51 protein-coding genes and 6 pseudogenes (1 of these 57 cut by a window edge) are annotated in these 56656 nt (G+C 63.8%); 18 read left to right on the top strand and 39 right to left on the bottom strand.

Going from position 1 to position 56656, the window contains the following annotated elements; translation table 11 throughout:
- The 3 genes from OKW29_RS05185 to OKW29_RS05175 all read right to left on the bottom strand — a co-directional run.
- A protein-coding gene (locus OKW29_RS05185; RefSeq protein ID WP_429290227.1) for a universal stress protein crosses the window boundary here: on the bottom strand, window positions 1-118 show its 5' end (the start). 353 nt of this gene lie to the left of the window's left edge; only the first 118 of its 471 coding nucleotides appear in the window; the start codon lies at window positions 116-118; the stop codon falls past the left edge of the window.
- Window positions 119-168: 50 nt separating this feature from the next.
- Window positions 169-1170: a universal stress protein gene (locus tag OKW29_RS05180; RefSeq protein WP_429290226.1), complete on the bottom strand. Its 1002-nt coding sequence runs from the start codon at window positions 1168-1170 to the stop codon at window positions 169-171.
- A gap of 157 nt (window positions 1171-1327) precedes the next feature.
- A complete protein-coding gene (locus tag OKW29_RS05175; protein ID WP_429290225.1) occupies window positions 1328-2317 on the bottom strand; it encodes a zinc-dependent alcohol dehydrogenase family protein in 990 nt (329 codons plus the stop codon).
- Window positions 2318-2659: 342 nt separating this feature from the next.
- Here OKW29_RS05175 and OKW29_RS05170 point away from each other — a divergent pair, with 342 nt between their 5' ends.
- Window positions 2660-3034, top strand: a complete 375-nt coding sequence (locus tag OKW29_RS05170) for a DUF3564 domain-containing protein (RefSeq protein WP_429290224.1) — start codon at window positions 2660-2662, stop codon at window positions 3032-3034.
- Between the two features lie 49 nt (window positions 3035-3083).
- On the opposite strand, the pseudogene OKW29_RS05165 reads toward OKW29_RS05170, so the two are convergent.
- The 5 genes and pseudogenes from OKW29_RS05165 to OKW29_RS05145 form a co-directional block, all read right to left on the bottom strand.
- Window positions 3084-3203 (bottom strand): annotated as a pseudogene (locus OKW29_RS05165) (RNA polymerase sigma factor); the annotation flags it as partial.
- A gap of 55 nt (window positions 3204-3258) precedes the next feature.
- Window positions 3259-4677, bottom strand: coding sequence for an FAD-binding oxidoreductase (locus OKW29_RS05160; RefSeq protein ID WP_429290223.1), 1419 nt, complete (start codon window positions 4675-4677; stop codon window positions 3259-3261).
- Between the two features lie 146 nt (window positions 4678-4823).
- Window positions 4824-6371 carry a UxaA family hydrolase gene (locus OKW29_RS05155; protein ID WP_429290222.1) on the bottom strand — a complete coding sequence of 516 codons (1548 nt, stop codon included), beginning with the start codon at window positions 6369-6371 and terminating at the stop codon, window positions 4824-4826.
- Between the two features lie 48 nt (window positions 6372-6419).
- Window positions 6420-7709: an MFS transporter gene (locus OKW29_RS05150; RefSeq protein WP_429290221.1), complete on the bottom strand. Its 1290-nt coding sequence runs from the start codon at window positions 7707-7709 to the stop codon at window positions 6420-6422.
- A 144-nt stretch (window positions 7710-7853) separates the two neighbouring features.
- Window positions 7854-8009, bottom strand: a pseudogene (locus OKW29_RS05145) (mannitol dehydrogenase family protein); the annotation flags it as partial.
- Between the two features lie 333 nt (window positions 8010-8342).
- Between OKW29_RS05145 and OKW29_RS05140 the strand changes: the two are divergent.
- Entirely contained in the window at window positions 8343-9053 is a 711-nt protein-coding gene (locus OKW29_RS05140) for a FadR/GntR family transcriptional regulator (protein ID WP_429290220.1), read from the top strand.
- Window positions 9054-9097: 44 nt separating this feature from the next.
- Here OKW29_RS05140 and OKW29_RS05135 read toward each other — a convergent pair whose 3' ends face one another.
- From OKW29_RS05135 to OKW29_RS05075, 13 genes are all read right to left on the bottom strand, one after another.
- A complete protein-coding gene (locus tag OKW29_RS05135) occupies window positions 9098-10075 on the bottom strand; it encodes a N(4)-(beta-N-acetylglucosaminyl)-L-asparaginase (protein WP_429290219.1) in 978 nt (325 codons plus the stop codon).
- Between the two features lie 47 nt (window positions 10076-10122).
- Window positions 10123-11187, bottom strand: a complete 1065-nt coding sequence (locus OKW29_RS05130; RefSeq protein ID WP_429290218.1) for an ABC transporter substrate-binding protein — start codon at window positions 11185-11187, stop codon at window positions 10123-10125.
- Between the two features lie 127 nt (window positions 11188-11314).
- Entirely contained in the window at window positions 11315-12235 is a 921-nt protein-coding gene (locus OKW29_RS05125; protein WP_429290217.1) for a LysR substrate-binding domain-containing protein, read from the bottom strand.
- A 74-nt stretch (window positions 12236-12309) separates the two neighbouring features.
- A complete protein-coding gene (locus OKW29_RS05120; RefSeq protein ID WP_090810841.1) occupies window positions 12310-13557 on the bottom strand; it encodes a metal-dependent hydrolase family protein in 1248 nt (415 codons plus the stop codon).
- Between the two features lie 66 nt (window positions 13558-13623).
- Window positions 13624-14814 carry a M24 family metallopeptidase gene (locus tag OKW29_RS05115; RefSeq protein WP_429290216.1) on the bottom strand — a complete coding sequence of 397 codons (1191 nt, stop codon included), beginning with the start codon at window positions 14812-14814 and terminating at the stop codon, window positions 13624-13626.
- Between the two features lie 73 nt (window positions 14815-14887).
- Entirely contained in the window at window positions 14888-15775 is an 888-nt protein-coding gene (locus OKW29_RS05110) for an ABC transporter permease (protein WP_429290215.1), read from the bottom strand.
- Between the two features lie 3 nt (window positions 15776-15778).
- Window positions 15779-16840 (bottom strand): extracellular solute-binding protein, encoded by a 1062-nt coding sequence (locus tag OKW29_RS05105; RefSeq protein WP_090810835.1) that lies wholly within the window; start codon window positions 16838-16840, stop codon window positions 15779-15781.
- Between the two features lie 11 nt (window positions 16841-16851).
- Entirely contained in the window at window positions 16852-17904 is a 1053-nt protein-coding gene (locus OKW29_RS05100; protein ID WP_429290214.1) for an ABC transporter ATP-binding protein, read from the bottom strand.
- Window positions 17905-17906: 2 nt separating this feature from the next.
- Window positions 17907-18770 (bottom strand): ABC transporter permease, encoded by an 864-nt coding sequence (locus tag OKW29_RS05095; RefSeq protein ID WP_429290213.1) that lies wholly within the window; start codon window positions 18768-18770, stop codon window positions 17907-17909.
- A gap of 262 nt (window positions 18771-19032) precedes the next feature.
- Complete coding sequence (locus OKW29_RS05090; protein ID WP_429290212.1) at window positions 19033-20328, bottom strand: MFS transporter; 1296 nt, start codon at window positions 20326-20328, stop codon at window positions 19033-19035.
- Window positions 20329-20476: 148 nt separating this feature from the next.
- Window positions 20477-22309, bottom strand: a complete 1833-nt coding sequence (treA, locus tag OKW29_RS05085) for an alpha,alpha-trehalase TreA (protein WP_429290211.1) — start codon at window positions 22307-22309, stop codon at window positions 20477-20479.
- Window positions 22310-22662: 353 nt separating this feature from the next.
- Window positions 22663-24159: an alkaline phosphatase family protein gene (locus OKW29_RS05080; protein ID WP_429290210.1), complete on the bottom strand. Its 1497-nt coding sequence runs from the start codon at window positions 24157-24159 to the stop codon at window positions 22663-22665.
- A gap of 349 nt (window positions 24160-24508) precedes the next feature.
- Window positions 24509-26425 carry a potassium transporter Kup gene (locus tag OKW29_RS05075; RefSeq protein WP_429290209.1) on the bottom strand — a complete coding sequence of 639 codons (1917 nt, stop codon included), beginning with the start codon at window positions 26423-26425 and terminating at the stop codon, window positions 24509-24511.
- A 404-nt stretch (window positions 26426-26829) separates the two neighbouring features.
- Here OKW29_RS05075 and OKW29_RS05070 point away from each other — a divergent pair, with 404 nt between their 5' ends.
- The 5 genes from OKW29_RS05070 to OKW29_RS05050 all read left to right on the top strand — a co-directional run bounded on the left by OKW29_RS05070 (window position 26830) and on the right by OKW29_RS05050 (window position 32154).
- A complete protein-coding gene (locus tag OKW29_RS05070; RefSeq protein ID WP_090810826.1) occupies window positions 26830-27525 on the top strand; it encodes a TetR/AcrR family transcriptional regulator in 696 nt (231 codons plus the stop codon).
- A complete protein-coding gene (locus OKW29_RS05065) occupies window positions 27522-28487 on the top strand; it encodes an HlyD family secretion protein (RefSeq protein ID WP_429290208.1) in 966 nt (321 codons plus the stop codon). The genes OKW29_RS05070 and OKW29_RS05065 overlap by 4 nt, the downstream gene beginning before the upstream one ends.
- On the top strand, window positions 28484-29467 hold the full coding sequence (locus tag OKW29_RS05060) for an ABC transporter ATP-binding protein (RefSeq protein ID WP_429290207.1): 984 nt from the start codon (window positions 28484-28486) through the stop codon (window positions 29465-29467). The genes OKW29_RS05065 and OKW29_RS05060 overlap by 4 nt, the downstream gene beginning before the upstream one ends.
- 32 nt (window positions 29468-29499) lie before the next feature.
- A complete protein-coding gene (locus OKW29_RS05055; protein WP_184024287.1) occupies window positions 29500-30615 on the top strand; it encodes an ABC transporter permease in 1116 nt (371 codons plus the stop codon).
- Between the two features lie 81 nt (window positions 30616-30696).
- Window positions 30697-32154, top strand: coding sequence for an efflux transporter outer membrane subunit (locus tag OKW29_RS05050; RefSeq protein ID WP_429290206.1), 1458 nt, complete (start codon window positions 30697-30699; stop codon window positions 32152-32154).
- A 13-nt stretch (window positions 32155-32167) separates the two neighbouring features.
- On the opposite strand, the gene OKW29_RS05045 is transcribed toward OKW29_RS05050, so the two are convergent.
- The 5 genes from OKW29_RS05045 to benA all read right to left on the bottom strand — a co-directional run bounded on the left by OKW29_RS05045 (window position 32168) and on the right by benA (window position 37242).
- Window positions 32168-33385 (bottom strand): benzoate/H(+) symporter BenE family transporter, encoded by a 1218-nt coding sequence (locus OKW29_RS05045; RefSeq protein ID WP_429290205.1) that lies wholly within the window; start codon window positions 33383-33385, stop codon window positions 32168-32170.
- Window positions 33386-33550: 165 nt separating this feature from the next.
- Window positions 33551-34342 carry a 1,6-dihydroxycyclohexa-2,4-diene-1-carboxylate dehydrogenase gene (locus tag OKW29_RS05040; protein ID WP_429290204.1) on the bottom strand — a complete coding sequence of 264 codons (792 nt, stop codon included), beginning with the start codon at window positions 34340-34342 and terminating at the stop codon, window positions 33551-33553.
- Window positions 34339-35361, bottom strand: a complete 1023-nt coding sequence (benC, locus tag OKW29_RS05035) for a benzoate 1,2-dioxygenase electron transfer component BenC (protein WP_429290203.1) — start codon at window positions 35359-35361, stop codon at window positions 34339-34341. The genes OKW29_RS05040 and benC overlap by 4 nt, the downstream gene beginning before the upstream one ends.
- A 25-nt stretch (window positions 35362-35386) precedes the next feature.
- A complete protein-coding gene (gene benB / locus OKW29_RS05030; protein WP_429290202.1) occupies window positions 35387-35878 on the bottom strand; it encodes a benzoate 1,2-dioxygenase small subunit in 492 nt (163 codons plus the stop codon).
- Entirely contained in the window at window positions 35875-37242 is a 1368-nt protein-coding gene (gene benA, locus OKW29_RS05025; RefSeq protein ID WP_187626927.1) for a benzoate 1,2-dioxygenase large subunit, read from the bottom strand. Before benA ends, benB begins: the two co-directional genes overlap by 4 nt.
- A gap of 458 nt (window positions 37243-37700) precedes the next feature.
- On the opposite strand from benA, the gene OKW29_RS05020 reads away from it, so the two are divergent.
- The 5 genes from OKW29_RS05020 to OKW29_RS05000 all read left to right on the top strand — a co-directional run bounded on the left by OKW29_RS05020 (window position 37701) and on the right by OKW29_RS05000 (window position 41966).
- Window positions 37701-38618: a LysR family transcriptional regulator gene (locus OKW29_RS05020; protein ID WP_429290201.1), complete on the top strand. Its 918-nt coding sequence runs from the start codon at window positions 37701-37703 to the stop codon at window positions 38616-38618.
- 286 nt (window positions 38619-38904) lie between these two features.
- Window positions 38905-39678: an ABC transporter substrate-binding protein gene (locus OKW29_RS05015; RefSeq protein WP_429290200.1), complete on the top strand. Its 774-nt coding sequence runs from the start codon at window positions 38905-38907 to the stop codon at window positions 39676-39678.
- 83 nt (window positions 39679-39761) lie between these two features.
- Complete coding sequence (locus tag OKW29_RS05010) at window positions 39762-40451, top strand: ABC transporter permease (RefSeq protein WP_184069456.1); 690 nt, start codon at window positions 39762-39764, stop codon at window positions 40449-40451.
- Window positions 40448-41161: an ABC transporter permease gene (locus OKW29_RS05005; protein ID WP_184045033.1), complete on the top strand. Its 714-nt coding sequence runs from the start codon at window positions 40448-40450 to the stop codon at window positions 41159-41161. The genes OKW29_RS05010 and OKW29_RS05005 overlap by 4 nt, the downstream gene beginning before the upstream one ends.
- 37 nt (window positions 41162-41198) lie before the next feature.
- On the top strand, window positions 41199-41966 hold the full coding sequence (locus OKW29_RS05000; protein WP_429290199.1) for an ABC transporter ATP-binding protein: 768 nt from the start codon (window positions 41199-41201) through the stop codon (window positions 41964-41966).
- A gap of 100 nt (window positions 41967-42066) precedes the next feature.
- Here the strand turns inward: OKW29_RS05000 and OKW29_RS04995 are convergent, their stop codons facing one another.
- The 5 genes and pseudogenes from OKW29_RS04995 to OKW29_RS04975 form a co-directional block, all read right to left on the bottom strand.
- Window positions 42067-42321 (bottom strand): hypothetical protein, encoded by a 255-nt coding sequence (locus OKW29_RS04995; protein ID WP_184069452.1) that lies wholly within the window; start codon window positions 42319-42321, stop codon window positions 42067-42069.
- Window positions 42322-42442: 121 nt separating this feature from the next.
- Window positions 42443-42730 carry a Rieske (2Fe-2S) protein gene (locus OKW29_RS04990; RefSeq protein ID WP_429290198.1) on the bottom strand — a complete coding sequence of 96 codons (288 nt, stop codon included), beginning with the start codon at window positions 42728-42730 and terminating at the stop codon, window positions 42443-42445.
- Window positions 42731-42733: 3 nt separating this feature from the next.
- Complete coding sequence (locus tag OKW29_RS04985) at window positions 42734-43054, bottom strand: YciI family protein (RefSeq protein ID WP_429290197.1); 321 nt, start codon at window positions 43052-43054, stop codon at window positions 42734-42736.
- 5 nt (window positions 43055-43059) lie between these two features.
- Window positions 43060-43932: an intradiol ring-cleavage dioxygenase gene (locus tag OKW29_RS04980; protein WP_090810797.1), complete on the bottom strand. Its 873-nt coding sequence runs from the start codon at window positions 43930-43932 to the stop codon at window positions 43060-43062.
- Window positions 43933-43977: 45 nt separating this feature from the next.
- Window positions 43978-44304, bottom strand: a pseudogene (locus tag OKW29_RS04975) (maleylacetate reductase); the annotation flags it as partial.
- Window positions 44305-44466: 162 nt separating this feature from the next.
- On the opposite strand from OKW29_RS04975, the gene OKW29_RS04970 reads away from it, so the two are divergent.
- Both OKW29_RS04970 and OKW29_RS04965 read left to right on the top strand, forming a co-directional pair.
- On the top strand, window positions 44467-44778 hold the full coding sequence (locus tag OKW29_RS04970; RefSeq protein ID WP_184069709.1) for a high-potential iron-sulfur protein: 312 nt from the start codon (window positions 44467-44469) through the stop codon (window positions 44776-44778).
- A gap of 276 nt (window positions 44779-45054) precedes the next feature.
- The gene (locus OKW29_RS04965; RefSeq protein ID WP_429289915.1) at window positions 45055-46206 is read left to right on the top strand and encodes an IS110 family transposase; all 1152 of its coding nucleotides are present in this window, start codon (window positions 45055-45057) and stop codon (window positions 46204-46206) included.
- 766 nt (window positions 46207-46972) lie between these two features.
- Here OKW29_RS04965 and OKW29_RS04960 read toward each other — a convergent pair.
- Window positions 46973-47506: pseudogene (locus OKW29_RS04960) on the bottom strand (dihydroxy-acid dehydratase); the annotation flags it as partial.
- A 359-nt stretch (window positions 47507-47865) separates the two neighbouring features.
- Window positions 47866-48651 (bottom strand): IclR family transcriptional regulator, encoded by a 786-nt coding sequence (locus tag OKW29_RS04955; RefSeq protein ID WP_018422624.1) that lies wholly within the window; start codon window positions 48649-48651, stop codon window positions 47866-47868.
- Window positions 48652-48838: 187 nt separating this feature from the next.
- Between OKW29_RS04955 and OKW29_RS04950 the strand changes: the two are divergent.
- Window positions 48839-49510: pseudogene (locus tag OKW29_RS04950) on the top strand (MFS transporter); the annotation flags it as partial.
- Window positions 49511-49638: 128 nt separating this feature from the next.
- Here the strand turns inward: OKW29_RS04950 and OKW29_RS04945 are convergent.
- Entirely contained in the window at window positions 49639-50631 is a 993-nt protein-coding gene (locus tag OKW29_RS04945) for an IS5 family transposase (protein WP_429290196.1), read from the bottom strand.
- An 87-nt stretch (window positions 50632-50718) separates the two neighbouring features.
- Here OKW29_RS04945 and OKW29_RS04940 point away from each other — a divergent pair.
- Both OKW29_RS04940 and OKW29_RS04935 read left to right on the top strand, forming a co-directional pair.
- Window positions 50719-51336 (top strand): annotated as a pseudogene (locus OKW29_RS04940) (MFS transporter); the annotation flags it as partial.
- 4 nt (window positions 51337-51340) lie between these two features.
- Entirely contained in the window at window positions 51341-51787 is a 447-nt protein-coding gene (locus tag OKW29_RS04935) for a type II 3-dehydroquinate dehydratase (RefSeq protein ID WP_090810774.1), read from the top strand.
- 84 nt (window positions 51788-51871) lie between these two features.
- Here the strand turns inward: OKW29_RS04935 and OKW29_RS04930 are convergent, their stop codons facing one another.
- Together OKW29_RS04930 and OKW29_RS04925 are read right to left on the bottom strand one after the other, a co-directional pair.
- Window positions 51872-52201 carry an NIPSNAP family protein gene (locus OKW29_RS04930; RefSeq protein WP_429290195.1) on the bottom strand — a complete coding sequence of 110 codons (330 nt, stop codon included), beginning with the start codon at window positions 52199-52201 and terminating at the stop codon, window positions 51872-51874.
- 117 nt (window positions 52202-52318) lie between these two features.
- Entirely contained in the window at window positions 52319-52591 is a 273-nt protein-coding gene (locus tag OKW29_RS04925) for a hypothetical protein (RefSeq protein ID WP_429290194.1), read from the bottom strand.
- 302 nt (window positions 52592-52893) lie between these two features.
- Here OKW29_RS04925 and OKW29_RS04920 point away from each other — a divergent pair, with 302 nt between their 5' ends.
- Window positions 52894-53709 (top strand): class I SAM-dependent methyltransferase, encoded by an 816-nt coding sequence (locus tag OKW29_RS04920; protein ID WP_429290193.1) that lies wholly within the window; start codon window positions 52894-52896, stop codon window positions 53707-53709.
- Between the two features lie 24 nt (window positions 53710-53733).
- Here the strand turns inward: OKW29_RS04920 and OKW29_RS04915 are convergent, their stop codons facing one another.
- The 3 genes from OKW29_RS04915 to OKW29_RS04905 all read right to left on the bottom strand — a co-directional run bounded on the left by OKW29_RS04915 (window position 53734) and on the right by OKW29_RS04905 (window position 55700).
- Window positions 53734-54039, bottom strand: coding sequence for an acylphosphatase (locus tag OKW29_RS04915; protein ID WP_429290192.1), 306 nt, complete (start codon window positions 54037-54039; stop codon window positions 53734-53736).
- A gap of 109 nt (window positions 54040-54148) precedes the next feature.
- Entirely contained in the window at window positions 54149-55237 is a 1089-nt protein-coding gene (locus OKW29_RS04910; RefSeq protein WP_429290191.1) for a hypothetical protein, read from the bottom strand.
- 22 nt (window positions 55238-55259) lie between these two features.
- Window positions 55260-55700 (bottom strand): hypothetical protein, encoded by a 441-nt coding sequence (locus tag OKW29_RS04905; RefSeq protein ID WP_090810764.1) that lies wholly within the window; start codon window positions 55698-55700, stop codon window positions 55260-55262.
- Window positions 55701-56656 lie beyond the last annotated feature (956 nt).

Below are 56656 nucleotides of genomic sequence, written 5' to 3'. Positions count from 1 at the left end.
CGACCACATAAACCGGATGCACGACGCCCTTCGTCAACGCGGCGAGATTCACCGCTTCTTTCAGTGCGCGTTTCGAGAAAGTACTGCCGTCTAGCGCGACGAGGATATGTTGGTACATGCCGATTCTCCACTGAGGTTGGATTTGTCAACGCGCGTGGCGCGCTCCTGCTACAGATAAAAGGGCCCGCCCGGACTGCCCAGATACGGCTCCCGCCACTCGGCGTGCGGCACGTCGTCCGCCCGCAACGACGACGCGCCGCGCGGACACACGAGCACGGGACACGCCGCGTCGCGCAGCGTGCGCGACGTCACGTGCCCCGGCAACGGGTGCGGCGCGCCGCGCATGCCGTGCGAACCCATCACGATCAGGTCCGCGTGCCAGCGTTGCGCTTCGTCGAGAATCGCGCTCGACGCATCGCCGGAAGCATCGTCGAACTCGAGCAACGCGGTTTCGGCCGCGCGCCGGCTTTGTTCGAGCATCGCCGCGCCGCGCCGCAAGACATCGATTCGATGCTGCGACACGACTTCGAACGGTAACCATTCGCACCACGCGAAGCGGTCGTCGGCCGCGTAGACGACCTTGATGCGCGCGTCGGGCGGCGCTACCGCGAGCGCGGTGCGCAGCGCGTCGAGCGCGGTGTCGCTGCCATCGATCGCGACCAGCACGCGGCTCACCGCCGAGGCATCGCTCGCGTCGGTCGACCTCGCCGGCATGTACAGCACCGGACGCCCGATCGACGCGACCAGTTCCTCGGGATCGATACGGCTGTCCCAGCGATGTTCACGCGGATGCGCGGCCACCGCGACCAGATCCGCGTCCCATTGCGTCGCCGTGTGGGCGAGCGCTTCGGCCGCGCCCTGATGCAGCGCGGTGAGATCGACGATCTCGGCGTCGGTCGCCGCGACGACGCCGTGCAACGCGATCACCGCGTCGCGCAGCGCGGCCTGCGCGCCGTGCAGCATCGCGCGATGCGCCTCGCACCAGTCCGGATAGCTGAGCATCAGCGTCGGATAAAGCGCGGCAGGATTACAAACGATATCGACGAGACGAAAGCGCGCATCCGCCGCGACCAACTGCCGGGCGACGCGCGTGCCGAGCGGCAGTCCGCTGCCGCCCGCGGACGCGATCATCACGCGGTGGAAGGTGTTGCGCTCGGCAGCAGTGTTCATCGGCTCTCCTCGGATCGTCGCACCGCGAGGCGGCGCGCCGACCGCGTCGCTTCACACCTCGGCCCGTGACGGGACGCCAGCGGTTCGCGCTTACATGATGAACGCCGACGCGGCGCGCGGCTTGATCTGTATCAAGCGCCAACGGCTCGCTAGCGGATCACGGGCGGACCGCGAGCACGGCCGCGCCGGTCAGGTTGCCGTTGCGCAGATCGTCGAGCGCGCGGTTCGCGTCGCGCAACGCGTAAGTCGTGGTCTCGATCGCGAGCTGCATCTCGGCGGCGCTGCGCATGAACTGAAGCCCATCGTCGCGGGTCAGGTTCGCGACCGACACCACGCGCCGCTCGCCCCACAGAAACGCGTACGGGAACGACGGAATGTCGCTCATATGAATGCCGCCGCACACCACCACACCGCCTTTCGCGACCGCCTGCAACGCCAGCGGCACCAGTGCGCCGACCGGCGCGAACAGCAGCGCGGCGTCGAGTTCGCCGGGCGGTGCCTCGTCGCTGCCGCCGGCCCATGCCGCGCCGAGGCGCAGCGCGAGTTGCCGGGCCGCGTGGTCGCCGGGACGCGTGAACGCATAGACGGTGCGCTGCTGGTGACGCGCCACCTGCGCGACGAGATGCGCGGCCGCGCCGAAACCGTAGATGCCGATCCGTTCGGCGTCGCCCGCCATGCTCAACGTGCGATAGCCGATCAGACCCGCGCACAGCAGCGGCGCGGCCTCGATATCGCTGTAGTGCGGCGGCAGATGAAAGCAGTAGCGGCTGTCGGCGACCGTGCGCTCGGCGTAGCCGCCGTCGATCGTGTAGCCGGTGAAGCCAGCGTCGTCGCAGAGATTTTCGCGGGCGGACAGACAGTAGCGGCAGTGGCCGCAGGTGCGCCCGACCCACGGCACGCCGACCCGCTCGCCCACCGTGAAACCGCTGACGCCCGCGCCCAATTCGGCCACCACGCCGACGATTTCGTGGCCGGGAATCACCGGCCGCTTTGGATGCTCGAGCTCGCGGTCGACCAGATGCAGGTCCGTGCGGCACACGCCGCACGCATGAACGTCGATCAGGATCTCCCCGGCACCGGGCCGCGGATCAGGCACTTCCCGCTCGGTCAGCGTCGCCGAGCTGCCGTCGAACACCATCGCGCGCATCGGGTTCTCCTTCAGACTTCGGCGGCGACAAGCTGCTGTCATGGCAGACAGCGAGGCGCGCGCCGTTCTCATCAGCGTAGGCGCGCCATTGTGTCGCGCGATCGGCCCGCGCCGTAGACCGTTTGATCGAAGTCAATGAGGGCGGTTTCGCCGCCCGTACACTGATCTTATTCCTGATACGGGAGTACGTGCCGTGATTGCGCAAATCGGAAACTGTCTGCTCGTGTGCTCGGCGTCTGCGCTGACGGCCGGCGTTGCCTCGATGCGCACGCAGCGGGCCCGCTGCCGACGCGCGATGGCGCCGGCAATGCGAATCAGTTGTATACATTGCGGAGACATGTCATGCGTTTGACTGTTCATCTCGACACGTTCGATCGTGTCGACCCGATGGCCTTCGCCATTCTCTGGCTCGACAAGGACACGCGGCAATGGTCGCGCGAAGGTCATTTCGGGCTCGAGTTGCCCGAATGGGGCGCGTTGCATATGGATTGCGGCAATACGCTCGTGTGCGCGCCGCATAGCTCCGCGCCGGTCTGCGTGCTCGAGGGGCTCGATCTGAATCAGCTCGACGGGCCGTTCGAAGGCGAGGTCGGCCGCGTGCAGTGGTGCGCCGAGCACGGCCGCATCCTGGTGAGCGGGCACTGGCGCGTGCAATGCATCGACGTCGAACGGACGGCACCGGAAAACGGCGTATTCGCAACCGGCGAAGACGCCTGAATCGGCACAGCTCCGGCGTACCGCGTCGCCGATGCCATGACGCGCCGCCGGATATTTCCGTGAGTACGCTCGCAACGATGCGATCGCACTGCGCCCCGCCGAATTCGAACACGTCGCGCTCGGCGAGATCGAGTGCCTGAGCAAGCGACTCGCGCAACATGCTGCGCGCGTTCCCGAGCGGCTGAAAGCGCCTTGGCTGCGCACGCAGATTCGCGCCGCGCACACTACATCGCGATCACCTTGCCAGGGTTCAGGATATTGTGCGGATCGAGCGCGAGCTTGATCGCCTTCATCGCGGCGAGTTCGGCCGGCGAGCGTGACAGGCCGAGCACGCCCAGCTTCTCCTCGCCGATCCCATGCTCGGCCGATACCGAGCCGCCCATTTCCCCCGTCAGTTCATAGACGACGCGCTTGACGTCGTCGATGGCCTCGTCGGTCCAGCCAGGTTCTTGCACCACTACGTGCAGATTGCCGTCGCCGAGATGCCCATAGACGAGGATCGTCGCTTGCGGCCAGCGCGCGCGCAACCGCTCGTCGCAACGCTGCGCCGCGTCGCCCGCCTGCGCGACCGCGAAGCTGATGTCGAACGAGATGCGTCCCGGGATCAGGCGCGGATATTCGGCTGGCGCGTCGCGAATCGCCCAGAACGCCGCGGCGTCCGCGTCCGATTGCGCGATTGCGGCGTCGGCGATCACGCCGGCGTTCAACATGTCGGCGAGGAATTCCTCGAAAGCCGCCGACTGCCGTTCCGGGTCCGCGCCGCAAGTCTCGAGCAATACGTAGTAGGCGTGATCGCTCGCGAGCGGCACACGCAGTTCGGGCAGGCGTTGCCGCACGAAGTCGCAATAGCTCGGCCACATGACCTCGAACGCGGACACGCCGGCCGGCAGCCGCTCCTGCGCGCGGCCGAGCAGCGTGGTCACCGCCGCGTAGTCCGGCATGCCGCACCATGCGGTCGAGATCGCGCGCGGCTTGGCCCGCAGGCGCAGCACCGCGCGCGTGATGACCGCGAGCGTGCCCTCGCTGCCCGTCAGCAGGTTGCGCAGGTCGTAGCCGGTATTGTTCTTGATCATCTTGCGCTCGCCGCCGATCACGCTGCCGTCGGCGAGCACCGCTTCGACGTCGAGCACCTGGTCGCGCATCATCCCGTAGCGGATCACGCGATTGCCGCCCGCATTGGTCGCGATGTTGCCGCCGATCGTGCAACTGCCGCGCGCGCCGAGGTCGAGCGCGAACATGAAGCCTGCGTGATCGGCCGCTTCCTGGACGACCTGCAGCGGTGTGCCCGCGAACACGGTCATCGTCGCGCTGACCGGATCGATGTCGATGACGCCGTTCATCCGCTCGACGCTCAGCGCGACCTCCCCGCCAAGCACGCAGGCGCCGCCCGCGTGCCCGGTCATGCCGCCTTGCGTGACGACCGGCTGCCGGAATTGATGGCAGATTCTGAGCGCGGTGGCGACCTCTTCGGTCGTGCGCGGGCGGATCAGCGCGATCGGATCGGTCGATGGCGTGCCGCTCCAGTCCGCGAACTGCCGCCCCCCAAATTCGGCCGGCAGGCTCACGATGTCAGCGCCGAGCGCCGCGCGCAGCGCGGCGACGGCTTCGTTGCCTTGGGTCGCGGAGATCGGTTCGTGCTGCATCTGGTATCTCCAGTTCGTCAGACGGGCAGCGCCGCTGCGCGCGCTTCACCTCGCGGCCTGAAGCCTGAATAAAGGCGGCGTTCCAATTGCATCCTCCAGTGCGTGATCCGTTCGGCTTTTCGGCTGTGTCGCTGCAATGCACCCGCTCAGGTCACCACGCCGACCTGCCACGGCACGAACTCGCTTTGCCCATAGCCGTGCAGTTCGCTCTTCGTGCGCGTGCCGGACGCGCAGTCGAGCATCATGCGAAAGATCGCTTCGCCGAGTTCGTCGATGCTCGCGGTGCCGTCGATCACACCGCCGCAATTGATATCGATGTCGTCCTGCTGGCGCTCCCACAACGCGGTGTTGGTCGCCAGCTTCAACGACGGCGACGGCGCGCAGCCATAGGCGGAGCCGCGCCCGGTCGTGAAGCAGATCAGGTTCGCGCCCGAGGCGACCTGTCCCGTCGCCGACACCGGATCGTAGCCGGGCGAATCCATGAACACGAAGCCCTTCGCGGCGATCGGCTGCGCGTATTCGTAGACGTCGACCAGATTCGTCGTGCCGCCCTTCGCGACCGCGCCGAGCGATTTTTCGAGGATCGTCGTCAGGCCGCCCGCCTTGTTGCCCGCCGATGGGTTGTTGTCCATCGCGCCGCCATTGCGCGCGCAATAGTCCTGCCACCATGCGATGCGCGCGAGCAGCTTGTCGCCGACCGCGGCGCTCACCGCACGCCGCGTCAGCAGATGCTCGGCGCCGTAGATTTCCGGCGTCTCCGACAGGATCGCGGTGCCGCCGTGCCGCACGAGCCGATCGACCGCGGCGCCGAGCGCCGGATTCGCGGAGATGCCAGAGTAGCCGTCCGAACCGCCGCACTGCAGACCGACGCATAGATGCGAAGCCGGCACCGGCACGCGCTGCACACGGTTCGCGTCGGCGAGCATCTCGCGCACCATCGCGATACCGAGTTCGATCGTCTTGCGCGTACCGCCGCTGTCCTGGATCGTGAAGCTGCGCAGCTTCGTCGTGCTGGCGTCGAGACCGCCCGCGGCGAGCACGCCGTCGATCTGATTCGTCTCACAGCCTAGCCCGACGAACAGCACCGACGCGAAGTTCGGATGCACCGCGTAACCGGCCAGCGTGCGACGCAGGATCGCAATGCCCTCGCCTTGCATGTCGATGCCGCAGCCGAGCCCGTGCGTCAAGGCGATCACGCCGTCGACGTTCGGATAGTCGGCGAGCGCGTCGGGACGCACGTCGCGCCGGAAATGATCGGCAATAGCGCGCGCGACCGTCGCCGAGCAGTTCACACTGGTCAGAATGCCGATGTAATTGCGCGTCGCGATGCGGCCGTCGTCGCGGCGAATGCCCATGAAATGCGCGGGTTCGTCGACGTAGACGGTCGGCTGCGCATCGACGCCGAACGCGTGCTCGCGCGCGAACTCCGACATGCCGAGATTGTGCGTGTGAACATGCTGGCCGCGCGCGATCGCCTCACGCGCGACGCCGATGATCTGGTTGTAGCGCTTGACCGGCTCGCCTTGCGCGATGTTGCGCGTCGCGATCTTGTGCCCCGGTGGAATCAGTCCGGCGACGACCAGTTGTTCCGCCTCGATGCGCGTGCCCGGCAGCAACTGCCGGGTCGCGATGATGACGTCGTCGCCGGGGTGCAGGCGGATGATCGCGGACGCGACGCTAGCTTGAGTCGACATGAAAAGCCTCGAAAACAGGGTTATCCGTATGCGTTGACACAGAATACGTCAGATCGTGGAGCGCGCGCCCTTCGGCAGATCGCGGCTTTCCGATTCCAGCGACAGCGGCTCGATGCGTCCCACGATGAAAAGATAGCTGAACGCGCCGAGAAAGCAGAAGCCGCCCGCGACGACGAGCGGGATCGTGAACGAGCCCTTCGTCATTGCGACCATCACGCCGGTGAACGTCGTGATCACGATCCCCGCCAGATTCGACGCAAAGTTCTGGATGCCGCCGATCGACGCGACATGGCGCGGTGTCGGCGCGACGTCGCAGGGCAGCGACCAGATGCTCGCCGCGGCGAACGCGAGGCTGCCATAGGCGATACCGAAGAACGCGAGCATCAGATACGTGTTCTCCGTGAACGCCGACAGCGTGATCACCGACGACACCAGCATGCCGCCGACCATGCAGGTCTTGCGCGCAGCCGTCAGGCTCCAGCCGCGCCGGAACAGCGCGTCGGACACATAGCCGCCGAGCCAGCCGCCCGGAATCGCGATCAGCGCCGGAATCATGCCGAGCGTGCCGAGCGATTTCAGCGAGAAGCCGCGCGTCTGCACGAGATAGCTCGGAAACCACGTAATGAAGAAGTAGATCACGAAGTTCAGGCAGAAGAAGCCGAGCATCATGCCCCACAGCGTGCGATGGCGAAACAGCGATGCCCAGGTCACGTTGTCCTGGCCGCCTCTCGCTCGAGCCGCCGGCGCAGCGTTGCGCGCGCTCTCCATCGCGTCCTGCACGGGATTCCGATAGATCACGAACCAGCCGACGATCCACACCGCGCCGAGCAAGCCGGTGAGGACAAAAGCGGCCTTCCAGCCGAGCGTGCCGATGATCAGCGCGACCACGGGAATCGACAGCGCGGAGCCGACCCGCGAGCCGCTATCGAAGATGCTGGTCGCGATCGCGCGCTCCTTGGGCGCGAACCATTGGCTGACGAGCTTCGTGCAGGACGGATACGCGCCCGCCTCGCCGACGCCGAGCAACAGGCGGCAGCCGAACATGCCCGCGACGCTGGTCGTGACCGCGGTGGCCGCGGTAAACACCGACCACCACCCGACCGCGAGCGGCAACGCGATGCGCGCGCCGACACGATCGACGAACCAGCCGAACGGCATCTGCATCAACGCGTAGGTCCAGAAGAATCCGCTCAGAATGAAGCCCATCTCGGCGGGGCCGATGCCGAGCGCCTTTTCGATTTGCGGCGCGGCGACCGCGAGATTCGCACGATCGATGTAGTTCACCGCGATCGCGAGAAAGCACAGAAAAATCACTACCCAACGCATCTTCTTCTTCATGAAACCGTCTCCTCCTGGGCTGGCATCTACTCTATTTGGATGAACCATGCGGCCTCGTGGCCGCCGGTGTGCTGCCGGGGTGTGCTGCCGGGGTGTGCTGCCGGGGTCTGCTACAGATCTACTGCGGATTTGCGGCCCGCGTCGTTAGCCGTCGTGCGTGCACGCGGCAAGCGCCGCGCTTAGACGCGGTTGCTCGACACGCACGCCAAGCTCGGGCGCGAGTTCGATCACCGGCTTGAAACGCCGCTCTTTCTTTTGCTCGTGATTGCGCGCGATGTCGGCGAGCCGATGATCGAGGAACCGCCGGCCTCGCGCGTTCGGCGAGCGCGAGTTGGCCGGGTTGTTCGCAAATGACTGTCTTCATCGTCATGGAGAAATTGATCGGGTATCGGGATGCGGAGCGACCAGCAGGGCTGCACGGCTGGCGTCTCCGCGGCGTCAATCCGGCCTTACCAATTTGCAAAAATAACGGCGCGTGCGATACTGGTCAAGCCAATTTACACGGAGTTGGGGAAACCCCGAACACTGTCAGCGCGCCGCCGAGGGCGCGCGGTTTGCGTGCCGGGCGCTTCGATCTACAATCGGCGCTCGCCTTATCGGGCTTGCACAAGCTACATCGCCGGGAAACGCTTCGTGACCGCCAAACCTGCCGACACTCGCCGTCTCTATCTTCAGATCGCCGAAAAATTGCGCAATCTGATCGCTCTGCCGGACTTCGCGCCGAACGGCCGCCTGCCGCCCGAGCGCGCGCTGGCGGAGACGCTCGGCGTGTCGCGGCCGTCGGTGCGTGAGGCGCTGGTCGCGCTGGAACTGGAAGGGCTCGTCGAGATTCGCATGGGCTCGGGCGTCTATCTGTGCGCGACGCCGTCCGCGCAGAATGATGCGTCGCTGTCGCAGGCCGAACTCGGCGATAGCCTGCTCGACATCCTCGGCGCGCGCTGCCTGATCGAAGGCTCGATCGTCGCGAGCGTCGCACCGTTCTGCAAACCGAAAGATCTGAAGATGCTGCGGGCGATCTACAACGAGATGGAGCGCGAAGTAAAGGCCGGCAGAATTCCGGTCGCGGCCGATCGCGCGTTCCATCTCGCGATCGCGCAAATGTCCGGCAATGAGGTGCTCGTGCGCACCGTCAGCTCGCTATTCGATGCGCGGCATAGTCCGCTGTCGGAAAAGCTGCGCGGCCACTTCGAGAACGAGACGACGTGGGGCGCCGTGCCCGACGAACATCTCGTGATTCTCGAAGCGCTGGAGGCGCATGATGCGATTCAGGCGCAGGCGGCGATGCAGCGTCACTTGAAGCTGTCGTTGGAGCGGGTGATTGCGGGGGGGCAGCGGACGTCTTAGGTGCCGCTGCGGGAATACCGCTGATTCACCAGTGCGCGTCACCCTCACACGTCGGTATAAACCTGCATCGCAATCCGCTTGCTCTGCGGCTCACCCTCCGAGATCTGGATCAGCTCGCAAGCACGGCGCTCCGGCTGCGCCATGACTGGCGTCCACACCCAGTAGTGATTGCCCGGCAAGCCATTGACCGCCACCACGCGGTGATTGCCCGCGGCATCGATCGCATGGATCGTCACGCGGCTGATCAAGCCGCCCTTGAGCGCGCGCATATCGTCGACCGCTTCGCTGACCGCGCGCTCGACGCTCATGCCCATTTTCATGTAGAGCACCACCGCGCGCGCCGTGCCGGCGCGGATCGTCATCTCGCCCGCGCCAGTGCATGCGCAGGCGCCGTAACGGCTATCGGCATAGGAGCCCGCGCCGATCACGGGGCTGTCGCCGAGACGGCCCGGATATTTCCAGCCCCATCCCGATGTACTCGTGCCGCTCACGACATTGCGGGCGCTGTCGAGCGCAAGAAAAACGGTCGTGTCCTTGCCGATCTCCGGATCGACCGCGTCGTGGCAATAGCGTTCGAGCGGCACGTTCGGCCACGCGGCCCTGTCGGTCGCGCTGACTTCGCCGTCGAACCAGCGCGCGTACGCTTTGCGCGAATGTTCGGCGAGCAGCTCGCAGCGCTCCGCACCCGTTTCGGCCGCATAGCGCGCGGCGCCCTCGCCGATCAGCAGCTCGTGCGGCAGCCGCTCCATCACGGCACGCGCGACGCTGACCGGATGCCTGAAGCCCTTCAGACCGCCCACCGCTCCAGTGCGCAGCGTCGAGCCATCCATCACCGACGCATCGAGCTCGACTTCGCCGAGCAGATTCGGCCAGCCGCCACGCCCAACCGTGCGCACCTCTTCGTCATCTTCGACGAGCCGGATGCCTGCCTCGACCGCGTCGAGCCCGGCACCGCCATTGCGCAGCAGTTCCGCGGTCAAGCCGATGCCGGATTTACCTTCGTTGTTGGTCAGAATGATCATGTGTTCAGGTCTTGCAGCCAAAATAATGCGGAGCCTCAGCGCCAGAATCAAAGTCCAGCGCGGAAGTCCTTGTTCCAGAAGTCGAGCATTTCCGTTTTGTGTTTCATCAGCATCGCGAAGTCGACCGGCACGATCCGCTCCAGCTCCTTGCCCGAGAAGCCCACCGCCTGTTGCAACGACGGCGGCAGGTTCGCGTTCGCGATCGTCGGCGCATAGCCCATCGATTCGGCGAACGCGCGCTGGGAACGCGGATCGAGCATCGCATTCAGATAGGGAAACGCGCAGGCGGACGATTTACTGCCCGCGGTGACCGCGGCCTCGAACGTGGCCGGTAATGCGCCCTCCTTCGGGAACACGTAATCGACCGCGAGGCCCGCCTTTTTCCACTGCAGCGTGCGTGCCTTCCACGTGACGGTCACGACGATCTCGCCGCTCTTGAGCGCCGACGCCAGTGCATCGACCGACGGATACACTCGCGGCGATGCCTCGCGCAGCGCGCGCAAATACTTCTGCCCGAGCGCGAGATCGCCCGCTTGCCCACCCAATGCAAGCGCGCCCGCGAGCGTCAGATAGTCATACTGATCATCGACCAGGCCGATTTTGCCCTTGAATTGAGGGTCCAGCAGCGCGGCGAGACCGTCCGGGCGCGTGCGCACCCTGTCGGTATCGTAGACGAGCACGAGCGCGCTGAAGATGTGCGGGACCGCGTAGCTGCGACGAAATTGCGGAATCACGTTGGCAAGGTTCGGCAGCAGCGCGTCATCGAGTTTCGCGGTCGTGCCTTCGGAGTACATCTGGAACATGTCGTTATCGCGCAGCAGCGCGACATCCAACGTGCTGCGCCGCGCGCGTGCTTCGGCACGCATCGTGGTCTGCCGCGCGAGCGCACTGCCGACCGCATAGGTGATCGCATCACCGGTAGGCGTCACCAGCGAATCGATGTTCTGTTGCAGCAGGCGTTGATAGTCGCCTCCCCACGTGCCGACCACCACCTGACCGGAACACGCACCGGCCGCATTGGCTTTCAACGCGAACGGACCCAGCGCGGAGGCGGCGACGAGCGTCCCCGTCGATCGAAGAAAACGGCGGCGTGGCTGGTTGATGTGGTTCATACACTCGCTCCCGGAGAAATGCGTTTTCGAAAAGAAGCCGCAAAGGACGACGCGGGGCCTCGGTGGCCCGATCGGTATTTCATGGGATAGGTTGGGAACGCCGCTGCCGCCGCGAAGCGGCAATCGGTCAACTCGCTGCCGTCAAGCGCGTATTCACGGCCGCCAGCACTTCTTCGAGCGTCTCCTCCATCACCTTCGACAATTCGTCGAGATGCGGAGCCGGCGCGGCGCCATGCGGCGTGATCTTCAGCGTGTAGAAAGGCATTGCGTGCTCGAAGCGGCGCAAGATCAGATTCGAGTCGAGAAAGTCGTACGCCGACACCGGATGCAGCAAACCAATGCCGAGGCCTTCCTTGACCATCGTCGCGATGTTGACCGAGTACGGCGCGGTCGCCACCACCTGCGATTGCAGCTGACCGCTCGCGAACACCTGATCCATGCCCCAGCGCACGAGGTCCGGCAGATCGTACGACACGATCGGCTGATTGCGCAGATCCGCCACCTTGATGACCTTGCGCTTGCCCAGCGGATGACCGGCCGGCAACGCGCAGATCGCGTCGAGCTGCGCGAAGGCGGTCGAATCGGTGCCGGTCACGTCGACCGTATTCGTGACGAGACCGAGCGCGAGTTGACGCGACACCACCTGATCGCGAATCAGCGACGATGCCCCGGTCGTCAACGCAATCTGCACGGCCGGATGCCGGCGATGAAAGTTCGCCACGACGCGCGCGAAGTAGCCGAGCCCGAACGATACGACCGAGCCCACGCGAATCACCGCGGTCGACGGATTGCGCAAGCTCAGCGCGAACTCGCGGATGTTGTCTAGGCCGGCATAGCGCCGCTCGACTTCCTCGAACAGCGCCAGGGCTTCGACGGTCGGTTCGAGCCGGCCACGGCTGCGATCGAACAGCGTGAGACTGGTCGAGCGCTCCAGATCGGTAATCAGGCGGCTGATGCCCGACTGCGAAGTGCCGATGACCTGCGCGGCGCGAGTCGTCGTGCGCGTGAGCATCAGCGCCCTGAATGCGTCGATGTGCCGAAAGTCCATCCGTTCTCTCCGGATTGCATGGGCCGCCGGCGCTCCCCGCTGTCAACCTCGCTTGCAAGGGAGCGCTGCGCATGTCACGCCGGCAAATCAAAGGCATGGATTCTACCGCCCTTCATCACGACCGGAATGCGCTCGCCCTGCCCCAGCAGACAGTCGAGCGACGCAAGCGGATTGCCGTCGACGACGAGCATGTCGGCGTGCGCGCCTGCCGTGATCTGCCCGAGCTGCCCGACCTGGCCGAGCACCTGCGCGCCGACCACCGTTGCGCTGCGCAGGATCTCGAGCGGCGTCAGCACTTCGCTGCGCAAGCGGAATTCATCGCTTTGCAGACGCTGCGATTCGCCGAGCAGATCGCTACCGAAGCCCATCGGCACGCCCGCCGCGCGGAAGATTTCGAGCGAACGCAGGCCCGCCTGGCGCACGCTCCCGATCTTCGCGACGCTGTCGGCGGGCAGGCCGAGCGCTTCGCCTTCGTTCGCGAGCGCGTCGTAGGTGACGAGCGTCGGCACCGCGAACGCGCCGTGCTCGGCCATCACCCGCGCAGCCGCTTCGTCGACCAGATTGCCGTGCTCGATCGTGCGAACGCCGCAGCGTACCGCGCGCGCGATCGCCTCGGCCGTGTACGCGTGTGCGAGCACGTAGGTGCCGCGCGCCCGCGCCTCGTGGACGATCGCCCTGATCTCGTCTTCCGAATAGCCCCATGCGCCGACCGGATCAGTGGGCGAGGCGACGCCGCCCGAGGCCATGATCTTGATCTGATCGGCACCCATCTGCAGCTCTTCACGCACCGCGCGACGCACGGCATCGACGCCGTCGGCGACACGCGATATCGCGCCGACCCGCGCGCAACACGCGCATGGGCTATCGGTGCCGATGTAGTCGCTACGGCCGCGCATGTCGCCGTGTCCGCCGGTCTGGCTGATCGCGCGGCCCGACACGAACAGGCGCGGACCTTCGGCGAGCCCCTGTTCCAATGCCTGTTTGAGCGCGAAGCCCGCGCCGCCCGCATCGCGCACTGTCGTGAAGCCACGCCGAAGCATGCCTTGCAACAACGGCAACGACTTCAGCGTGACCAGCACGTTCGGCAAGTTCACCTGTGCCGCGAGATTGAGCTGCGTCGCATGCACGTGCACGTGCAAATCGATCAGGCCAGGCATCAGCGTCTTGCCGCGCAGGTCGATTTCGCGTGCGGACGCGCTGCGGATCGGCCGGTCCGAGACCTCCTTGATGCGTCCGTTTTCCACCAGCACCGCGTGGTCCTCACGCAATTCGCCGGCAGCCGGATCGAGCAGCGCGCAGTGCGAGAACAGAATCGACTCCATCAGGTCTCCTCCCGGTACAAGATCCGGGTCATCTCCAACGTTGAAGGGTGTCGCGCGCTGCGCGACTCAATCGATGGTCGCGTGCGCGAGCGTGCGCGGGGTCTTCGTGAGCAGCTCCGGCGTCGGGCCGGTCACGACCGAATCGTCGAGCCGGAAACCGCCGAGGCCGTACACATAGATGCCGGGCTCCGCCGAGTACACCTCGTTGTCCAGCAGCGCGCGGTGATTGAACGCCATGTCGTCCGGATACTCGTGACCGATGATGCCCATGCCATGCCCCGTGCGATGACGGATGTGCTTCGCGCAGCCGGCCTGCTCGATCACCGCCTGCGCGGCCGCGTCGATACCCGAAACCGGCTGACCCGTGACGGCCGCCGCGACGGCCGCCTCGTTGGCCGCGCGCGCGACCTCATGAAAACGCGCCTGCTCGGCGCCCGGTTTGCCGCAGAACCAGGTGCGCTCGTTCTCGATCACGAGACCGTTCAAACGCGGAATCACGATATTGACGAGACCGTCGCCCGCCTTGATCTGCGCGCCGCACGACGCACCGTCGCCGTGCGGCGACGCCGATGCCGGTCCCGACAAGGTCCAGCAACGCATCACTTCGAGGTTCTCGCCAGGAAAGCGGCGCGCGCCTTCGGTCACCATCAGGGCGGCCATCTGATAGTCGAGTTCCTGAACGAGCCGTCCGGGCCGAATGTTCTCGCGATAGCGGTCCTGCACCCAATCGGCGAGGCTTGCGGCGGCCCGCATGATGGCAATCTCCTCCCGGTGCTTGACCCAGCGTAACGAGCGCAGCTCGGCGAGCATCGGCAGGAACTTCGCGTCTGGCAGCAGCGCCGCCGCGCGGCCGAGCGGACCGCCGGCGGCTTCGACGCCGATTCGCGATGCGCCAAGTCCGGCGCCACGCAAACGCGCGGCGATCAGCTCCGGGACTTCCGCGAGTAGCGGCTGCCGCTCGACCACGCGCGGATGCTCGGAGTAGAACGAGATATCGTCGAGCCACAGATGTCCGCGCTCGCGCGCCATCATCACGTGATGCGTCGACAGCTCGTTCATGATCGCGAACGGCTCGCCCGACAGCGGCACGCACACGGCGATCGGCCGCTCCCAGGTCTGCACGTCGACGTGGAAATTGGTCGCCCACTGGAAGAAGTCGGCGGACGTGAAGATGAGCGCATCGACTCGCTGACGTTCCATCAGTTTTTGCATCAGGTCGTGACGGTAAGCCCGAGTCTTGTCGGTGAGGATTGGCATCTGTCGTTCCTTCAGGAAGAAGAATTAAGGAGAGGCGCATCCCACCCACCAGCCCGCGGCGCGCCCTGCCAGTTCAGGTCATCATCGTCTTCGCGTAGCGCCGCTGGATGATCCAGTGCGACAACAGCGCCAGCGCAAACGTGACTATCATCGATACGATCGACAGCACGGCCCCGAACGGCCAGTTGTTCGCCTTGGCGATCTGGTCGTAGATTGCCGGCGTCATCATCGTGATGCCGGTGCCGCCGAGCAGAACCGGTGTCGCGTATGCGTTCATGCACAGAATGAACACGAGCATCGTGCCGGCCGCGACGCCGGGCGCCGCGATCGGCAGCACGACGCGCGCGAGCGTCTGAGCGAAGTTCGCGCCGAGATTGCGCGCGGCTTCCTCGATCGAGAAATCGAGGCCTTCGAGCACGCTCTGCAAGGTCAGGATCATGTACGGAAGAACCACGGCGGTGGTGCCGGCCACCACCGCGAACGGCGTATACAGCAGCCGCACCGGTTGATCGACGAGGCCGAGCGCCATCAGCATCGCATTGATGAAACCCGCGTTGCCGAGCATGACCATCCAACCCGCCGCGCGCACGACGTTGCCGACCAGCAGCGGAAACACCAGCAGCATCACCAGTTGGCTCTTGAAGCGGCTCTGTGTTTTAGCAAGCACATAGGCGACCGGAAAACCGAGTACGAGCGACAGCGCCGTGCACAGCGCGGCCACCTTGATCGTGGTCCACAGCACCGCGTGGTAGTACGGATCGGTCAGAAACTGGACGTAGTTCTCGAGCGTGAACGCCGCCTGCATCATCTGGACCGAGTCGAAATGATTGAAGCTGTAGCGCACCAGTTGCGCGCCCGGCAGCACGATCACGAATAGCACGACCAACACGGCGGGCGCAGCGAGCAGGCCCCCGGCGAAGTCGCGGCGCCGCGGCGCGGCGTTCAGTGCGCTCGTCGTCATGGTTCAAAGTCCCGGCTTGAATTCCTTGTTCCAGAAGTCGAGCAGCGCCGGTTTTTCCGCGGTGAAACGCGCGTAGTCGACTTTCACGAGGCGATCGAGTTCGGCATTCGTGAAGCCGACGCTCTGTTGCAGCGTCGGCGGCAAGGCCGCGTCGGTGACGGTCGGCGCATAGCCCATCGTCTCGGCGAAGCCGACCTGCGCGCGCGGATCGAGCATCGCGTTCAGATAGTTGAAGCCGCACGCACGCGTCGGCGCGTTCTTCGGCACGGCGGCCTCGAACGTGACCGGCACGCCGCCCTCTTTCGGGAATGCGTAGTCGACCGGCACGCCGCCTTTTTTCCACTGCAGCGCGCGCGCTTTCCACATGCAGGTCATCCAGATTTCGCCGCTTTTCAGCGCCGCCGCGACCGTTTCGTTCGACGGATAGACCTTCGGCTGCTGCTTGCGCACCTCGCGCAGAAACTGGATACCGGCCGCCGTGTCGCCATTGTGCTGGCCCGCCGCGAGCGAAGACTGCAGCACGTTGAAGTTGTACAGAATGTCGGAAAAACCCACCCGTCCCTTCAGTTTCGGATCGAGCGCGACCGCGAGCGAATCGGGCTTCGCCTGAAACTTCTCCGGGTTGTAGACGATCACCATCGCACTGAAGATGTGCGGAATCGAATACGGGCGGCGCAGCGCTTCGATCGTGCGCGCCGAGTTCGGCACCAGTTTCGTGTCGAGCGGTTCGAGCACCCCAGAACGGTTGACGTCGAACATGTCGATGTCGGCGAGACAGGCGACGTCGAGCGAACCGTGACGCGACATCTTCTCCGCGCGCAGCTTCGTCATGCGGCCGATCTGATCCGCCGAGTCGTACGTGACGCGACCGCCAGCGGCCTCGATGATCGGCTTGCCGATGTTCTGTTCGAGCAGATTCAGATAATCGCCGCCCCACGTGCCGACGACGACGTTGGGGCAAGCGTCGGCCGCCAGCGCCGTACGCGGATCGAAACCGAGCGACGGAGCGACGAGCAGACCGGAAGCAGCTTTCAGAAACGTGCGGCGCGTGATGGGATAGCTCATTTTATGGTCCTTCAGGCGGAAAAAAGCAGGCAATCTTCGGTTCTGAAGCACGCGTGCAGCGTGTCGCCCGGCGACCATGCGCCGGCACCGGCGTGCGCGGTGTTCGGCACGAGCGCGACGAGGCTCTGGCCGCGCTCGCTCATGAGGCGCAATTCGACGGTCGCGCCGAGATAGATCCGGTCGGCCAGCCGGACCGGGATCGACACTTCGCTGTGCTCGGGCGCCGCGGCGAGACGCAGGCGCTCGGGTCGGATGCCGAGCGTGTTGGCATTGCGCGCGGCGGCGTTGACCGTGATCTTTTCGCCGTTCGCCGTGATGAACTGGCCGTTGTCGACGTGGCCCGCGAGGAAATTCATGCGGCCCAGGAAGCTCGCGACGAACGGATTGGCGGGCCGCTCGTACAACGCGTCCGCGCTGCCGATCTGCTGCACGCGTCCGTCGTGCATGACGGCCACGCGGTCCGCCATCGCAAGTGCTTCCTCCTGATCGTGCGTGACAAAGATCGTCGTGAGACCGAGACGCTGCTGGAGCGCGCGAATTTCTTCTCGAACCTCGACGCGCAGCTTCGCGTCGAGGTTCGACAACGGCTCGTCGAGCAGAAATACGTCGGGCCGGATCGCGAGGGCGCGCGCAATCGCGACGCGCTGCTGCTGGCCGCCGGACAACTGCCGGGGATAGCGTTCGGCGAGCGAGCTCAGCCGCACCATGTCGAGCGCCTCGCGAATGCGCGTGTCGCGCTCCGCCTTCGGTACACGCCGCATTTCCAGACCGAACGCGACGTTCTGCGCGACGGTCATGTGCGGAAACAACGCATAGCGCTGAAACACCATGCCGGTATTGCGCTTGTCGGGTGCGAGCCGCGTGACCTCGGTGTTGCCGATCCAGATTTCGCCGTCGCTCGGCTCGACGAAGCCCGCGACCATGCGCAGCGTCGTCGTCTTGCCGCAGCCGCTCGGGCCGAGGAACGCGACCAGCTCGCCCTCGGCGATATCGAACGACACGTCGGCGACCGCGGTCGTCGCACCGTACTGCTTGCGCAGATTGCGCAGGGATACCTGAGCCATGATCAGATCACCTTGCCGAGCTTCACGAAACGATCGGTGATCAGCATCACGATGCCAAGCAGCCCGATCTGCGCGGCCGATACCGCCGCAATGGTTGGGTCGAGATTGAATTCGAGGTACTGCATGATTGCGATCGGCAACGTCGTCTTGCCGGGGCCGACAAGCGGCAAGGTCATCTCGAGGTTCTCGAACGAGACGATGAAGCCGAACAGCGTGGACGCGACGATCGCCGGCCGCAGCATCGGCAACGTGACGCGCCACAGCGTGCGCCACGCACCGGCGCCGAGATTGCGCGCCGCCTCCTCGATGGTGGTGTCGAGCTGGCCCAGGCTCGCTGTGACGAGCCGGATCGTCCACGGGATCGTCAGGCAGACATGCGCGAGCAGCAGGCCGCCGAATGTGCCGACGATGTCGGTGTCGAGCGCATTCTCGGCGCGCAGGTAGAACAGATAGGTCGCAATGCCGGCGACGATACCAGGCACGACTAGTGGCAGCAGCAGCGTGTTGCTGACGAGGCGACGCCCAGCAAACCGGTAGCGCGCAAGCGCGAGCGAGGCGGCGACACCGAGCACCACGCCGCCGATCGCCGCGCCGGCCGCGAGCTTCAGCGACAGCACGAAACCATGCGCGAACGCGTCGTTACGCCATGCGTTGACGTACCACGACAGCGTGTAGCCGGACGGCGGGAACGTGATGATCGCGTCCTTGAAGAAGCTCAGCCAGATCACGAAGATCAGCGGGCTCAGCATGAACAGATAGATGAGCGCGACGCCCGCCCTGACGAACCATTTCACCGGGGACAGACGTGGGTGGGACAAAGCGCGCGCGGAAACGATGCTGCTACCGTCGATCGGAACCTGCGTCACCGCGCTTTCTCCTTGGTCGGGATTACACGTTGGGGTGTGTCCGGCGGAGTGGCGACGTCAGGCCCCCCCCCGCTTCGCCTCGGCTGGTCACAATGTAAATTTGCATAACCGGACGAACTGCGATTCACAGTAGCATGAATAAAAAAAGGAGCAAAGCGGGTTCTGGCTAGACGCGCGCTGGGGTTTACGCGGGCGCTGGTCGCCCAGCGGAAAGGTGTTTGCGCCGGAATGGCAAACGTGTTGACCGTCGAGGTGGCTTGTATCAGCGCGCCACCGCTGCCCGTGCCCTGCCCGACTTCACGCGCCAGTTCGCGAGCGCGCCGAGCGCCATCAGCACGCTGGTGCCGAGAAACACCGCGCGCATGCCGACGTGTCCGCCGACGAAACCGCCCAGCAACGGGCCGGCCACCTGCCCCGCGTATTGCGACGACACCGAGTACCCAAGGATCGCGCCCGTCACGCTCGCCGGCACGTTATGGCGGATCACGCTCGCGATGCACGGCAACAGGCCGCCCAGTGCCATGCCCATCAGGAAACGCAGCACGACCAGCTGCCAGCTCGCGGTGACGAACGCCTGCGGAACGAGCAACACCGCCGATACGGCGAGGCAGCCGACGATCACATTCCAGTGCCCGGCGCGATCGGCGAACTTGCCGAGACGCGACGACGAGATCACGCTGCCGAGCGCCGCGCCCGACATCACGAAGCCCGCGACCATCGTCACGCTTTGAGGCTTCGTGAGCTGGGCGACATAGACGGTGATGATCGGCTCGATCGACATATTCGCGACCATCAGCAGCAGACCCGTGGCAAGCATCGCGATGGCCGGCCCCTTGTCGTCAACCGAGGCCCACGCGCCCTGCTTCGGCGCGCTGTCCGCGCGCTTGCTAACCGGCATTTCGCGAATCAGAAACGCCGTCGCGAGAAAGGCGACGAAGATCGCCGCGCCCGAGGCCCAAAAGGTCGCGCGGATGCCGATCAACGGCGGCAGGAAGCCGCCGATCAGCGGGCCGACCAGATTGCCCGCCATGATCCCCGACGACAGCACGCCGAGCGCCCAGCCCGAACGCGCCTTCGGCGTCTGCGTCGCGACGAGCATCATCGAGCCCGACGCATAGCCGCCGAGCAACCCGGCGAGCAGCCGCAACGCGACCAGCTGCCACGCCGAGTGCGCCATGCCGATCAGCGACATCGCGACCGCCATGCCGAGGCTCGAGCGGATCAGCATCAGCTTGCGGCCGTAGAGGTCCGCGAGCTTGCCCCACAGGGGCGCGACGAGCGCGGCGCTGAAGAAGGTCGCGCCGAACGCGGCGCCGGACCACTGCACGATCGCCGCATGACCCTTTACGCCGAGCTGCTCGACATAGAGCGGCAGGAACGGCAGCAGCAGCGTCATCGCGACGATGGTCGTAAACGAGCCGAACACGCACACGCACAGATTGCGCTGCCAATGCGCGGCGGCTTCATCGCCGGCCGGCGGGGCGGCCTTGGCTGTCGCCGTGGCCTGCGCCTGCGGCGGCACCGGTTCGGCCGATGGTACGTCGAGCTTGCGATTCATCTTCGAGGTTTTCCAGGGTGACCAGGGTCTGTTCGAGCTATCCAAAGCATCGTAACGGGCTGCGCCGCCGCCAGGCAGTCAACCCATCATCCTGGTATCGCTACTACCTCTTCGGAACCCGCGGGCCTGGCTGCGCGCCTCTTTGCAATTAGTGGCCCGCGGGCGACGTGCTGTGCGACGTGCTGTGCGACGTGCTGTGCGACGTCTGCGGCGCGGCCGCCGCCGATGCCGCCGCATCCGACACCCCCACTGCGCCGCCCGGCAGATCGGCCGGCCGCGTCGAACTCACCGCATCCGGATAGAGCTGCATCAGCACGCGCAGCACGCCATTGGTCCAGCCGAAGCCGTCCTGCAGCGGATACTCGCCGCCCCCCGCCGACTTGCCGCTCGCATCGACGTCGTACTTCTCGACCAGCTTGCCGGTGCGCTGGTAGTACGCGACGTCGGTGCGGATCCAGCGCGTCGCGATATCGCGCGCGAGCTCCGGCTCGCTATAGCGGCGCAGCCCGATCACCGCGAGGTACTGCAGCGGCGCCCAGCCGTTCGGTTCGTCCCACTGCTGGCCGGTGTTGGTCCGCGTCGTCGCGAGACCGCCCGGACGCAGCAGATCGCGCCGGATCGTCTGCGCCACTTCGCGCGCGTCGTTGCGTGTCGCGACGCCGGCGTAAAGCGGGTACACCGTCGCGGCAGTAAGCCGGTGCGTGAGCGTGCGGTGCACGAAGTCGTAGTCGCCGAAAGCGTGCAGTTGCGGATCCCACAGCACCCGGCGGATCGCATCGGCGCGCACCCGGGCACGTAGTTCGAGGTTCTCGGCGTGGCCTGCATCGCCGGTCACACGGTAGGCTTTCGCGAGCGTGCGTTCGAGGTCCACCATCAGGCAGTTCAGGTCCACTGGCACTAGCGAGGTCACGTCGATGCTCGCGAGCGTCCTGCCGTCGGCGAACCAGCGCGAGCTGAAGTCCCAGCCGGTTTCGCCGCCCGCGCGCAGGTTGCGCCACAAATCCTGCGCATCGCGTTGCGGCATCCGCTGCGCCGTCATCACATCCTCGCGGTACGACTCGTCGCGCGGCGCCGCGCGCTCGTCCCAGTAGCGATTGAGCAGCGTGCCGTCGGCGAGGCGCACGAGATGGTGCGCCGCGTTGCCCGGCGCGAGATGGTCGCTGCCGGCCATCCAGTACGCGTATTCACGGCGCAGCTCGGGCAGATAGCGGGCGTAGACCTGATCGCCCTCCTTGCGCGCGACGAGCTGCACCATCTGCGCGAAGAACGGCGGCTGCGAACGGCTCAGGTAATACGTGCGATTGCCGTTGGGGATGTGGCCATAGCGGTCGATCAAGGTCGAGAAATTGTTCAGCTCGTCGTCGACGAGCGCGTGCTGGCCGCTCGCGTCGAGCCCCAGCAGGATGAAGTACGAATCCCAGTAGTAGATCTCGTCGAAGCGGTCGCCCGGCACGATGTACGGCGACGGCAGCGGCAACAGCGACGAATACGGGCTCGCGCTCGCATCCGGTTCGCGGCGCAGCACGCTCCACAGCGTATCGATGTGCTCGGTGACGCTCTCGTCAGGATCGGACGCGTAGCGCTTCGGCGCGCGCGGGGGCAGCGTGAAGCGCTGTTCGACAAATTGTTTCAGGTCGAAGCGCGGCTGAGCACGCTGGCTGTCGTAGTCGGCGATGACCTGGGCCGGCGGCTCGCCTGGCGACATATCGGCGAACGTCTTGCTGTCCGGGTAAAGATGCGCGAGTTCGACGTCGCGATACAGCTCGCCGTACAGCTCGGACGGCGGCGTCGGCACTACCGGCGACGGCTGCGCGTGATCCGTGTTTTCGACGTGCCGGTCCGCGGCGCTGCTGGCGGCATTCGCGGCGGCGGCCGATGCGGGCAGCGTAACGGCCGGCGCGGCCGGCTGGGTCTGCGCGACCGTCGGCGCGGATTGCGCAATGACGCTGGTGCTTGCGGCGAGCGCCAGCGCGGCGGCCACGTTGGCTACAACGCGGTGGTATGGCCGCTCGCGGGAACACCAAACGGGAAGATCGTAACGAAATGGCATCGGCGGACCCGTTGAGGACGACGCGGTGACGTCGACGTAGGCGGCCCGCCGCGCGCGCCGATGACATGCTGCACGCTGCCGCGGGGCTTCGAGACGGTCTCGCCAGCAAGTGCGGGGCCCGCTTCGCAAAACGATGTCGCGCGCAAGCGTTTCTCACCAAACTGCGCTCAAGGCATGAGCCTTCATCAGGCCGTGCATCCCGCCATGCGCGCTGCCATTCAGAATCCAGCGCGGCCCGGTCCGGCGCCGGCTTGCGGCCCGCTCATTTTAAGCGGAAACCCAGCTTAGCCTCCGGTCCGGAATCCTAGAGACGCCGCCTTCGCGCGCAGATCCGCGAAGCGGTCCGCCGTCGGGTTGATCGCCAGCTTTTGCGACTGATCGATCGCCGCTACGGAGCTTGACGGCGAAGGCGCCGCCGCCCCCAGACACGTCCCGCCGAACGGCCCTTGGGCGACCGTGAACGCGGGAGCGTCGGTGCGCGGCGCGTCGTCGAGATCGAGCGCGTAGGCGAGATTGAACGTCGCCGGATCGCTGCCGCGCACGCCAAGCGGCTGTAAGCCGAAGCGCCATTGCAGCAGCGCGTGAATCGAGCTGGGGTCGAACGGATAGCGCGTGATCGAGTTCGCGCGCACGCGTGGGCCAAGCAGCGCGAGCGGCACGCGAAAGCCGAGCTTGCCGTCGTTGCCGAGTGTGAGCTCGCCGTTGCTGATCGGCCTGGTGGGCGGCACCACGTGCTCGAGAAAGCCGCCCCATTCGTCGTAGACGACGATCATCAGCGTGCGGCTCCACGTCGGGCTCGTGCGCAGCGCCTCGTAGACCTGCGCGAGAAACGCCTCGCCGTCGCGAATGTCGGCATGCGGATGATCGTCGGTGGAAACGCCTTCCGGCTCGCCCGTGAAAGACGGATCGACCATGCAGAATGGCGGCAGCGTCCCGGCAGCGGCATTCACGAGGAAATCCGCAAACGGGCGTGAAATGACCAGATATCGCGTGCCATAGAGCGCCGTGAACGGCACGTCGTGGTAGTAGTAGCGACAGTCGATATTGCCGTCGCTCAGCTTGTCCCAGATCGTGGCGAGCGACGAAGTGTCGGTGCTGTCGTCGAGCCGATCCGTTGCGCCGCTATGCAGATAGAGGCGATTGGGAAAGGTGCTGGTCAGGATGCCGCTGAAGTAGAAGTCGCCGATCGTATAACTGCTCGCCACGGCGTTGAAAAATTGAAGATCGGCCGACGTGTAGTAGCCGATAGGCAGCAGGTCGCCCGGGATCAAGCTCGTGCCCGGCGTGAGCAGCCAGCCATTCATCGCACCCGATGCCAGTTGCGTGCGCGCCCCCGAGAAGCCGTGATTGGGGTCCTGGTAGGCGCACGCCTGATAGCCGTACGCGGCATTCGCCGCGAGGGAAAACGGCGTTTGCGTCGCGCCGAACGCGTCTTTGAAGTGCTGGTTCGCGGGCATGCCCTCGGCCCCAGGCACCCAGCCGAGGAAATGGTCGAAGGAACGATTTTCCATCGTGACCAGCACGATGAAGTCGATGCCCGAACTGGCCGGCGCGGGCAACGCCGGGCGCGGCAGGCTGTAGCGGTCGGCGGCGTTGGGCGATGGGATGTCGGTAATCGAGGGCGCGGGGTCGCTGGCACTCCCGCCGCCCGGTTGGTCGTCTCCGCCCGATCCAACGCCGCCTCCGCAACCCGATAGCGCAACGCTGCCGGCCACCGCGGCCACGCCCGCAAGAAAGCGGCGGCGGTCGTGTCCGTGATTCTGGTGAGTCTCGTCGCCCATGACACGTCTCCTCGTTGGATGCGGCGCGGGCGTCCGACCATGCCAGCCTGCCGCGAAACAAAACGCGCGCGCCGATTCGAGCGGCGGGTTGGTCGCGGGCAGCAAGTTTCGAACCCGAGGTATCCGAGGGCCGTTGCGAAGCGGCGCTCAACGCTAGCGTGGGACAAGGGCGATTCGCCTCCGCCTCGCGTGCTGACTACGCAGGCGCGGCGGTTACGGTGCTCACGCAGCCTGGTCACGCCAACCAGACTGACGAACTTACAGGAGACCACTCCTACTCGATGCCCGAATTGGCCGAGGAGTATCGAAGCAGGCCCGCCGCTGCTCCACGCTTGCTGAACGGCGCGCTCTAGATCTCCACCCGCGCGCCGACTTCGATCACGCGATTCGCCGGTAGTTTGAAGAACGCCGCGATATTGCCCACGTTGTGCAGCATCACTGCGAAAAGCCGCTCGCGCCATAGCGCCATGCCGTGGCCGCGTTTAGGTACCACGGCCGCGCGGCTCAGGAACCAGGATGTGTCGTCCAGGTTGAAGGCCAGTTCCGGCGATTTGTAGGCGGCCAGCGTGCGCGGCAAGTCCACTTCGTCCTTGAATCCGTACTTCACCGTTGCGTGCCAGCAACCCGTGCACAGCGGCCGGATCTGCACGCGCTCGCTATCGGCCACCCACGGCACGTTCTTCGTTATTACGCTCAGGAAAACCGTGCGCTCATGCAGCACACGGTTGTGCCGCAGGTTGTTGACGAGCGCGTGCGGCACCGCTTCGGCGTCCGGCGTCAGGAAGATCGCCGTGCCGCCCACGCGCGTCGGCGAACTTTCGAGCAGCGCAGCGAGGTACGGCTTGAGCGGCGTCTTTCCCGCCCGCACGCGCGCTTCGGCCAGCATCATTTCCCAGCCGCGTCCCCACGTCGCCATCACCGTGAACACGATCGCGCCGATCACGAGCGGGAACCAGCCGCCATCGACGATCTTGAGCAGATTAGCCGAGAAGAACAACGCGTCGATCACGAAGAAGAACGCGGTGGACAGCAGGCACAGCAGCCAGTTGTAGCGCCACGCGTAACGCACGACGAAGAACGTCAGGAACGTGGTGATGAGCATCGTGCCGGTCACGGCGATGCCATACGCGGACCCGAGCGCCGTGGACGAGCGGAAGCCCAACACCGCCGCAACCACGGCGATCAACAGGATCCAGTTGATGCCGGGCACGTAGATTTGCCCGATCTCGCGCTCCGACGTATGCACGATGTTCATGCGCGGCAGGAAGGAAAGCTGCATGGCCTGCATCGTCATCGAATAGGTGCCCGAAATAACGGCCTGCGAGGCGATCACGGTGGCGATCGTCGCCAGCACGATCATCGGCACGATGGCCCACTGCGGGAACAGGCGGTAGAACGGGTTTTGCACCGCGCCGGGGTTCGCCAGCAGCAGCGCGCCCTGGCCCAGATAGTTGAGCGCGAGCGCGGGAAAAACGACGCCGAACCAGGTAAGGCGGATGGGTCGCTTGCCGAAATGGCCCATGTCGGCGTAGAGCGCCTCGGCGCCCGTCAGCGAGAGCACCACCGCGCCGAGCGCGACGAACGCGAGCCAGCGGTGATGCATGACGAACCCGAGCCCTTCCAGCGGATTGAGCGCATACAGCACGACCGGCGCGGCCATGATGTTCGAGACGCCCGCCACGCCGATCACGACGAACCAGAGCACCATCACGGGCCCGAACACGGCGCCGATGCCGCCCGTGCCGTGCTTTTGCGTGACGAACAGGATGATGAGCGCGGCGAGCGTCACTGGAATCACATAGGTCTTGAGCCCGGGCTCGACGACTTCGAGCCCTTCCACGGCGCTCAGCACGGAAATGGCCGGCGTGATCACACTATCGCCGAAGAACAGCGCCGCGCCCATCACGCCCACCACGAGGAGGCCGCGACGCAAACGCGGCCGCGACGCGATCGACGACGCCGCGAGCGCGAGCAGCGCCATGATGCCGCCTTCGCCATGATTATTCGCCCGCAGGATCAGTACGACGTACTTGAGCGAAACGACGATCATCAGCGACCAGAAGATCAGCGAGACGATGCCGACGATATTGAAAGCATTGAGCGTGAGACCGTTGCTGGGATCGAACACGGTGGCGAGCGTATAGAGCGGGCTCGTGCCGATGTCGCCATAGACCACGCCGAGCGCGGCCAGCGCGAGCGCTGGCAGAGCCGGCGAGGCTTCGCCGTGGCCTTCCTTCGCCGGCGCGGCGGTTGAGGAATGTGCCATGTCTGCCTCCTCATACGAATCGCGCGTGAGCCGTGAGGGCCGGGCCGCGGGTTCGCTTCGATTCTTTCGTTTCGTTGATGTGAATTCGTTTGGGTCGTACGGGCTGGATCGTGCCGGGTGTGCGCTAGAGAAAGTATAGAAATTTCCGGCGAAAATGCGCTTCGCGCGGGGATGCCGGCTGCCGTCCATTGTCAGCTTAACGTCAGTCGGAACGGCGAAAGCGAAGCTACCCAGGCAGTGACGTCGCGCGTTTCCTGACGCGGATCAACGAGAGAATAAAGGCCGCCCGCCGCCAGGGATTTCCCCTCCTTCGCCATACCGGAAAATATCCTAGTATCAACGAGTTAAAACTAACTAACTCATCAATTAGTCTGGTGTCCATGCCGCAAGCCGCCCGTTCCCGAATGGGTCGCCGTCCTCATCCGCAGGACTTCGACGCACGCGAACATCTGCTCGATGTCGCGGTGGCGCTGTTCGCCGAGCGCGGTATCGCCAACACGACGGTTGCGCAGATCGCGGCGGCGAGCGGCGTGACATCCGCGATGGTGCACTACTGGTTCCAGACGCGCGAAAAGCTGCTCGACGCGTTGTTCGAGGAAAGGCTCGTCGCCGCGTTCGGCGCGATCTGGGACCCGGTCGATCCCGAACACGACGAACCGCTCGCGCTGACGCAAGGCATCGTCAAGCGCATGTTCGATGTCACCGAAACCATGCCGTGGCTGCCTTCGCTCTGGCTGCGCGAGATCGTCAACGAAGGCGGTTTGCTGCGCGAGCGCGCGTTTGCGCGCATCCCCGTGCAAAAGCTCGCCGCGTTCGGTCAGAACATCGCGCGTGGCTGCGCGTCGGGTCAGTTGAACGCCCAGCTCGAACCGTTGCTGCTGTTCAACTCGGTGCTCGCTCTGGTGATGCTGCCGCAGGCAACCGCGAGGATCTGGCAGCGCCTGAATCCGCGCACCTCGTTCGATCGCGCGACGCTCGAACGCCATGTCGTCGCGCTGCTCGCGCAGGGCATGAGCGCAACCACGGCGGTCGAAACCAACGCCAAGGCCGCAACCGGGGCGACGTCCACCGCACGCCGCGCGAAGGGGAAGCCGTCATGATCGTGTTCGCCAGCTCATCCCGACGTGCCGCGTTGCTCGCGCTGTGCATCGCGTGCGCAAGCTGTTCGCGACCACCGGCGAACACGTGGCAAGGCTATGTGGAAGGCGAGTTCCTGTACCTCGCGTCTTCGCAGGCGGGACAGTTGACCGAGCTCGCGGTCTCGCGCGGGCAGACCGTCGCGCAGAACACGCCGCTCTTCGCGCTCGAAGCGCAGAACGAAACCGACGCCGTCGCGCAGGCGGCCGAGCAACTGCGCTCGGCCCGCGCCCAGCTTGCCGACCTTGGAACCGGCAAGCGTCCGCCGGAAGTCGATGTGACGCGCGCGCAACTCGTGCAGGCCGAAGCCGATGCGACGCGCGCCGCGACGCAGTTCCGCCGCGACCAACAGCAATTCGGCGCGGGCGGCATCGCGCAAAGCCAGCTCGACGACTCGCGCGCGACCGCGTTGTCGAGCGCCGCGCACGTGCGTGAGTTGCAAAGCCAGCTGGCCGTCGCGCGTCTGCCTGGGCGGATCGAACAGATCCGCGCGCAGCAGGCGCAGGTCGACGCGGCGCAGGCCCAGCTCGGCCAGGCCCAATGGAAGCTCGATCAGAAAAGCGTGCACGCGCCGCACGCCGGCCTCGTGTTCGACACGATGTATCGCAGCGGCGAATGGGTGCCGGCCGGCAGCCCCGTCGTGCGCATGCTGCCGCCGGAGAACGTCAAGGTGCGCTTTTTCGTGGCCCAGGGAGTGGTCGGTTCGCTCGCGCCGGGCCGTCGCGTATCGATTCATTGCGACGGTTGCGCGGCCGATGTGCCGGCCGTGCTCAGCTTCATTTCGGACCAGGCGGAGTTCACGCCGCCGGTGATCTTCAGCAACGAAAGCCGCGCGAAGCTCGTGTTCATGGTCGAAGCCCGACCCCAGACCGCCGATGCGCCGAAGCTGCGGCCCGGCCAGCCTGTCACGGTCACGCTGCAATGAGTGCGCCCGCGCCCCCCGGCAATGCCAGCGACCCTGTGTACGCGATCGACGTGCAGGGGCTGAACAAGCATTTCGGCACCAGGCACGTGGTCAACGATGTCACGATGCGCGTGCAGCGCGGTGAGATTTTCGGCTTTCTCGGCCCCAACGGCAGCGGCAAGACCACCTGCATCCGCATGATGTGCGGACTGCTGACGCCCGACTCCGGCAGCGGCACGTGTCTCGGCTACGACATCGTGCGGGACAGCGCGCAGATCAAGCGGCGCACCGGTTATATGACGCAGCGCTTCTCCTATTGGGAAGATCTGACGATCCGCGAAAACCTCGACTTCGTCGCGCGCATCTACGAGATGAAGAACCGCCGCGAGGCGGTCGATCGCGCGCTCGAACAGCTTGGCCTTCAAAGCCGTGCGAAGCAGTTGGCCGGCGCACTGTCGGGCGGATGGAAGCAGCGTCTCGCGCTGGCCGCGTGCATGCTCCATGAGCCGGCACTGCTGCTGCTCGACGAACCGACCGCTGGTGTCGACCCGAGCGCGCGCCGCGACTTCTGGGAAGAGTTGCATCGCCTCGCGGCGCGCGGCATCTCGGTGCTCGTCAGCACGCACTATATGGACGAAGCGGAACGCTGCCACAAGCTCGCTTATATCGCCTACGGCAAGCTGCTCGCGCAGGGCACGTCGAAACAGGTCATCGATTCGCAAGGGCTCGTGACGTGGGCCGTGTACGGCCAGAATCTCGTCGAGCTCGGCGACCGGCTGCGCCGCTCGCCCGGCGTCGAGCAGACGGTGGCGTTCGGTTCGTCGCTGCACGTGAGCGGTCCGGACACGCCCGAGCTCCACGCCACGATCGAGCAGCTGGCTGATTCGGACCCAGCGTTGCGGATCGAACGACAGGAAACCGGCCTCGAGGACGTGTTCATCTTCATGATGAACCGCTCGACCGACAATTACGCAATCCCTTCCGCGGGCAAAGCATCGTGAATTCCGGGCGCCGACTTCCGCGCTTTTCGCTGATGCGTTGGTGGAGCGTCGTGCGCAAGGAGTTTTTGCAACTGAAGCGCGACCGCATCACGTTTGCGATGATGATCGTGCTGCCGATCATGCAGATGGCGCTGTTCGGCTTCGCGATCAATACCGACCCCAAGCATCTGCCGACCGCCGTCATCGCCGCCGATCACAGCGAGTTCACGCGCAGTTTCCTGATGGCGATGCGCAACTCCGATTACTTCGACATCGTATCGACGCTGCCCGACGAAGAATCCGGTCGCCGCGCGCTCGCGCAAGGCAAGGTGCTGTTCGTGCTGAATATCCCCGTCGGTTTCACGCGCGATCTGGCCAAGGGCGCGCGGCCATCGCTGCTCGTCGAAGCCGACGCGACGGACCCCACCGCGGTGGGCACCGCGCTCGGCGCGCTGCCGTCGATCGCGCAGTCGGTGTTGCGGAAGGACCTCACGGGTCCGCTGTCGACGCTCGCAGTCGGCCCCGCCGCTTTCGACGTTCAATTGCACCGGCTCTACAACCCCGAAAGCCTGACCCAGTACAACGTGGTGCCCGGCCTGATGGGCGTGATCCTGACGATGACGATGGTGATGATGACGGGCCTCGCGATCACGCGTGAACGCGAGCGCGGCACGATGGAAAATCTGCTCGCCACGCCGGTGCTGCCGCTCGAAGTGATGACCGGCAAGATCGTGCCTTACGTGGCGATCGGCCTGGTGCAGGTCAGCATCATTCTCGCGGCGGCGCGCTTCGTGTTCAACGTGCCGTTCGAAGGCAGTCTGATCGCGCTGTATCTGTCCGCTCTATTGTTCGTTGCGGCCAATCTGACGATCGGCATCACGCTGTCGTCGCTCGCGCAGAACCAGTTGCAGGCCATGCAACTGACGATGTTCTATTTTCTGCCCAACATCCTGCTGTCGGGTTTCATGTTTCCGTTCGCGGGCATGCCGAAGTGGGCGCAGTACATCGGCAACCTGTTGCCGCTCACCTACTTCAACCGGCTGGTGCGCGGCATTCTGCTCAAGGGCGTCGGTTGGGCCGACATGTGGCCGCATGTATGGCCGCTGCTGATCTTTCTGTTCGTCGTAATGGGTATCGCCGTGAAGTTCTATCGGCGCACGCTCGATTGAGGAAGGCCTGTAATGTGTTCCGCTCCTGGCTTTCGTGACGCGGTTTTTCATCGTGCGGCTTGTTGGTCCCAGCGTTCCGCCATGCGCCGGCTGGCCGGCTTCTGCGCAAGCGCGGCATTGTGCGCGTGCAGCGTCGGCCCGGATTTCCATCGACCCGACGTGACCCACGTGTCGAGCTATACCGCCGCGCCGCTTGCGGCGAGCACCGTCGCAGCCGATGGTCCCGGCGGCGCCGCGCAACACTTCGTGCCGACCGAGGCGCCCGGCGACGGCTGGTGGCGCGCCTTCGGCTCGCCGGCGCTGGACGCGCTCGTGCAACAGGCGCTGGACGATAGCCCGACTCTCGCGCAAGCCCGCGCGAAACTCGACGAAGCGCAGCAGGACTATCGCGCGCAGGCGGGCGGCACGCTATGGCCGCAAGTCGATGCGAACCTGTCGACCACGCGCGAGAAAATCGATCCCGAGGCGCTCGGCTTCGGTCAGCTGACGCAGGGCCGCGCGTTTGCGCCGTTCACGCTGTACAGCGCACAGGTCACGGTGTCGTACACGCTCGATCTGTTCGGCGCGAATCGCCGCGCGCTCGAAGCGGTGGCCGCGCAGGTCGACTATCAGCAATACGAACTCGAAGCCGCGCGTTTGACGGTCGCGGGCAACGTCGTGACGGCGGCGATCCGGCGCGCGTCGCTCGCGCGGCAGATCGCCCTCACCGAAGCGCTGCTCGCCAACCAGATACAGCAACTCGATATCGCCGAACGCCGCTATGGCGCGGGCGGCATCTCCGAGGTCGATCTGCTGAGCCAGCGCACGCTCGTGCAGCAAACCCGCGCGACGTTACCGCCATTGCGCACGCAGCTTGCGCAGACCGATCATCAACTCGCGATCTATCTGGGACGCGCGCCGGCGGAATTGGCCACCACCCACGACCTCGCCGCGCTCGACCTCGACACGCTAGTGCTGCCGGCCGATCTGCCACTGACCTTGCCGTCGACGCTCGCGCGGCAGCGGCCCGACATTCGCGCGTCCGAGGCGCTGTTGCATCAGGCGAGCGCGAACATCGGCGTCGCGACCGCGAACCTGTATCCGCGCATCACGCTGTCGGGCAGCGCGGCGACCGAACGCGTCAACGTGTCCGATCTGCTGACGGGCTTCAACGTGTGGAATTTCGGAGCGGGTCTCACGCAGCCGCTGTTCCACGGCGGTGAACTGCTGGCGCGCAAGCGCTCGTCGGAGGCGGCCTGGCAAGCGGCGCTCGCCGTCTACAAGCAAACCGTGCTGCAGGGACTGCAACAGGTCGCCGACGCGCTGCGCGCGCTCGATCAGGACGCGATTGCATTGCAGGCGCTCGACGCCGCGCAGCGCAGCGCACAGCACAGCGCCGGGATCGCCAGCCAGCGGTATGCGGCGGGCGGCATCAGTCAATTGACACTGCTCGATACGCAGCGCCAGGAATTGCAGACCGGACTCGATCGCACCAAAGCCGCCGCGCAGCGTTATGCCGATACCGCCGCGCTCTATCAGGCGCTCGGGGCGCGGCCTTGAGTCGATCGGTTGGTCATCGGTTTGCAGGCGTCTCGCGCCGCACCTTGTTCAGCACGAGGTACGCGAACGAGCCGATCACGATGCCCCAGAACGCGGAGCCGAGCCCGAGGAACGTCATACCGGATGCGGTCGCGAGAAACGTGATGACGGAGGCCTCGCGGTGGTCTTCGTCCTGGATCGCGCCCATCACGTTCGACGTGATCGCACCGATCAACGCGAGGCCCGCCAGAATCGCGACGAACTCCTTCGGCAGCATCGTGAACAGCGCGACGATCGCACCGGCGAACGTGCCGCCGATCAGATAGAACACGCCGTTCGCCATGCCCGCGATATAGCGCTTGTCCGGGTCGTCGTGCGCATCCTTGCCCGTGCACAACGCCGCCGTGATCGCGGCGATCACGATCGTGATGCCACCGAAAAACGCCACGCCGATCGACGCGATGCTCGTCGCGGTGATGATCGGCCGGGCCGGCGTGTGATAGCCGGACACGCGCAGGATCGCCATCCCCGGCAGAAACTGCCCGGTCAGACTGACGACCACGAGCGGCAAGGCAAGACTCAGCGTCGAACTCAGCGTCCATTCGGGTTTGATGAAGATCGGCCGCGTGACTTGCAGCGGCAGCGCGCCCAGGTGCGCGGCGCCGAGCGCGATGGCGAGCACCGTGCCCGTCAACAGCACCAGCACGATGCAATAGCGCGGCAGCAGGCGCCTGAACACGATGTACGCGCCGATCATGCCGAACGCCAATGCAGGCATCGACGCCGCCGCCTTGAACGCATGCGTGCCGAACTGCAGCAGAATGCCGGCCATCATCCCGCAGGCGATGCCCTTCGGAATGCTGCGCACCATGCGGTCGAAATAGCCCGAGGTACCGATCAGCAGAATGATCACGGCGGCGCTCAGATACGCGCCCACCGCCTGATGCAGCGTCAACGCGGGGAACAGTCCGACCAGCAGCGCGGTGCCGGGCGCCGACCACGCGGTCACGACCGGCACTTTCAGCTTCCAGCTCGCGAAGATCCCGGAGACGGCCGCGCCGATCGAGATGCCCCATACCCACGACGCGACCATCTCGTTGGGCATGTGGGCCGCTTGCGCCGCCTGGAAGAAGATCACGAGCGGGCCCGCGTACGAAATCAGCACGGCCAGAAAGCCGGCCACGACGGCGGACACGGACCAGTCCGCCGCAACGGCGCGCGTGGTCGGCGCCTGGCTAGGGGTGAGATTCATCGTCGATGTGGGTCAAGGCGGCCCGCTGTCGGTGACGCGGGCCTCGCGGCGCAGGTTGCCGCTGGTCGTTGCAAGTCACCGTCAGAGCGCGGAGTCATTCCGGGCCGATAATATGAAGGACGATCGCCGCGCGGCCTATCGGCATTGTTCAGCCGCAGCCGCTCGCTAGCCCTGATCGCCGCCGCCGACCGGCAGCACGGTGCCGGTGATATACGACGCGTCATCGGAAGCGAGGAACAGGATCGCGCCGACCTGTTCGTCGATCGTGCCGTAGCGATGCATCAGGCTCGACGCGATCGTCTGATCGACGATGCCCTGATACCACGTCGCTTCCTGCTCGCTTTGCGGTGCCGTATTGCGCGGCACGCGGCGCGGCGGCGCTTCGGTGCCGCCGGTCGCGACCGCGTTGATGCGGATGCCGTGTTCGGCATGCTCGAACGCGAGGCTCGCGGTCAGCGCGTTGACGCCGCCCTTCGACGCCGCATACGGCACGCGATAGATACTGCGCGTCGCAATCGACGACACATTGACGATCGCGCCCCTCGCGCGCTTCAGCATCACGGGCAACACCGCGTGGCAGCACCACAGTGTCGGGAACAGCGAACGCCGCACCTCGGCCTCGATCTGCTCTGCTTCATATTCCTCGTACGGCTTCGCCCAGATCGTGCCGCCGACGTTGTTGACGAGCGCGTCGATGCGGCCGAACGCCTCGATCGCGAAGGCCGTCATCGCGGCCGCGCCCGCATAGGTTTCGAGGTCGGCGATGAACGCGCGCGCTTCGCCGCCTGTGCGTGCGATCTCTTCGGCCACCTCGTGCACGATCGGGGAACGGTCGACCAGCACCAAAGCCGCGCCCTCGCGCGCCGCGCGCAACGCGACGCCACGGCCGATGCCCTGGCCCGCGCCGGTCACGACGAGCACCTTGCCCTTGAAGCGATCGGTAAAGGTCGAAGTCATGCTACGTTGCTCGCCGAGAATTTTTCGTAGTAGAAGTTCGCGGGCTCGACGCTGCTGTCGCGCAGCCAGCCCTGCACCGCTTCGACCATCGCGACCGGGCCGCACAGGTAGACGTCGACGTCGCCGTCGTTCAGCCATTCGCTATCCACATGCGCAGTCACGTAGCCCTTGCGCTCGTGGCTGCTCGCGGAATCGACGACACAGGTGCGATAGCTGAAATTCGGCAGCGAGCGCTGCGCCTCTTCGATCTGTTCGAGCGCGACCAGATCGATGTCGTTGGTCACGCCGTACACGAGGCGCACCGGCTGCAGGTTGCCGCTCGCCTTCAGCACGTTGAGCATCGACAGAAACGGTGCGATGCCGGTGCCGCCCGCGAGGAACAGCACCGGACGCTGCGGATCGCGCAGATAGAAGCTGCCATACGGACCCGTGAAGCCGATCTGCTGACCAGGCTGCGCATCGTTGCTCAGAAAGCCGCTCATCTTGCCGTCCGGCACGTTGCGCACGACGAACGCCGCGCGCGTCGCGCCCGGCGCCGAGCTGAACGAATATGACCGGCTCTCGCCGCTCGCGCCCGGAATCTCGACGTTCACGTATTGACCCGCGAGAAAGCTCGGCGCGCTCGCGCCGTCGATATCGATCGAGAAATGGATCGTCGAATCCGACAGCCGTTCGACCGCCGCGAGCGTGCCTTCGAAACGCGACACCCCGGTCTTGCACGCCGACGACGACGCCTGCACGCGAATCACCAGATCCGAGCGCGGCCGCGTCTGGCACGCGAGGATATAGCCCTGGCTCGCTTCCTCGGGGGTCAACGCATCTTCGACGTAGCTCGACTCGGGCATGTCGTACGCACCCGATTCGCACAGCCCCCGACAGGTGCCGCACGCGCCTTCGCGGCAATCGAGCGGAATGTTGATCTTCTGCCGGTAAGCGGCATCCGACAGCGTTTCGTTCTCACGGCAGCTGATGAAGCGCGTGACGCCGTCTTCGAACTGAAGTGCAATAGTGTGTTCCATGACCTGTCTCCTGCAACCGCACCGGCTAGATGTGGTAGATGTCGATGACCTGATTGATGTAGTCGTTCTTCAGCACGACGTACTTGCTCAGGATTTGCGGCTGCGCGCCGTTGAAGTCGGTCACGTAGCGCGACATGCCGAAGTAGCTGTAGTTCGTCTTGTAGCGATGGCTCAGCGTGTGCCAGTTGAAGCGCACCGTGTACACGCCGTTGTCCGCGCTCTCCACTTCGACGTTGGCCACGTTGTGGCTCGTGCGCGTGTCGGGCATCGTCGCGCTCGAACGCTCGGTCTTGATGCGGAACACGCGGTCTTCGAGGCCCTGGCGGTTCGGGTAGTAGATCAGCGAAATCTCGCGCTGCGGATCGGTGACGAGCTTGTCCTCGTCGTCCCACGACGGCATCCAGAACGACGCGTCCGGGTGATAGCAGGCGAGCCACTCGTCCCATTGCTCGTCGTCGAGCAGGCGGCTTTCGCGGAACAGGAAAGCCTGAATATCGGTGATGGCGATGTTGCTCATGCGCGGCTCCCCGGCGCATTCAGCGCCTTTTTCATCGTGTCGATCCAGTAGCGGTGCTGCACCGTGTAGAGGCCCTCGTCCTCGGTCTTCACACCGCTCATCACCGGATTGAGGCCGATCTTTTGCGCGGCTTCGTCCGCGCCGTCGATCCAGTGCTTCGAACCGCGGCACATGTCGTTCCATTCGACCGCTCGGCCCGCGTAGCCCAGCTGGCAGGCGCGGAATTCCTCGAGGTCGTCGGGCGTGGCCATGCCGCTCACGTTGAAAAAGTCCTCGTATTGACGGATGCGGCGCGAGCGCGCTTCGTCGGACTCGCCCTTCGGCGCGATGCAGTAGATCGTCACCTCGGTCTTGTTGACCGACAGCGGCCGCAGCACGCGAATCTGCGAGCCGAACTGGTCCATCAGATACACGTTCGGGTAGAGGCACAGGTTGCGCGAGTTCTGGATCATCCAGTCCGCGCGCTCGGCGCCGCAGCGCGCGGCGAATTCTTCGCGGCGGCTGAAGTTCGGACGGTCTTCGGGATTCGCCCAGCGCGTCCACAGCAGCATGTGACCGTGCTCGAACGCGTAGAAGCCGCCGCCCTGACGGCCCCAGCTGCCGGCATCCATCGCGCGGATCTTGTCTTCGCGCGCGTTCTCTTCCTTGCGATGATTGGTCGTTGCCGCATAGTTCCAGTGCACGGCCGACACGTGATAACCGTCCGCGCCGTTTTCGGCGGTCAGCTTCCAGTTGCCTTCGTAGGTATAGGTCGACGAGCCGCGCAGCACTTCGAGACCGTCTTCCGACTGGTCGACGATCATGTCGATGATGCGCGCGGCCTCGCCGAGGAACGTTTCGAGCGGCGGCACGTCATCGCTCAGGCTGCCGAACAGGAAGCCGCGATAGTTGCCGAAGCGCGCGAGCTTCTTCAGGTCGTGCGAGCCTTCCTTGTTGAAGCAGTCGGGATAGCCGGCGTCCGCGGGGTCCTTGACCTTCAGCAGCTTGCCGCTGTTGTTGAAGGTCCAGCCGTGGAACGGGCACGTATAGGTCGCCTTGTTGCCGCGCTTGTGGCGACACAGCATCGCGCCGCGATGCGTGCACGAGTTGATGAACGCGTTCAGCTCGCCCTGACGATTGCGTGCGATCACGACCGGCTGACGGCCCATGTAGGTCGTGAAGTAATCGTTGTTGTTCGGAATCTGGCTTTCGTGGGCCAGGTAAATCCAGTTGCCCTCGAAAATGTGCTGCATTTCGAGCTCGAACAGACGCTCGTCGGTGAACGCGCTGCGATGCAGGCGGTAATCGCCGCGCTCGCTGTCTTCGACGAGAAAGTCGTCGATGTTCTTCAGTTGCGGAGTGTGATCCGGGTAGATCGGAATCATGCATGTCTCCTGATTCGGACTGTTGGTATGCGTGCGACGCACGCGTGTAGGGAGCGGCCTGCCTGCCGGGAAGCCGGTGGCCGGTTGGTCTTTCACGTCGGGGAGCGGAGGCGGTGCGCCTCCGTATGGCGTCAGGCCGTGGCGCGCAAGCGCTCGACCTTGGGCACGGGAGGTGGGACCTGGTGCCTGAGGGAATCGGTGCACAACCCTTGCATCGGGGTTGCGATATCAGCATGTCTCATTGCTGCTCCTGAACTCTTTCTAGGTCTTGGATCCCATGCGCGAGGATTTGCCTGCGCCGTCTCCATGGGCCGACCGACGCTTCAGACCGGGCCGAGTTATCGATGCTCGGGAGGTATAATTTTGTGGGGCGTCTACGGTAACTGAAGGATAGTTCTACGCCATTTGCATCGTCCAACACTGATTTGGTATCGCGACGATACTTAAAAGGTATTTCTATGGAACTGCGCCATCTGCGCTACTTCGTGGCCGTCGCCGAGGAATGCAATGTCACGAAGGCCGCCAAACGTCTGCATATTGCGCAGCCGCCGCTGAGCCGGCAGATCCAGCAGCTCGAAGACATCCTTGGCGTGCAGCTGTTCGAGCGCAACTCGCGGCCGCTGAAGCTGACCGAGGCTGGCCGCTTCTTCTATTCGCACGCCGTGCAACTGCTCGCGCAAACGACGGAAATCGAGGCGATGACGCGGCGCGTCGGCAAGATCGAGCGCAGTTTGTCGGTGGGCTTCGTCGGCTCGACGCTGTACGGCATGCTGCCGAAAATCATCCGGCGCTTTCGTACCGAGAACGGCACCGTCGAGCTGAGCCTGCACGAGATGTCGACGATGGATCAGATCAAGGCGCTCAAGGAAGGCCGCATCGACGTCGGCTTCGGCCGCATCCGTCACGAAGACCCGAGCATCCGGCGCGTCGTGCTGCGCGAAGAACGGATGATCGTCGCGCTGCCGCTCGGCCATCCGCTGATCGCCGCGAAGCCGGTGCTGTCGCTGCACGACCTGACCGGCGAAACGCTGATCATCTTCCCGAAGGCGCCACGGCCCAGTTACGCGGACCAGGTGCTCGCCGCGTTTCACGATCGCGGTCTGAAGCCGCAGCGGCTCTACGAGACGCGCGAATTGCAGATCGCGCTCGGCCTCGTCGGCGCGGGCGAAGGCATCTCGATCGTGCCGGCGAGCGTGTACGGCTTGCAGCGCGGCGACGTCGCCTACAAGGACCTCGACGATCAGAACCTCGTGTCGCCGATCATCATGAGCATGCGCATGCTCGATGAATCGGCCGACATCCAGCGCATGCTCGAACTGATCTACGCGCTGTACGACGAAGAGCACATGACCTATCTGCCGCCTTCGCATTCGTAGAGCGGATTGCGCGGTTCGCGGCCCGACGCCCAGGCGGGCGTCGTCGTAACGAAGTTGTATGGACAAGATATCCGCCGCGGTATAGACCGCGGGTATACGCGAAAATTCCGGCTGCGCCCGCAGCCCTTCAATTAGCCTTACAAGGCTGCTCACAAGGGCTTTAAGGCCTTTTACCCGTCTCCTTCCCAGGTTCCCGTAAGCACTAACCCCGATTGCCGCTCATCGCTCGTACGGGATAATTTGTCTATACAACATCGCACCTCGCAGCATCCCTCCCGGAGACTTTATGAAGAAACTCGCCTTGTCCCTCGCCCTCGCGCTCGCTGCCACCGGCGCCTTCGCCAAAGATTGGTCCACGGTTCGCTTCGGCGTGGACGCGAGCTACGCGCCGTTCGAATCGAAAGCGACCGATGGCAAGCTGGTCGGCTTCGACGTCGACCTTGGCACCGAAATCTGCCGCCGTTTGAACGCGAAGTGCGTGTGGGTCGAGCAGGACTTCGACAGCATGATTCCGGCACTGAAGGCAAAGAAGTTCGACGGCGTGCTGTCGTCGATGTCGATGACGCCGCAACGCGCCGAACAGATCGCCTTCTCGTCGAAGCTGTTCAAAACGCCGGAGCGCCTCGTCGCGAAGCAGGACTCGGGCATCCTGCCGACCGCTGAATCGCTGAAGGGCAAGACGGTCGGCGTGGAACAGGGCTCGACTGAGGAAACCTTCGCAAAGGCCTACTGGGAACCGACGGGCACGAAGGTCGTGTCGTACCAGAATCAGGACCAGGTCTACGCCGACCTAGTCTCGGGCCGCCTGGACGCAACGATGCAGGACGCTGTGCAGGCTGACCAAAGCTTCCTGAAGACTCCGCGCGGAGCGGGCTTTGCGTTCGCCGGCAAGGAACTCGACGATCCAAAGATTCTTGGCACCGGCGTCGGCATCGGCATGCGCAAGGAAGACGCCGATCTGAAGACGAAGGTCGACAAGGCGATCACCGACATGATCAAGGACGGCACCTACAAGAAGATCGAGCAGAAGTACTTCAACTTCGACGTGTACGGCAGTTAAGTCCGCCCCCACGAGCCCGCTCCACCCGCTCGCCAGGCCCCGCGCGCATGCGCGCGGCTCGCTCCTTCAACAAGGACACTCCCATGCTGTTTCAAGGCTTCGGTCCGCTGCTTCTCGCGGGCACGTGGGTAACCATCAAGCTCGCGGTGCTGTCGCTCGCGGCGTCGTTTGCGCTGGGACTTCTCGGTGCCGCCGCGAAGCTGTCGACCAACCGTGCGATCTCGCGCATCGGCACGATGTACACGACGCTGATCCGCGCCGTGCCCGATCTCGTGCTGATGCTGCTGCTGTTCTACAGCATCCAGATCTGGCTCAATGATCTGACCGACATGTTCAGCATGGAGCAGATCGACATCGATCCGTTTCTCGCCGGTGTGATCACGCTGGGCTTCATTTACGGCGCGTACTTCACCGAAACCTTCCGCGGCGCGTTTCTCTCCGTGCCGCGCGGGCAGATCGAAGCGGGCTTCGCGTACGGCATGAGCGCGCGGCGCGTGTTCACGCGCATCCTGTTCCCGCAGATGATGCGCTTCGCGCTGCCCGGCATCGGCAACAACTGGCAGGTGCTCGTGAAGGCCACCGCGCTCGTGTCGATCATCGGTCTCGCAGACGTGGTCAAGGCATCGCAGGACGCCGGCAAGAGCACGCAGTCGTTCTTCTTCTTCACTCTGGCGACCGGGGCCATCTACCTCGCCATCACCACGATTTCGAATCTGCTATTGAACCGCCTCGAGAAGCGCTACTCGATCGGCGTACGGAGGGCCGCGCTGTGATCGAACTGACTCGTCAATACTGGCAGAACTACCTGTTCACGGACGGCTTCAACTACACCGGCCTCGTCATCACGCTGTGGTTGCTGGTTGCGTCGATCGTGCTGGGTTTCGTGTTGGCCCTGCCGCTCGCGATCGCGCGCGCGTCGCGCAACCGCTACATCTCCGGACCCGTCTGGCTTTACACCTACATCTTCCGGGGCACGCCGTTATACGTTCAATTGCTGTTGATCTACACGGGCCTTTACAGTCTGCATTTCGTCCATTCGCACCAGATGCTCGACAGCTTCTTTCGCAATGCGATGAACTGCACGCTGCTCGCGTTCGCGCTGAACGAATGCGCGTATGCCACCGAGATCTTCGCGGGCTCGATCCGGGAGACCTCGCACGGTGAAATCGAGGCGGCCCAGGCTTACGGCATGTCGAAATTCAAGCTGTACACGCGCATCATCCTGCCTTCGGCGCTGCGCCGGGCACTGCCCTCGTACAGCAACGAGGTGATCCTGATGCTGCACGCGACGACACTCGCGTTCACGGCGACCGTCCCCGACATTCTGAAAGTGGCGCGCGACGTCAACTCCGCGACCTACGCGACGTTCCAGGCGTACGGCATCGCGGCGATCCTGTATGCGGCGATCGTGTTCGCGCTGATCTGGGGCTTCCGCAAGATGGAAATCCGATTGCTGGCTTATCTGAAACCGCAAGCGCATTAAACCCGGACGCATTCGCATCATGATGGAGCATACGAGCATGTACAAGCTGACGGTCGACGACCTGCACAAGAAGTTCGGCGACAACGAGGTATTGAAGGGCGTCTCGCTGAAGGCGAAGGCGGGCGACGTGATTAGCCTCATCGGGTCGAGCGGCTCCGGGAAAAGCACCTTCCTGCGGTGTATCAACTTTCTCGAATCGCCGTGCGCCGGGCGCATCACGCTGAACGGAGAGGAAATCAACACGAGCAGGGATCGCAACGGCTCGCTACGCGTGACCCATCCGAAGCAGTTGCAAACGATGCGCACGTGTCTGTCGATGGTGTTCCAGCATTTCAATCTGTGGGCGCATATGACGGTGCTCGAGAACATCATCGAGGCGCCGATCAGCGTGCTGGGATTGAGCCGCGCGCAAGCCGAGGAACGCGCTCGGAAGTATCTGACCAAGGTCGGTTTGCCGGCCAGCACGGAGAAAAAATATCCGTCGCATCTGTCAGGTGGTCAGCAGCAGCGCGTCGCGATTGCTCGCGCGCTTGCGATGGAGCCGGAAGTGATGCTGTTCGACGAGCCGACTTCGGCGCTCGATCCCGAACTCGTCGGCGAAGTGCTGCGTGTGATGCAGGCGCTCGCAGAAGAAGGCCGCACGATGATCGTCGTCACGCACGAAATGGGCTTTGCGCGCAACGTGTCGAATCATGTCGTATTCCTGCACAAGGGCAAGATCGAGGAGCAAGGGCATCCGCATCAGGTGCTGACGAATCCGCGCAGTGAGCGGTTGCAGCAGTTTTTGGCGGGGCGGTTGAAGTAGGGGCGGCGGCGTATGGCGCGTCGTTCAGCCTCGCGCCTTACCTCGAATCATTTCCAGAACGACTGCGCCACTCACCCGATCGCACTGGTCTGCGCGCGGTTCACAGATACACCGTGTGTTCGCTCTCGCCCTCCGGCAGCACGAGGATCACGCCTGACTCGTGTGACCGCGCCGCGAGGCTGCCCGCATCGCCGCTTTGCTGCGAAAAGAAGCGCCACGTAAAGAGCCCGGTATCGAGCTGTCGTTCGCGGTTCGATACGTCACGCGGCGCCACGTGCACGAGCAGTTCGTCGCCGACGATCTCCACGCTGTGCGGTGCCGCCGAATACGACACGTTCAGGCCGTCACGGATCAACCAGTTGCCATCGCGGAGCGAGCCCGATGCGCAAGGCCATAACGGTACGTCACCGGAGGGTTGCTGTCGAGACTCGGACGAGACGGCTTGAATGTCCTCGACAGGGTCAGGCGAGCGTCGACTAAGGGTTCAACACGACCCACGCGTTCCCCTCGACCGCGATCTTCACCGCATCGAGGTTCGCCCCCGCGCACGGTCCCTCGATACAGCGTCCATCTTCGAAGCGGAACAGCGCGCTGTGATGCGCGCACATCAACACCTGCGCGCGATAGCACGGCACATCGCCGGGCTCGAAATCGAGCGGCACCGAAAAATGCGGGCAACGGTTCGCGTAAGCCCACACCTGCTCGCCACGCCGCACGACCACGACGGGCACGTCGGCAAGCGGGCACAGCGGTGTTTCGTTCATCGCTCAGACTCTCCGTTCCGAATTGCCGAGGCTCCAGTCCCACGGACGGATCTCGACGCAATCGAACAGCCCCGCCTGCATATACGGATCGTTGCTGACGAACTCCATCACATCGTCGATACGCTCCGCTTCGACGACCAGCAACGCGCCATTCATCGCGTCGCATTGCGGCGCGAGCGTCGGACCGCCGAGGCGCACGAACACGCCACGATGCGGATTGCCGCGCAACCACGTCCGATGCACCGGACGCACCCGTTCGCGCACTTCGCGCACTTCGCGCATGCCGGGCTTGTCGGTCGCGAATACCGCGAAAAAACGTGCCATCGTCATCAACTCCGATCGAGGATGAAGTCGTAGCGCGCTTCGCGGAACGGTCCATCGAAACCGAAACGGCGCGCGAGTTCGTGATCCGCGGAGCACTCGCGATAGTCGACCATCAGCGAGGGCTTCACGCCGAACACCGCGTCCGAATCCAGATACGGATCCTCGCGATCGAACACATGCGTGACCAGTGTCCGATGCCCCGGCGCATCTATCATGAAGTGCAGATGCGCGGGTCGCCACGGATGCCGTCCAGTTGCTTCGAGCATGCGGCCGACCGGGCCGTCGGTCGGAATCGGATAACTGACTGGCACGATCGTCGAAATCGCGTAGCGGCCTTCGGCGTCGGTGCGAAAACGTCCACGCAGATTGCCGTGCGGCTGCTCGGTGTCCTGCCCCGAGTACATGCCGTTATCGGCGGTCTGCCAGACGTCGAGCACCGCGTTGGCAAGCGGCTCACCGTCCGTCGACAGCACGCGCCCATGCACGAGTGCGGGCGTGCCCGGCGTGAACGCGATGTTCTCGCCGTACGCGCGCTCGGGCATGCCGCGAATATAGAACGGACCGAATACGGTGGTGTCGGTCGCGCCCGTCGCGAGACGGTGATTGATCGCGTCGACGAGCATCGATACGCCGAGCGTATCCGACAACAAGATGAATTCCTGACGCACGAGGTCATCGCACATCTTGCCGGTGTCGGTCAGAAAGCGAATGGCCGACATCCATTCGGCCTCGGTCGGCTCGACTTCACGCACGAACGCATGCATGTGCCGCACGAGGCTTTGCATCAGCGTGCGCAGCCGTTCGTCGGGCGTGCCCGCGAAGCTTGCTACCACCTGCTCGGTCAGGGCCTGCTCGGCCTCTTTGCTGTCTGTCGACATGTCTTCCTCCATCGATTGTTCTGGCGGCGCTGCGTTGGCCAATGCTCAGGCGGGTTCGGCGCCCTGCCACGCACGTTGCAGCAGCGCGCGGATCGCGTCGCGCTCCACGGGACGCGGGTTCGCATACGGATTCTTGCACGCGAGATCGGCCGCTTCGTCGAGTCCCTGCTCGGCCATGCCGATCTGCGCGAGCGCCATCGGAATGCCGAGCGCGCGGTTCAGTTCGAACAGCAGCGGACCCGCGTCGGCCGCGCGCTTGCCGCCGAGCGCGCGTGCGACGCGCGCAAGCGCATCGGGCGCGGCGCTGTGGTTGTAGTGTGCCGTATGCGGCAGGTTAAACGTACCGCCCAACGTATGACACAGCTTGTGATGGGAAGTGAATGCTGTTTCGCTGCTAATCGCTGAATCTGTCAATCCGTCACGCTGGATCGTGCAGGTATGCTGATTGCTCATGTTATGACGAGGCGGTTTGCGATTGACCGGTTCACCGTCACTTTGCCATCGTCTGATTGTGTCTCGAAAGGAGTTTCGATCGTGTCGCTCTCTCGCCGTCATTTCATGATACTTGCCGCATCCGTTGCCTCAACGACGGTTCTCTCGACAAAGTCAAACGCGGACGCGCCTGTGCTGTCCGAAAACGATCCGACCGCACTGGCCCTCGGATACAAGATGGACGCATCGAAGGTCGACAAGGCGAAATTCCCTCGCTACCAGCCAGGGCAGACCTGCGCCAATTGCCAACTGTATCAAGGCAAACCCGGTTCCACGAATGGGCCGTGTCCGACCTACGGGGGCAAGCTGGTCGACGCAAAAGGGTGGTGTAACGCCTACGTGAAAAAGGCGTAATCTACACGCCGTCGTTGTCATTGGGCATACCGCTGTGTGTACAGCGTCAATCTACGGGTGTGGAGCGCCGTCGGATGGACGTCGCGCCGCTTAACTGCTCTTCTAGCTGTCGTCACGTCACCGTTCGCTTCATCGTAGCTCGCGCCGATAGCCGCGATCCAGTGCGCCGTTATGACAAGGAATAACAAGCTAGATACTATGGAAGGGCGCCACGGAAGTAAGCCTCCTGGAGTAAAACGAGGATCCCGACACCCGTTTTCCGAGAGGAGTACGCAAATGAATCCGCCTCGCACGGCCCTTCGCGGGCAGGATACAACCATCACCGGATCGCTGTATGTCGCCTTCGAACTGGGTGACAGGAGCTGGAAGCTCTCGCTGGGCGATGGGGTGCGCGCGCCGAGCCGCTGCACCGTGGCCGCCGGCGATACGGCCGCAGTTTTCACGGCGATTGCAAAGGCCAAAGCGCGCTGTCATCTGGCGGCCGATGCTCCGGTGCGGAGCTGTTACGAAGCCGGGCGTGACGGCTTCTGGCTGCACCGCTGTCTGGAAGCACATCAGATCACGAACCTGGTGGTGGATTCAGCCAGTATCGAAGTGAACCGACGCAGACGTCGCGCCAAGACTGACCGGCTTGACAGCGACAAGCTGCTGTCGATGCTGATGCGTTACTACGCTGGTGAACGCCGGGTGTGGGCGGTCGCGCGCATCCCGACTCCCGAACAGGAAGATGAGCGGCGGGTACACCGTGAACTCGATCGCCTGCGCCAGGAGCGCACTGCCCATAGCAACCGCATCCGCTCGCTGCTGGTACTTCACAACCTGCGGCCCGAGCGAATCGGTGGCCGCGCGTGGGCGCACTGGTGGGCCGAGCACACCACTCAGCTGTTGCCAGCCCTGCGCGCCGAGATCGAGCGCGAATGTGAGCGGCTGTCGCTGGCTGCCAGGCAGATCAGGACGCTTGAGGCACAGCAGCAGCGCGAGGTGCGCAGCGGTGTGCAACCCGCGATTGCGCGGCTCGCGCACCTCGCGGGTATCGGAACGGGCAGTGCCTGGGTCCTGGTCAGGGAACTGTTCGGCTGGCGACAGTTTCACAACCGCCGTGAAGTGGCCGGCTGCCTGGGCCTGGCCCCGACGCCCTATGCCAGCGGTACGAGTGAAGTTGAGCAGGGCATCAGCAAGATCGGCAACAAGCGAGTCCGATGGCTGATGGTGGAACTGGCGTGGAGCTGGTTGCGCTTCCAGCGCAGCAGCCAGCTAAGCGACTGGTTCAACGAGCGCTTTGCAGGCGGTGGCAAGCGTATGCGACGCATCGGCATTGTGGCACTTGCCAGACGTCTGGCGGTCGCGCTATGGCGCTATCTGGAATTCGGCGAGATTCCCCTCGGGGCAACCCTCAAGCCGCCTGCGAAGAAGGTGACGGCGACCTGAACAGCCAACGTCGAGCGGCAGCAGCGTTTGAAGGTTTGGCGCGCCCGGAACGGAGGTGGGTTGTCCGGCGGATAACCGTGGTTCTAGATGGGGCGCGTCCGTAATGGGGTGGTTCCAGCGCCTTGCGCATGCGGTATGTGGTGACCGGTCTGGTGGCCGGCACGGATAGAAGTTGGTCCGGTCAACTTGTCCGGACTTCAGACACCCCGACCTCACTGCTGTTCTCGCTTGATATGGAGGATTGCAAATCATCTTATCGAGGAGGTTATCCACCACCGGCCAGCGTCATGGTCGTGACAAGCGACCCGTTGGCCGGTGGTGGATAACCTCTCGCGCTCTCGAATGGGAGATAACTGACGGGAAAATGGATCGCGAAAGGGCTTGACTTCCAATGCCACATAGAAGCCTCCGTTCAGCACCATCTCGCCTGGTCATATCCAACAGGATCGACGGTCTAGTCCGGCCACTTGCGAGATTGAGCCGCGATACCAATGGGCGTTACACGCCTCGAAACACTGGGGCCCAAGCAATCCGCCATAGTCGGGAGTCACATTCGAAACGTTGTTTCGGCGCGTCTTGACGACTACCGGAACGCGTCCGAAGCCGGAACTCTGAGCCGGAACGACCCGTTCCCGATCGAATTCGACGAGCGAATCTTCGACGACACCTCCGGTGAGCCATGAACTCTTCGTCGTTTGCGCTTGATCAGGCGCCGAACAGATCGAGTCGCGCGGGCGCTTCGGTCAGGGAGTTGAAAAAGCACCCGCTACTTAAGCTCTTCGGAAGGAAATGCGGTGAGGAAATCAAAGTCGCACCCTGCCGCGGCAGAGAGCACGTGATCGTGATAGAGCCGCTGGTAACCGCGCGCATACATCCCTTGCGCCGGACGAATCTCAGCGGCACGACGCGCCAGTTCGACCTCGTCGACCAGTAGATCGATCCGCTTGTCCCGCGCCGAGAGCCGGATCCGATCACCGTTGCGCACCAGCGCCAGCGGGCCACCGAGCGCCGCTTCTGGCGTCACGTGAAGCACGATGGTCCCGTACGCCGTGCCCGACATGCGCGCATCGGAAATCCTCACCATGTCCTTCACCCCCGCCCGCGCAAGTTGCTGCGGGATCGGCAGATAGCCGGCCTCGGGCATGCCTGAAGCACTGCGCGGCCCCGCGTTCTGCAATACGAGAACGTCGTCCGCGCGAACGTCCAGACCGGGGTCGTCGATGCGCGCGGCCAGATCTTCGAGCGAGGTAAATACCACGGCACGCCCTTCGTGTTCGAGCAGTTCGGGAGTAGCGGCGGCCACGCGTGAATGTCGGCATCGTCGATCACGGTCGCGGCGGCCACTTCGCTTTGCGCGCGCGCCATGTTGTGCGCACGGCAGATGAGCGACGTGTTTGCTGTACGAAAGCGAAGTCGCTTCGATGGAAGCGTGCTATCCCGGTGCCAACCAGACATAAGGCAGCGACGGCAAGTCGTCGTGGCCGCCTTTGTCAGCGGGTTTTGGGGCGAAGCCCGAGTGTGATGGCAGCATGGCGCCCGACCGTTAGTTGCGCATCCGACAGGAAGACGTTCGGTCATCTGCGCCAACGTATCGGAGACCGCAGTTCGGCGCGAAGCGGACGAAGTTCGCCGGTCGGATGGCTTTACACTTGTGTCTCGTCATCCCTTGCCGAGCGGCGGCCGACTCGGGAATCCCGCCATATTGCTTAGCTGGGCCAGTTCATTCGCCGCCTCGCGCAGCAGCATCGAGTACTCGTGAATCTTCTCGGTCGTCAGCCGAACCCGCGGACCGGCCAAACTGATGACGCCGACGCAACGCGAGCCGCTCACCACGGGCACCGCCACCGCTGACATGCGCGGGGCAAACACCTCGTCGATCATCGCGTAGCCACGCACGCGCGCCGCGTGCAGGAAGCCCAGCAGCGCCTTGAGCGTCGTCGGCGCATTGGGTCCAAACTCATTGGGCTGTCCAAAACCCTGCTTCAAAACCAGTGCCGCCGCCTGTTCGTCAGTCATTGTCATCAGCCATGCGTGTCCGGTCGACGTGCATGAAAGTCGTGCTGCCTGGCCCATGTCAGGATCGTAGCGAAAGCCGATGCGCTGTCCGTCCGCCTTCCCCACCCAGATGATTGCTTCGCCGTCCACCAACGACAGCCGCGCCAGTTCACCTGTCTGCGCAGCGACGCGTTCGATGATCGGCTGGGCGATATCCGCGATGCCCGTCAGGCTCAGGAATTCCAGCCCGTTCGACGTCATACGCATTGTCAGAATGTAGCGGCTGTGATCGACCAGTTGCCTGACATAGCCGCCTTCGATGAGCTCGGCGAGCACGCGGTGGCACGTGCTGCGGGGCAGGGACAAAGCGTCGGCAATCGCCAGAAGACCCGCGCCTTCGGCTTGCGTCGCCAGGAAATCAAGAATTCTCAGGCCGTTTTTGAGCGACATTTCGCGTGATTTTCATTATGTGCAATGCAGTTCCGGTGCGGAACGCCTTGCTTTCTGAGCGCAAACAATAGCACTTGTTCGTCGCCAGAAACGAACGGTTCGACATATGAGGAATTCAGGAGACAACATGTCATTTTTTGCTGATTCAGGCCTTGCCGCGGAACAACAGTCCGCGCAGGCTCACTTGATGGCGCGTCGGGCGGTGGCAGGCGCAACCGTCGGAACGGCGCTCGAATGGTTCGACTTCGCGCTGTATGGTGTGGTCGCGGCCACGATCTTTCCAAAGCTGTTTTTCCCATCGCTGGACCCGACCGCCTCGTTGCTCGCGTCGTTGGCTAGTTTCTGGGCAGGGCTGGCCGCACGCCCGCTAGGCGCGGTGATCTGCGGGATGCTCGGGGACCGTTGGGGACGCCGCAAACTGATGCTTATCACCGTGTCGGTAATGGGAGCTTCATCGTTCCTGATGGGGCTGTTGCCCACTTATCACCAGGTTGGCATCCTCGCGCCGACGTTGCTGGTGACACTGCGCATCATCCAGGGATTCGCGCTTGGCGGCGAGTCGACGGGCGCGCAACTGATGGCGGTCGAGCATGCGCCTGCTAACCGACGCGGTTTGTATTCGGGCCTGCTTGGCATCTGCTCGCCACTCAGCCAGATTCTCGCCAACTTCTCGCTCTTTACACTGGCCGCGTTGCTTTCATCGGACGACTTCGACTCCTGGGGATGGCGAGTCCCGTTCCTCGCAAGCTTTGTGCTGGTGCTGCTGGGCATCTACATCCGCAGGAAGGTTAGCGAGACACCCGCCTTCGAGGCGCTCAAGAGGACTGCCGCTCCCACACGCGCTGCCAATCCGCTAGGGAAACGCTGATTAATGAACTGTCGGATCGGCTTGCAGATCAAGACGCGTCAAATTTTCTGGATAACGAATCGAATCGACGCTCATTTCGGTGAATCTGGCTCGCAAACGAGCCCCTCTTCTCTCATTTTTCATACGCATGACGGATTGCTCCCATGAACCGATCGCAACAGATTTCGCGCAGTCACCAGATTCGCCAGAGCGAACAAGCTGAACAGTTGCGCCGTGTTCTTGGCCAAGCCCTTGTATCGGGTTTTGCGATGGTGAAACAGGTTCTTGACGATATGGAACGGATGCTCAACGCGCGAACGGATTTGCGCCTTGGTTCGCTCAAGCGCAGTCACCAGGTCCTTCAGCGGCCCGTCCTGCATCGCCTTGATCTTTCCGCGCTTGGCAGCGACGTGCCAATTTACTGCCTTGCCTTTCATTTCATCACGCTTGTCTACACCAATGTAGCCTGCGTCGGCGAACGCTTCCTCTTCATGGCCGTGCAGCAGCAAATGGGCTTGCGACACATCCGACACGTTGGCCGCCGTGCCAACCACACTGTGGACCAAGCCCGAATCGGCGTCCACGCCAACGTGGGCTTTCATCCCAAAGTGCCATTCGTTTCCCTTCTTCGTTTGATGCATCTCCGGGTCACGGCTCTTCCCGGCGTTCCTGGTCGACGGTGGCGCTTCGATGATCGTCGCATCAACCAGCGTGCCTTCCTTCATCATCAGTCCACGCTCACACAGCGAGATACCGATCTCGTCGAACAGCTTCCGTGTCAGTTCGTGCTCGATCAACAGGCGCCGGAATTTCAGCAGCGTGGTCGCATCCGGAACGTTCTCGACTGCCAGATCGATGCCGGCGAAGGCGCGCAGCGCAATGCTGTCATACAGCGCGTCTTCCAGCCCTTCGTCCGACAGCCCGTACCACTGTTGCAGGAAATAGATCCGCAGCATTCGCTCCAGGCCAATCGGCGGACGGCCTCGCGTGCCCTTCGGGTAATCCGGTTCGATTGCAGACAGCAAACGCTGCCACGGCACAATCTGCTCCATCTCCGCCAGGAAGCGTTGGCGCCTCGTCACGCGCTTCTTGCCTGCAATTTCCGCTTCCGCGAAGCCGATCTGCCTCTTCATCCTCGTGAGTCCGTTCTGTGAGCTGCCTTCTATAACGCCTTCGGCTACGTGAGCGATGACCGCCGAGCTCCATTAATCAGCGTTTCCCTAGGCACCGTTTTCAAATATCACTGGCGCACCGCGCTTCGCCTGACGCTGTTCTTCTGTGGCCCGGCCGCACTGTTTTATCTGATCGTGGTTTTCTCGCTCAGCTATCTGACGAAACACCTCGGCGTACCAAAGCAGACCGGTTTCATGCTGCTGATGGTTGCGAATGTCTGTGCCATCGCGGGAGCGCTGGCGGGCGGTTATCTGAGCGATCGGATCGGACGCAAACGTGCGCTGATGATCGGCTCGTTCTGCACGCTGATCTGCTGCCTGATCTACTTTCCGATTCTCAACCAGAACTCGATCGCCATGACGATGGCCGTGATGGGCGCCTTCCTCGGCTTCACACAGTTCCAGAGCGGCATCCAGCCGGTGTGGTTCGCCGAGTCATTTCCGACCGATGCGCGCTACACGGGGTCCGCACTGTCGTACTCGGGAGCCAACCTGCTCACCGGCGGCCCGATGCCAATCGTCGCCGTGGCGCTGCTCAATGCCTTTAACGGTTCCCCTTGGGCCATCGTAGCGGTCTGCGGCTCGCTGAACCTGATCTCCTTCCTGATGATCGCAATATCCCGGGAAACCAGAGACACGGCCCTGGAACGCTCTTCTACACACTGACACCATGACTCGCAAACTCTACATCCTCAATGGCTCCAACCTGAACATGCTGGGTGCGCGGGAGCCTCATCTTTATGGCAGCACTACGCTGAAGGACATCGAACAGAACTGCCTCGCGCTGGCCGACGCCCTCGAGTTCGACTGCGTATTCCGACAAACGAACAGCGAAAGCGAGTTGATCGACTGGATCCAGGAAGCGTTCTTGCAGGACGCCGCGCTGATCATCAATCCAGCCGGCTTTTCATTCGGTCGGATTCCGGTGCTCGACGCAGTCAAACTCATCCGCCGACCAGTAGTGGAATTGCATATCACCAACATCCACCGACGCTCGGAGGAATATCGTCACTCGACGATTTCGGTGGCGGCTACCGCGGTAATTTGCGGGGCTGGCGCAAACGGATACTTGCTAGCAATCCGCGCGATTGACGATCTGTGGGGCAACCAGACCTGAGCCGGCTCCTCTATTCAAGAAGCACGCGGGCTCCTCGATGGAGCCCGCTTCGGCCGCAGCACCGGCTTACTCTGCGACGCTATCCTACGCGGCGGCACGAATGAGCCGTGTCTCCTGTGCCGTGATCAGATGGCCCGATGCCTTGAGATAGGCGGGGAAATCCGGATGCGTATCGCGTGCAAGGCACCGTCGTTCGTAGTCTGCCAGATCGTCATACCCCCACAGGTGGGTGAACTGGTTCTGCGGCCCGACCAGACTGGTCCAAAAACCGAGCGGATGTCCAAGCGTCTCGAGCAGGATTGGCATGGCGAGCCTGTCAAACACGTCGATAAACTCGGGCATCTTGCGCAGCGCGATCGTGTAGACCCGGAAATTCAACAGGGGCTTTGCCAGATACATGGGGCGGGTGCGCATGCGTACACCTTCTCTTTGGAGGTCATGGCTTTGGTGGCGATCGCGTTACCGGTGAGCCCGGACCGCTGGCTGACGGTGGCGTTCACGCGCGACCCGCGCTGGTTGTAACTTTCGCGACTAGTCCCCGAACGGGTTGTTGGAGTCCTTCACTTCGGTACTGAGGCTGTATTCCGCACGCATGGCCTTGAGTACGCCCTCGATGTCGCGCTCGAAGCCGATCGCGTTACCGAAGTGGGTCATATTCCAGTTGCAGCCTGTCTTGTCAGCCTCTTGCAATTGCGGCCGCGGCACGCGAATCTTCACGCCATCCTCGACGATTTCCTGCAGTCGATGGATTCGCCGATTGACCTCCTGCTGAAGCTGCGAGGCATTAAGCGTCTTGCGTATCATCCAGGTCTCCTCCCGGTTGCTCGAGCCAGTCTAACGCAAGTGAGGCGTTTCGCGACCTGGCGCTGAAATGCGAAGCGCCAGAGAGAAAGCAGGCGTATCGGTTCGTGGGGGTGCGTCAGCCAGCGCCGACGCGCGCGAAAGTCTGCCGGCTTCAGACGACGTCGGTTGTGCATCGCACCACACATTCGTTCGCTTTCTCTGTCGCCGGCCTGGATTGTTTCCCCGATAGCCAGACATACGGATTACGAGGAACATAGGCATGCGCTAAAGGTTGCCAACGTGTAAAACCGGTGGGGGTAAGCATGGGACAACTCGACTTCAGTACCTTCGAGCACGAAGGTTGGGAGCGGGTCGCGCAGGCCTATCATGAGTATTTTGGTGATTTGACCGCCCAGTCGAACCAGGCCATGCTCGAAACCCTCTGCATTCGGCGGGGAGCCCGTTTTCTAGACGTCGCCTGCGGCCCGGGCTACCTCGCGGCCGCCGCCGCGCGCAGCGGCGCGGATGTCGCCGGGGTGGATTTCTCGGTCGCGATGGTCGACAAGGCGAGACGCGTCTTTCCGGCACTTGAGTTCCGCGTCGGCGACGCGGAGGATTTGCCATTTCCCGACGCAAGCTTCTCGGCAGTGGGGATCAGCTTCGGAATGTTGCACTTTGCGCACCCCGAGCGCGCGCTCGCGGAGGCGATTCGTGTGCTGCAACCTAACGGCAGAATCGCCTTCACGGTATGGGCGACACCGAACAAGGCGGTTGGCTTCGGCATGGTGTTGAAGGCGATCGAGGAGCACGGGACGACCGACGTACCCGTCCCGCCGGGACCACCCTTCTTCCGATTCAGCGATTGGGAGGAATCGAAGCGCCTGTTGCTCGATGCCGGGTTCGTCCAACCGGAGGTGCGAGAGTTGGACCTCACGCTCGTGCTTCGTGCTCCCAATACACCTTTTCATGCACTCCTGCGTGGTGGCGTGCGGGTTTCCGCGTTGCTACACGCGCAGACGCCGGCCGCGCTAGCGTCTATTGAACGGGCCGTCGCCCACGACGCGGAGGCGTATCGCAGCGATACGGGGGACCTGCGGCTTCCGATGAGCTGCGTTCTGGCTTCCGCACTCAAGCCTTAGGGCGAGCGGATTGACTCAACTCAACTAGACCGTCGCGGCGAGCTTGAATTCATCGAACCTGGCTACTGGTGGCGATAGTTCCTGGACTTCCAGACGGTCCACCAGCCCTGCATGCGCACCGTCAACCAGCCAATGGCAGATTTGCTCGAGTTCTTCAGCGTGTCCTTGCAACACAGCCTCGACCGAACCGTCCATCCGGTTGCGCACCCAACCCGTGATGCCTCGAGCCGTGGCCTCGTTGATGCAAGCCTGCCGGTAACCTACACCCTGCACGTGACCATATACCCTGACCAGTCTGGTCCGTAGATCGGTATCGAATTGTGGCGTCATGATGCACGTAACTCCAGGCCGGATAAGACGCAGCGCGGTTGCCTCTGGTCGCTGTCGCTGTCAGTCCGGAAGCAAAAGCTCTGCTCGACACGAATCGCGGGTTCGACAGTCAACCTCCGCGCACCTCGTCGCTTTCGCCTGCCGAGTCTGTCGCCTCCCAATCCGCCTTCGTCGTTGCTGCTGGCGTCACCGGCTTGATACGTGTCCACCAGGCGGTATTTGCCGGTGCATGGAAGCGGAACTGCGTGCTCCATGCCCCCCAGAACTCCCGCTGTGCGGCCTGGGACGTCGGGAGAACAAAACCTAACTTCTCAGCGAGTGCCGGAAGATAAAGGTCAAACGCTGATTTGACAACGTCGCCCCAGCTTCTTGCCTCAAGAATCGCAAGCCGATACGCAATTGCCGCAATGGCGGCCGCAATCGCAGCGTTCTGAAAAAGATCCGCCAACAGGTAATTACCGGCCAGTCCGTCGGCAAGCCAGATGTCAATCGCTCGCACCAAGGTAAAGATGGACGTAAAGGTACCCAGAACGACGAGTCCGACCAGAAAGTCAACTGGAGCTCTCGCATCCGCAATGATTGCCTGATAGTCCTTTGGGATGACTGCAAGAAGACGCGGCCATACGAATATGCTGTCAACCTTATAGACTTCGCTCGAGTAACCCTCGAATGCACGCAACGTGTTCCCAAAGGCCGTAGGAAGAATGAGATTTTCATACCGGGGGAAATCACGGGCGTTCCGCTCCTGGTTGCGGTACAGCCTCGCCCTTACGGTGGCTCGGTTCAATTCAGCCTTTCTGTATTCCAACGATTCCTTTGAGGCTTTAAGCCGCTCGATTGTACTGTTCTCTGTAGCGAGTTCCGTACGGAGGCGTTCTATGAGGTCCAGCTGACGATTGCGGCGATTTCGCTCATCGCGCTTCCAGGCCTCGCGATTGAATGGCCATTTGTATCCTTCGAGGACCTGATAAAACCAGTTGTTCAATACCAACAGGATCAGCGATAGGACCCATACGATGATGAGGAAAGAGAACAGGCTTCCAACCTTGTCGCTGTCCGAGGTCGCTTCGTGTAGCAAATCGCAAAATGCCGGGATATCGGCGTTTGCCGCGAGAAAGCCTGTAAAGCCAAGCAGGGCCGGCAAAAAGAAGCCGAGGATAAATGCTTTGTCCAGCAGTTTCGATAGGCCCGAGAGCATCGGAGATTATCCCTTGGCAAGTTCAGCGACGCACTGGCGGTGGGTTGTCGTCATCTGGGTCCTGCTGCGACTGTCCCGGAAGACCTCCGAATTGAAGAGCCCGGTGAACCGCATTCAAATCGATGCTTGCCAGTTTGCTCGGCGGCGTTGCTGAGCCGGAGTCGTCTACAAGATGTTGATAGAGGAAATCGACAACCGCACTGAGGGCATTGAGGGCGCTCGCGTAATCTCGTGCAATTGCCAGGTCGTGGACTTCTACGGCCCGCCTCATTACCAATTCGCGTAGCGGTTCCGGTGCTGATTCGTATTGGCGAGCAAACGCGGCGTTCCGTTTGATCTCTTCAAGCCGGTCAATCGCTTTTGAGGCACTGCGGCGGCTCTGCCCCCTAGGTACATGCGTGGCGCTGCGCCCGACCACTTTTGTCAGCAGTTCGACGATTTCACGAGATGAGTTTTCTTTCATCCTGGCTCTCCAAGGGGAAAACACACTCGCCTCCCCGGCCCCGCCCGGTCGTCAATGCTCGAACCGTTACTCGATGTTAGTACAGCTGTTCGGTAGGAGGAAACAGTATATCGGTGCGCACGCCGCAGAAGTGTCACGTCGACTTCGCAACAAGTGAACTATCGCCGGGTTCCTCGCTGCCTCGCACATACGGTTGGTCAAGCGAGCGGCACAGGACAATCCCTGAACGCTTGCCGGGCAACGTTCAGGAAGATGCGGGCGCAATTCTCCGCAGCGAAATGTTGGTTTCGGACCGTCGCTGCCCGGTCAAAGTGTAGGGCGAGTCCCACCACCGAGTCCACGTCGCCACTGTCACGCGAGCATTCAACGCCTACGCAGCCCGTTAGCGGCACGCTTGCCTGACAGCCCCTCCGTCGGCACGGTCTTTGCGTCCAGAAACTGCGTCAACCGGAGATAGCCATGATGCGATGTTTTGCGGACTTCGCTCCCAAGCAAGCGCTGCGCGGCAGTGCAGCCGTACTTGCTGCCACCTTACTCCTAACAGCATGCGGGACGGGAATGGCGGCATTCGCCGGACTGCTTCCGAAATCCGACGGGGTAGCGACCGCAGTGACCGCTACGCCGTTGGTCGAACTGCAGACCACGATGACGAATCTAATCGAATCCGGTTACGAGGACATTTCCGCGGCTGCTGACTAAGCTCGCCCGCAAGCTCGGCGGTGCCGCGCCGCGCCACGTGATATCACTGTCGGAACCGACTTCACCGTTTATCAGGTGTTGAACACGGTTCGTCTTCAACTCTGTTCTCTGCCATTAGCTATGCTTCTCTCTGTGTCTTGCGCCCGCCGCGAAGCACAGCCACCAAACACCGGCACAGTCGCTTGCGCACGACCCAATGATCGGTCCGACAGGTACCGTTACGTCACCAGAGGGTAGGCACGGTCGCATTGATTGCG

The organism is Paraburkholderia sp. CI3 (assembly GCF_050436505.1).
In the GTDB taxonomy this organism is placed as follows: domain Bacteria; phylum Pseudomonadota; class Gammaproteobacteria; order Burkholderiales; family Burkholderiaceae; genus Paraburkholderia; species Paraburkholderia tuberum.
Note: the sequence above shows the minus strand (reverse complement) of the source record. Positions and strands in the feature narration are given on the sequence as shown.

Excerpts from the sequence above, each read along its gene's own strand:
- OKW29_RS05180 (WP_429290226.1), bottom strand. The coding sequence starts at position 1,170 with ATGAACACTGCTGCCGAGCGCAACACCTTCCACCGCGTGATGATCGCG.
- OKW29_RS05175 (WP_429290225.1), bottom strand. The coding sequence starts at position 2,317 with ATGCGCGCGATGGTGTTCGACGGCAGCTCGGCGACGCTGACCGAGCGG.
- OKW29_RS05170 (WP_429290224.1), top strand. The coding sequence starts at position 2,660 with ATGCGTTTGACTGTTCATCTCGACACGTTCGATCGTGTCGACCCGATG.
- OKW29_RS05160 (WP_429290223.1), bottom strand. The coding sequence starts at position 4,677 with ATGCAGCACGAACCGATCTCCGCGACCCAAGGCAACGAAGCCGTCGCC.
- OKW29_RS05155 (WP_429290222.1), bottom strand. The coding sequence starts at position 6,371 with ATGTCGACTCAAGCTAGCGTCGCGTCCGCGATCATCCGCCTGCACCCC.
- OKW29_RS05150 (WP_429290221.1), bottom strand. The coding sequence starts at position 7,709 with ATGAAGAAGAAGATGCGTTGGGTAGTGATTTTTCTGTGCTTTCTCGCG.
- OKW29_RS05135 (WP_429290219.1), bottom strand. The coding sequence starts at position 10,075 with ATGATCATTCTGACCAACAACGAAGGTAAATCCGGCATCGGCTTGACC.
- OKW29_RS05130 (WP_429290218.1), bottom strand. The coding sequence starts at position 11,187 with ATGAACCACATCAACCAGCCACGCCGCCGTTTTCTTCGATCGACGGGG.
- OKW29_RS05125 (WP_429290217.1), bottom strand. The coding sequence starts at position 12,235 with ATGGACTTTCGGCACATCGACGCATTCAGGGCGCTGATGCTCACGCGC.
- OKW29_RS05120 (WP_090810841.1), bottom strand. The coding sequence starts at position 13,557 with ATGGAGTCGATTCTGTTCTCGCACTGCGCGCTGCTCGATCCGGCTGCC.
- OKW29_RS05115 (WP_429290216.1), bottom strand. The coding sequence starts at position 14,814 with ATGCCAATCCTCACCGACAAGACTCGGGCTTACCGTCACGACCTGATG.
- OKW29_RS05110 (WP_429290215.1), bottom strand. The coding sequence starts at position 15,775 with ATGACGACGAGCGCACTGAACGCCGCGCCGCGGCGCCGCGACTTCGCC.
- OKW29_RS05105 (WP_090810835.1), bottom strand. The coding sequence starts at position 16,840 with ATGAGCTATCCCATCACGCGCCGCACGTTTCTGAAAGCTGCTTCCGGT.
- OKW29_RS05100 (WP_429290214.1), bottom strand. The coding sequence starts at position 17,904 with ATGGCTCAGGTATCCCTGCGCAATCTGCGCAAGCAGTACGGTGCGACG.
- OKW29_RS05090 (WP_429290212.1), bottom strand. The coding sequence starts at position 20,328 with ATGAATCGCAAGCTCGACGTACCATCGGCCGAACCGGTGCCGCCGCAG.
- OKW29_RS05080 (WP_429290210.1), bottom strand. The coding sequence starts at position 24,159 with ATGGGCGACGAGACTCACCAGAATCACGGACACGACCGCCGCCGCTTT.
- OKW29_RS05075 (WP_429290209.1), bottom strand. The coding sequence starts at position 26,425 with ATGGCACATTCCTCAACCGCCGCGCCGGCGAAGGAAGGCCACGGCGAA.
- OKW29_RS05070 (WP_090810826.1), top strand. The coding sequence starts at position 26,830 with ATGGGTCGCCGTCCTCATCCGCAGGACTTCGACGCACGCGAACATCTG.
- OKW29_RS05065 (WP_429290208.1), top strand. The coding sequence starts at position 27,522 with ATGATCGTGTTCGCCAGCTCATCCCGACGTGCCGCGTTGCTCGCGCTG.
- OKW29_RS05060 (WP_429290207.1), top strand. The coding sequence starts at position 28,484 with ATGAGTGCGCCCGCGCCCCCCGGCAATGCCAGCGACCCTGTGTACGCG.
- OKW29_RS05055 (WP_184024287.1), top strand. The coding sequence starts at position 29,500 with ATGCGTTGGTGGAGCGTCGTGCGCAAGGAGTTTTTGCAACTGAAGCGC.
- OKW29_RS05050 (WP_429290206.1), top strand. The coding sequence starts at position 30,697 with ATGCGCCGGCTGGCCGGCTTCTGCGCAAGCGCGGCATTGTGCGCGTGC.
- OKW29_RS05045 (WP_429290205.1), bottom strand. The coding sequence starts at position 33,385 with ATGAATCTCACCCCTAGCCAGGCGCCGACCACGCGCGCCGTTGCGGCG.
- OKW29_RS05040 (WP_429290204.1), bottom strand. The coding sequence starts at position 34,342 with ATGACTTCGACCTTTACCGATCGCTTCAAGGGCAAGGTGCTCGTCGTG.
- benC (WP_429290203.1), bottom strand. The coding sequence starts at position 35,361 with ATGGAACACACTATTGCACTTCAGTTCGAAGACGGCGTCACGCGCTTC.
- benB (WP_429290202.1), bottom strand. The coding sequence starts at position 35,878 with ATGAGCAACATCGCCATCACCGATATTCAGGCTTTCCTGTTCCGCGAA.
- benA (WP_187626927.1), bottom strand. The coding sequence starts at position 37,242 with ATGATTCCGATCTACCCGGATCACACTCCGCAACTGAAGAACATCGAC.
- OKW29_RS05020 (WP_429290201.1), top strand. The coding sequence starts at position 37,701 with ATGGAACTGCGCCATCTGCGCTACTTCGTGGCCGTCGCCGAGGAATGC.
- OKW29_RS05015 (WP_429290200.1), top strand. The coding sequence starts at position 38,905 with ATGAAGAAACTCGCCTTGTCCCTCGCCCTCGCGCTCGCTGCCACCGGC.
- OKW29_RS05010 (WP_184069456.1), top strand. The coding sequence starts at position 39,762 with ATGCTGTTTCAAGGCTTCGGTCCGCTGCTTCTCGCGGGCACGTGGGTA.
- OKW29_RS05000 (WP_429290199.1), top strand. The coding sequence starts at position 41,199 with ATGTACAAGCTGACGGTCGACGACCTGCACAAGAAGTTCGGCGACAAC.
- OKW29_RS04990 (WP_429290198.1), bottom strand. The coding sequence starts at position 42,730 with ATGAACGAAACACCGCTGTGCCCGCTTGCCGACGTGCCCGTCGTGGTC.
- OKW29_RS04985 (WP_429290197.1), bottom strand. The coding sequence starts at position 43,054 with ATGGCACGTTTTTTCGCGGTATTCGCGACCGACAAGCCCGGCATGCGC.
- OKW29_RS04980 (WP_090810797.1), bottom strand. The coding sequence starts at position 43,932 with ATGTCGACAGACAGCAAAGAGGCCGAGCAGGCCCTGACCGAGCAGGTG.
- OKW29_RS04965 (WP_429289915.1), top strand. The coding sequence starts at position 45,055 with ATGAATCCGCCTCGCACGGCCCTTCGCGGGCAGGATACAACCATCACC.
- OKW29_RS04955 (WP_018422624.1), bottom strand. The coding sequence starts at position 48,651 with ATGTCGCTCAAAAACGGCCTGAGAATTCTTGATTTCCTGGCGACGCAA.
- OKW29_RS04945 (WP_429290196.1), bottom strand. The coding sequence starts at position 50,631 with ATGAAGAGGCAGATCGGCTTCGCGGAAGCGGAAATTGCAGGCAAGAAG.
- OKW29_RS04935 (WP_090810774.1), top strand. The coding sequence starts at position 51,341 with ATGACTCGCAAACTCTACATCCTCAATGGCTCCAACCTGAACATGCTG.
- OKW29_RS04930 (WP_429290195.1), bottom strand. The coding sequence starts at position 52,201 with ATGCGCACCCGCCCCATGTATCTGGCAAAGCCCCTGTTGAATTTCCGG.
- OKW29_RS04925 (WP_429290194.1), bottom strand. The coding sequence starts at position 52,591 with ATGATACGCAAGACGCTTAATGCCTCGCAGCTTCAGCAGGAGGTCAAT.
- OKW29_RS04920 (WP_429290193.1), top strand. The coding sequence starts at position 52,894 with ATGGGACAACTCGACTTCAGTACCTTCGAGCACGAAGGTTGGGAGCGG.
- OKW29_RS04915 (WP_429290192.1), bottom strand. The coding sequence starts at position 54,039 with ATGACGCCACAATTCGATACCGATCTACGGACCAGACTGGTCAGGGTA.
- OKW29_RS04910 (WP_429290191.1), bottom strand. The coding sequence starts at position 55,237 with ATGCTCTCGGGCCTATCGAAACTGCTGGACAAAGCATTTATCCTCGGC.
- OKW29_RS04905 (WP_090810764.1), bottom strand. The coding sequence starts at position 55,700 with ATGAAAGAAAACTCATCTCGTGAAATCGTCGAACTGCTGACAAAAGTG.